Source organism: Pseudomonas sp. TTU2014-080ASC, from assembly GCF_001446935.1.
In the GTDB taxonomy this organism is placed as follows: Bacteria; Pseudomonadota; Gammaproteobacteria; order Pseudomonadales; family Pseudomonadaceae; genus Aquipseudomonas.
In genome coordinates, this window is sequence record NZ_LKKK01000002.1 from 862,083 (window position 1) to 917,931 (window position 55,849).

Genomic DNA, 55,849 nt, shown 5'->3' on the forward strand with positions numbered 1-55,849 from the left:
AACCTCACTGGCCTGGCGCTGACCAAGCTGGACGGCACCGCCAAAGGCGGCGTTATCTTCGCGCTGGCCAAGCAGTTCGCCTTGCCAATCCGTTATATCGGTGTTGGCGAGGGCATCGACGATCTGCGTACCTTTGAGGCAGATGCATTTGTACAGGCGCTGTTTGCGGAGAAATAGCGATGATCAGGTTCGAGCAGGTCGGTAAACGCTACCCAAATGGACACATCGGGCTGCACGAGCTGAGTTTTCGCGTGCGCCGCGGTGAGTTCCTGTTTGTGACAGGCCACTCAGGCGCAGGCAAAAGTACCTTGCTGCGCCTGCTACTGGCGATGGAGCGGCCAAGTAGCGGCAAGCTGCTGCTGGCTGGTCAGGATCTGTCGCACATCACCAACGCACAGATTCCTTTTCTTCGCCGGCAGATTGGCGTGGTGTTTCAGAACCACCAGCTGCTGTTCGACCGCAGTGTGTTCGACAACGTAGCCCTACCGTTGCAGATCCTCGGTCTGAACAAAGATGAAATCGGCAAGCGCGTCGGCAATGCCCTTGAGCGGGTTTCTCTGGCTGACAAAGCCGCACAGTTCCCTGGCGATTTATCCACAGGTCAGCAACAGCGCGTTGGTATCGCCCGTGCTGTGGTGCATCAGCCTGCATTGTTATTGGCGGACGAACCGACCGGTAACCTCGATCCGCGCTTGGCGGCAGAAATCATGGGCGTTTTTGAAGATATCAATCGTCTCGGCACAACTGTGCTGATCGCCAGTCACGACCTCGCCTTGATCGCCCGCATGCGCCACCGCATGCTGACCTTGCAACGTGGCCGTCTAATTGGAGACGGGGAGGCTGGAGAATGAGTGCAACCCGTATGCCGCCACCGCAGCCTTCGCAACGCGTAGGTGGGGCTCCGAAAAAGGCGGATGAGCCGGTCACCACTCTGGACGATGGCCTGCCATTCCGTGATCAGCTGGCCGCCTGGGTCGAAAGCCACCGCGCCAGCGTGGTCGACAGCCTGCGCCGTCTGGCCAAACAGCCGATCGGCAGTTTTTTCACTTGCTTGGTGATGGCCGTTGCCCTGAGCTTGCCGATGGGCTTGTCGCTGCTGCTGGATAACATCGAGCGCCTTGGCGTCTCGTGGGAGCGCGCGGCACAGATTTCCCTGTATACCAAGATCGATACCACTGACGCTCAAGGCGAGTCCCTGCGCGAAGAGATCGCCGCGCTGGATGACGTGGCTGAAGCCGAATGGATCAGCCGAGATCAGGCTCTGGCCGAGTTCCAGCAGCAGACCGGGCTGGGGGAGGCGCTTAAAGAGCTGCCGGATAACCCGCTTCCGGGTGTCATCGTGGTTACGCCGAAAGAGGTTGATCGTGAAGCGCTGGAGGCGCTGCGTGCGCGCCTGGCCGAAATGCCCCGTGTGCAACAGGCGCAGCTGGACCTTCTGTGGGTTGAGCGGTTAGGCGCAATGCTGAAGTTGGGTGACAGATTCGTCTTTGGTCTGGCGCTGCTGCTGATCTCGGCGTTGCTACTGGTGATTGGTAACACCATTCGTCTGCACATTGAGAACCGCCGCACCGAGATTGAAGTCATTAAGCTGGTCGGCGGCACCGATAGCTATGTGCGCCGTCCCTTCCTATATATGGGTGCTCTGTATGGAATGGGGGCTGGGGTTTTCTCGTGGATGCTGCTGGCTTACGGACTGAATTGGCTCAATGATGCGGTCGTGCGCTTAGCCGGGCTCTACGGCAGTAACTTCGCCCTGGACGGTGTGCCGCTGTCTGATGGTGCTTCACTTCTGATAGGAGCGATCCTGTTGGGCTATATCGGCGCATGGCTGGCCGTGGCAAGGCACTTGAGAGAGTTGGCCCCTCGGTAGTAAGTTATTGTTCTGAGTGATGTTGACTATGTGTAAGGGAACTTGTAATGCCACACAAAGTCTCATTGCACGGTGCTAGACTGCATCGAAATCTGTAGTACTGGAGGATTCAAATGTCCACTTCTTTGCAACCTGTTCATGCTCTGGTTCCGGGTGCCAACCTGGAGGCATACGTGCATGCGGTAAACGGCATCCCGCTGTTGACCCCTGAGCAGGAGCGTGAACTGGCTGATCGTCTCTTCTACAAACAGGATCTGGAAGCCGCGCGCCAAATGGTGCTGGCTCACCTGCGTTTTGTTGTGCATATCGCCCGCAGCTACTCCGGTTATGGTCTGGCCCAGTCTGACCTGATCCAGGAAGGCAACGTCGGCCTGATGAAGGCGGTCAAACGCTTTAACCCCGAAATGGGTGTGCGCCTGGTTTCGTTCGCGGTGCACTGGATTCGTGCCGAGATTCACGAGTTTATCCTGCGTAACTGGCGGATCGTTAAAGTGGCGACCACCAAGGCTCAGCGCAAACTGTTCTTCAACCTGCGCAGCCAGAAGAAGCGTCTGGCTTGGCTGAACAATGATGAAGTTAACGCGGTAGCGGAAAGCCTCGGTGTTGAACCTCACGAAGTCCGTGAGATGGAAAGCCGCCTGAGCGGTCATGACATGGCCTTCGACCCGGCTGCTGACGCCGACGACGAAAGCGCCGTTCAGTCCCCCGCTTATTATCTGGAAGACCAGCGTTACGATCCGGCACGCCAGCTGGAGGATTCGGACTGGAGCGATAGCTCTACTGCCAACCTTCATGAGGCGCTGGAAGGTCTTGATGAGCGCAGTCGCGATATTCTTTATCAGCGCTGGCTGGCGGAAGAAAAGGCAACGCTGCATGATCTGGCGGCCAAGTACAACGTGTCAGCCGAACGCATCCGGCAGTTGGAAAAGAACGCCATGAACAAGCTCAAGGGCGCAATTGCCGCCTGAGCAAAGGTTTCATAAAAAAACCGCACCCAGGTGCGGTTTTTTTATGCCTGTGATTTGCCGCTTTTACCGGCTGATATTGCTTGTAGCTATTGGTAGTCTGCTTTGCAGGCTGGAATGAAAACTACAACAAGAACTGCCGGAGACTCCTATGTCCACGACCGTAGTACGCCTTTACCTTGTGGCGGTGATGCTTGGCATCGCTTATATCCTGTTGATTCCCATGCAACCCTATCCGCTTAGCTGGCTGCTGAAGATGGCACCGATGCTGATCTTCGCCGGGATTATGTGGCAGACCTTCCCCGGAGCGGCCGGGCGTTGGCTGGCGCTGGGCTACGTTGCAGCTTCTGCCGGTGATTTTTTTCTGGACTACGGCAACCGCGACGGGCTGTTCCGCCAAGCGCTGATTTCATTCCTGGTCAATCAGGTGGCTTTTGTCGTTGCCTTCCTGCTGCTGTCACGTGGTCGCAGTTGGCGCTGGCTGTGGAGTGTGCCGGTGATCGCCTATAGCCTGCTGCTAGCGGTGTGGATGGTGCCGGCGGCAAAGGGACTGGAGATTCCGGTGGGCATCTATTTAGCCTGCCTGTTGGGAATGGCACTTTGCGCAGCCAGAGTCGAAACCAAACCCGGGGCACTGTGGCTGGGAGCTATGTTGTTTGTCGTGGCCGATTCGTTGATCGGCCTGAACAAGTTCGTCTATCACTTCGAACATGCAGTGTTGGTGATCGTGACCTGCTACTTCACCGGCCAGTCGCTGATTGCCTGGGGACTTCTGCGTCTCAGGGCCTCGGCAGCCACTGCGGCCACCACTGCGGGGGCTCAGTCGACATCTGGTTAAGGTAGTGACTCCCGCCTAGTTGCCGTACCTGCTGACGAATCCAGTTGGCGCGGCGCTGGATATAAGCGTCGGGTTTGCCAGCGCTCCAGCGGATTGGATTGGGCAGTACGGCGGCAAGTTGGCTGGCTTGCTGGTTGTTCAGATAAGCCGCGCCGATGCCGAAGTGGTGTTTGGCCGCAGCTTCAGCACCGAAGATGCCTTCACCCCATTCAACGCTGTTGAGATACACCTCGAGGATGCGCTCTTTGGGCCAGAGCAGCTCGATCAGGCCGGTAAACCAGACTTCAAGCCCTTTGCGCAGCCAACTGCGGCCTGACCAGAGGAACAGATTCTTAGCAACTTGCTGGCTGAGGGTACTGGCACCGCGGATGGAGCCGCCTTGCTGGTTATGTGCCAGGGCGGCTTTGATGGCCGCTACGTCAAAGCCCCAATGGCTGGCGAATTTCTGATCTTCACCGGCGATAACTGACATCTTCAAGTGATCGGGCAGGGTTTCCCAAGGCTTCCACGTGCGCTGCAGGTCAATGGGCTCACCGCTGCTCCATGATTCGATTTTGCGCTCGATCATCACGCCGGTGACAGGTGGCGGCACCCAGCGCAATAGCAGTACAAGAAGCGCTGAGCCCAGGGCGAGCCAGAGCAAGAGCTTGAGGAAACGTCGGGCAAATTTGAGAATCATTCGTATTACTTGGTTAATCCAGGATTGTTCGTCATTATAACCAGCCTCTGTCGGACCATCGTTGTTGCAGCATGGGAGCCGGCGCTATGTTTGCTTACTGGAGGTTGGAATGGCGCGTCTTTGGTTGTTGCTGGCGGCTGTCGCAGGTTGTTCCGGGGTAGGGCTAGGGGCGTACGGTGCGCATGGTCTTAAACGTGTGCTGACGCCGGAGTATTTGGCGATCTTTCAAACCGCTACGCAGTATCAGCTGATTCACGCGCTTGCCCTGTTTGGTGTCAGCCTGCTGGCCACTCAGCGCGGCGGGCGCTTGGTGAGTGCGGCTGGCGGGCTGTTCACGGTAGGGATTGTGCTGTTCTGCGGTAGCCTGTACGTGTTGACCCTGACGGGCACGCGTTCTATGGGCATGGTAGCCCCGATTGGCGGGCTGTCATTTATGTTGGGCTGGCTGATGTTAGGCCTGGCGGCGCTGAAGAAATCCTGAGCCTGCTCTGAATCAAGACCTATAAGGGGCGACACTGCTGGCCTTGGTCATCCTTGGCGATCAGGCTAGAATGCCGTCCCTTTCTTAAGTTACGACCGATCTGTCATGCAAATTCAGTTAAATGGCGAAGCCTATGAGCTGCCAGACGGCGAGACAGTTGCGTCTTTATTGGTGCGTCTGGAGCTGACCGGCCGCCGCGTTGCGGTAGAGCTCAATCTGGATATCGTGCCGCGTAGTGAGCACGCCACCACCGTTTTACGTGAAGGCGATCAAGTGGAGGTCGTACACGCGATCGGTGGAGGTTGAGGCCGCCCCCTTGCGTTGTCACTGTCCATTTTTAGCCTGGAGGAATTTCCGATGAGCCAGCTCCCTGCCGACAAGCCTTTTACCCTAGCGGGCCGCACCTACCAATCCCGCCTGCTGGTTGGTACCGGCAAGTACAAAGATCTTGAAGAAACCCGTTTGGCCATTGAGGCGTCTGGTGCCGAGATCGTCACTGTTGCGGTGCGCCGTACCAATATCGGCCAGAACCCTGGCGAGCCGAACCTGCTGGATGTGATTAGCCCGGATCGCTACACCATCCTGCCGAACACTGCTGGGTGCTACGACGCCGTTGAGGCTGTGCGCACCTGCCGTTTGGCCCGTGAGCTGCTGGACGGCCACAAGTTGGTGAAGTTGGAAGTGCTGGCGGATCAGAAGACCCTGTTCCCCAATGTGATCGAAACCCTCAAGGCCGCTGAAGTGCTGATCAAAGACGGCTTCGATGTGATGGTGTACACCAGCGATGACCCGATCATCGCTCGTGAACTGGCTGCCATGGGTTGTATCGCAGTCATGCCACTGGCTGGTCTTATCGGTACCGGCCTGGGCATCTGCAACCCGTATAACCTGCGCATCATCTTGGAAGAGGCGACCGTGCCGGTTCTGGTCGATGCCGGTGTAGGTACAGCTTCCGATGCCACCATTGCTATGGAGCTGGGCTGCGAGGCTGTGCTAATGAACAGCGCCATTGCTCATGCGCAAAACCCGGTGATGATGGGGGAAGCCATGAAGCATGCGATCATTGCTGGTCGTCTGGCCTATCTGGCTGGCCGTATGCCGAAGAAACTCTATGCCAGCGCCTCCTCGCCGCTGGATGGCCTGATCAAGTAACGAGCACTCAATGACTGATTCACAGCAGCAGCCAGAACAGGCTGAAGACACTTCCAAGCACCGCACGATCAAAAGCTTCGTGATGCGCGCCGGTCGTATGACAGAAGGTCAGCAGCGCGGCCTTGATCAGGGCTGGCCGAAGTTTGGCCTAAAGCTTGAAGACGGGCTGCAAGACTTCGATGCCGTTTTTGGCCGCAGTGCGCCGCGTACTTTCGAAATCGGCTTTGGCATGGGGCATTCGACGCTGGAAATGGCGGCTGCCGCGCCGGAGCAGGATTTTATCGGTGTTGAAGTTCACCGACCGGGCGTTGGTGCGCTGCTCAACGGTCTGATGACGCAGAACCTGACCAATACCCGCATCTACAGCTGTGATGCGCTGGAAGTTCTGCGCAACTGTGTGGCTGATGCCAGCCTGGATCGGGTATTGCTGTTCTTCCCGGATCCTTGGCACAAGTCCCGTCACCACAAACGCCGCATTGTTCAGCCGTCTTTTGCCGAGCTGGTGCGGCAGAAGCTTAAGGTGGGTGGTGTGCTGCATATGGCCACTGACTGGGAACCCTATGCCGAGTACATGCTGGAAGTGATGAATGTAGCTCCGGGTTACCAGAATTTGGCTGAAGACGGACAGTACGTACCGCGCCCTGCGGAGCGTCCGGTGACCAAGTTTGAGCGTCGTGGCGAGCGTCTTGGCCATGGCGTCTGGGACTTGAAGTTCAAGCGTATTGATTGATCGAGGCTGACCCCACGGATGGGGCGGCGTTTCAAAACAGGGATGCATTAGATCGGACTCATCCGACGCTGCGTTACCAACGCCTCACCCTAACAATAACTAAGCCCGGTCCTTGATGACGGGCACAGAGACTGCGATCTGGGCTATTCAGGTCGCAAGGAGTGCGTTGTGTTTAAGAAACTGTCTTTCCTGTTACTTGCGATGTTGTCGATGCCAGCAGGCGCGGCGGTGTCTGCGGATCAGGCTGCGCGGCTGGATCGGGACTTGACGCCGTTGGGCGGTGAGCGTGCCGGCAATGCTGCAGGCACGATTCCGGACTGGCAGGGTGGGCTGGGCGAGCCGCCAGCCAATTACCAGAGCGGGATGCATCATCCGGACCCTTATAGCGCGGATATGCAGCTGTACCGGGTTGATCGGGGCAATCTGGAGCTGTATCGCGAGCAATTACCGACGGGTGTGCAGCGCTTGCTGGAAGACAATCCCGACTTCTACCTGCGCGTTTTTCCGACCCGTCGCAGCGCGGCGGCTCCACAGCGAATCTATGACGCCACCCGCTTCAATGCGCTGAGCGGCGAGCTTATTTCCGGTGGTAATGGCGTAGCCGGTGTGGCCTCTGGCATCCCGTTTCCGCTGCCCGCCAATGGCCTTGAAGCCATCTGGAACCACATCCTGCGTTACAGGGGCGAGCAGATCAGCTTCGTCACCAACCAGGCTGCGGTTATGAGTAATGGCGGCTACAACCTGCTCAAGCTGGAGCGGCAGATTTACTTCGTGTACGGCCGCGAAGGTATGACGCCGAAGGACCTTAATAACACCCTGTTTCTCTACAAGTACCGAGTCGCGGCACCGGCTAAGGTGGCGGGTTCTGCGTTGGTAGTTGAAGAGACCCTGGATCAAATCCTGTCGATCCGCAAAGCCTGGCGTTACAACCGTGGCGAGCGCCGGGTGCGTCGTCTGCCGATGTTGGCTTACGAGTCTCTGCAACCAGACACCAACGGTATGGCGACGGCGGATGTCGTCGACTCCTACAACGGTGCGCCGGACCGCTATGAATGGACGCTGGTGGGCAAGCAGGAAATGCTGGTGCCGTACAACAGCTATGCCGTGCATCAAAAGGGCATTCCCTACGAGCAGATTTTGCAGGCCCGTAACGTCAATCCTGAGCTGCTGCGTTACGAGCTGCATCGTGTTTGGGTGGTCGAGGCAAAGCTGCGTAAAGGTTTCACACACCTCTACGGCAAGCGTCGATTCTATCTGGATGAAGACAGCTGGCAGATTCTCGCAGTCGATCTGTACGACAAGAACGGAGAGCTGACAGGTCTGCAAGAGAGCCACCCGATCAGCTACTACGATGTGCCGATGTTCGGCAGCACCCTTGAGACGCTCTATGACCTCAAGGGTAAGCGCTATTTTGTCGACGGTCTGGATAACAACGAGCCGATGTACAACTTCAACGTCAAGCTCGGTCCGCGTGACTTCACGCCTCAGGCACTGCGCCGCGAAGGTAATTGATTCAGCGGCGGGCCGTGATGCTATGCATGCGGTCTCCTGGCTGATGACCGGACTCGATGGTTGATGCAGGGCAAGGTGTTGGTAGCTTGAAGGAGCTAAAGTACCAATACCTTGCCTACACCATTGGAATGTCAGCCATGAGCATGATGAAAGCCGCTGTTTTTGTTGAGCCCGGACGTATTGAGCTGGTGGATAAGCCCATCCCACCGGTAGGGCCTAACGATGCACTGGTGCGAATCACCACAACCACCATTTGCGGCACCGATGTGCACATCCTCAAAGGCGAATATCCGGTGGCCAAAGGGCTGACCGTCGGACACGAGCCGGTGGGCATCATTGAAAAGCTCGGCAGCAACGTGAAGGGGTATCAGGAAGGGCAGCGGGTGATCGCCGGAGCGATCTGTCCAAGCTTCACCTCCTACGCCTGCCAAGACGGCGTCTCATCACAAGACGGCGGTTGCAGCTGCCATGGCTATAAGCCGATGGGCGGCTGGCGCTTCGGCAATAGCATCGACGGCACCCAGGCGGAATACGTGCTGGTGCCGGATGCCCAGGCTAACTTGGCACTGGTGCCAGACGGTCTGACTGATGAGCAGGTGCTGATGTGCCCTGACATCATGTCCACTGGCTTCTCCGGCGCGGAAGCCGCCAATATCAAGATTGGTGATGTGGTGGCGGTGTTCGCCCAAGGGCCGATTGGCTTGTGCGCCACGGCCGGAGCCAAGCTGCGCGGTGCGAGCACCATCATCGTGGTGGATGGTGTTGATCAGCGTTTGGAGATTGCCCGCACTATGGGCGCGGACATTACCCTCAACTTCAACAAAGTGGATGTGGTCGAAGAGATCCTGCGCCTCACTGGCGGTCGCGGTGTGGATGCGTCGATTGAGGCGCTGGGTCTGCAATCCACCTTCGAGAGTGCGCTGCGGGTGCTAAAACCAGGCGGCACGTTATCCAGCCTTGGTGTGTATTCGACGGATCTGGTGATCCCGCTGAGCGCCTTCCATGCCGGTTTGGGCGACCACAAAATCGTCACCTCACTGTGTCCGGGCGGTAAAGAGCGTATGCGTCGCCTGATGAGTGTGGTGGCGTCCGGGCGCATGGACTTCTCCGCGCTGGTCACCCACCAGTTTGCGCTGGACGATATCGTCGAAGCCTACGACATGTTTGCTAACCAGCGCGATGGCGTGTTGAAAGTGGCGATCAAACCGTTTCACTAACTAGGGCAATGCCCGCTGACGGGGTAATCGGCTGTGTTCTTTCGATAGGAGCACGAGTTGAGGGGCATTGGTGGATAAGCTGCTGCGCAGCCTTATTGCACCCTACGGAGCTGCAGCTTGCACAGTAAAGCAGTCTGCGCTTCTTACGCTTAACGTGTGGGCGCCACCATTGCCCCTTCAGGAGGGTGACCAGAATTACCGTGGAAGAGGTTGAGCGGCATGGATGCCGCGAGAGGTGCGATGGACCAAGGATGGCCCTTCGCAGCGTGCCTCTGGAACGGTGATTCTGGGCACGAACCCGCAGCGAAGCGCAGGGCCGGATGCAGGGGCGAGATTTTTTGGTTTCTTTTGTATCAACTGACAAAAGAAACTCGCCCGAGAAGGGCGAAACCGTTCTAAAGATCTGACGTGGAGGGGCAAGTAACCGCATCTTGGCTTGAAAGATGCTGGCTTAGTCGTAGCCAGGATTAGCCAGTCTGCCGGCGTAATCCCGGTTTGCACGGGCGGGGCTCAGCTCCGATCCGCCAGAATCCCCACAATAAAAAACACCAGAATCAGCACCGGTGCCAACGTGTAGTTATTGAAGTGTCCCAACGCCTGCGCCAGATACGGCGTAGCAAACACGATCAGCATGCCGTACCCCACGGCACACAGCAGTACAAAAATCAGCGTGCGGAACACAAAGTTCATGCTCGCAGTATTGCGCTGTACCCAGGCATTGATGCTTGGGGCGATCAGCACCAACAGGGTGGCGATAATGGCCAGGGAAATGTCATGCAGGTGGCTACGGCTCCAGCGCGACAGGGTGGCGATAAGGTCGAGTAGCAGATCCATCCGGGTTCCTTATTCTTCTGGTTAAGGGCTCAGGGTAGAAAGTATTGAAGCAGGTCGTTGAGAAACAGTTGCCCTTCGCGGGTAGCTTGCAAGCGGGCTGTGTCCTTGTGCAGCAAGCCGCGCTGTTCGGCGTCACGACGGCCCTGATCCAGCAGTTCCAGGGGCAGACCGGTGCGCTGGCTGAATAGTTCACTGGCCACGCCGTCACTCAGGCGCAGGGCGTTCATCAAAAACTCAAAAGGCAGCTCGTCTGTAGTCAGCTCACGTTCGCCGGCAGTGAATGACTTGCTCAGGTCGAGGTAGTCCTTCGGCAGCCGGGTTTTCCAGTTACGGATGATGCGCCCATCTGCACAGCTGAGTTTGCCGTGGGCGCCAGCGCCGATGCCGAGGAAATCACCAAAGGTCCAGTAATTCAGGTTGTGCCGTGCGGCCTTATCGGACTGGGCGTAGGCAGAGACTTCGTACTGACGGTAGCCTTCGGCCGCCAGCAGCGCCTGCCCAGCCTCCTGAATGTCCCAGAGAATGTCGTCTTCCGGCACTTCTGGTGGCTGGTTCCAAAATACTGTATTGGGTTCGACAGTCAGTTGATACCAAGACAGATGCGTCGGCGCTTGTGCGATGGCGGTGCGCAGGTCGCTGAGGGCATCTTCAATGGACTGATCCGGCAGGCCGTGCATCAGGTCCAGGTTGAAGTTATCGAAGCCTGCCGCGCGGGCCATATCGGCGGCACGCACGGCTTCATTGCCGTCATGAATACGGCCCAGCGCTTTGAGTTTTTCTGCCTGAAAACTTTGCACGCCAATGGACAGGCGATTGATGCCCAGCGTGCGGTAATCACGGAACTTGGCCTGTTCGAAAGTGCCTGGATTAGCTTCCAGGGTGATCTCGATGTCATCGGCAAAGCTCAGGCGCTTTTGTACGCCCTGTAACAGACGGTCCAGGGCGCTGGCAGAGAACAGGCTGGGTGTCCCGCCGCCAAAGAAAATTGACCGTAGCGGGCGTTGTTGGGCCAGATGCAGGTCGGTATCCAGATCGCTCAACAGCGCGTCGACGTATTCCTGTTCAGGCAGGTTTGGCCCGGCTGCGTGGGAGTTGAAGTCGCAGTACGGGCACTTCTTCACGCACCAGGGAATGTGGATATACAGCGCGAGCGGCGGCAGCTCGAACAGTGAGCTGCTGCGTGTACTCATGCCAGCCCCAGACGTTGCTTGAGCAGGGCCATGGCGCGGGCGCGGTGGCTGATCTGGTTCTTCTCGGCAGCGGGCAGTTCAGCACTGGAGCAGTTGCGCTCAGGCACCCAGAACAGCGGGTCGTAACCGAAGCCATGCTCGCCTTGCGCTGCATGCAGGATGCGGCCGTGCCAGAGGCCTTCACAGATGATCGGCAGCGGATCGTCGGCGTGGCGGACCAGCGCAAGGCAGCATACGAATTGCGCGCCACGCTCGGCATCCGGCACGTCTTTGAGCACGTCCAGCAGCTTGGCGTTGTTGGCGGCATCGCCTTTGCCATCGGCATAGCGGGCGGAGTAGATGCCGGGTGCGCCGCCGAGGAAGTCGACAGCAAGTCCTGAGTCATCGGCCAGCGCTGGCAGGCCGGACAGGCGTGAGGCATTACGCGCCTTGAGAATGGCGTTTTCGATAAAGGACAGGCCGGTTTCTTCCGGTTCTTCCAGGGAGAATTCCGCCACCGAGCGCACGCGCACGCTGTCACCGAGCATGGCTTGCAGCTCTTTGAGTTTGCCGGCGTTGTGGCTGGCCAGCACCAGTTCGTTAAAGGGCATCATGGCTCGGGGAACACTTCCTGATTGAATTCCAGGCGGTGCGTTTCGCTGCCGCCTGCGCTGAAGTTAACGGTAAAACGCAGCATTTCCTGTTGGGTGATGGTGAACTGGGCCAAGTAGTAGATGGCATCGCCTTCAGTCACCTGACGGAATGTCAGCACCTGCTCGCGGCCAACCAAGTCCTTGGCAATCCCAGAGACATTGGCTGTGCTGGGTTTGCCTGCTTTGAGCACGGCAATATTGAGCACACCTTGGTTCTTGCTGCGCACCAGATTCTTGGCAGCAGCCACGTCCGGCTGCAGAAAGCTGGAGTTGAACGCGCTGTAGTGCACATCGAGATCATCGAAGCTCTTTTTGCGTTCGGCCAGCACCGGCAGGCTCAGGCACAGGGCCATTAGCATTACGGCAAAGCGTTTCATGAGCATCCTCCTAGCGGGCTGAATGCGCCCGACTGATCAGTTGGCAATCTGTACATCACGGGCAGTTGTACCGCTGATACGGTAAATGCCGATTTCCCCGAGCAGGTTTGGCCACAAGCGACTGGCCCAGCCGTGTTTGTGGTCACGGTCTACGGCCAGGCGGTCGAGGATTTTCGCGTCCTGGTCGTGGCACAGGTTTTCGAAATCCTCGAACGTACAGAAGTGGATGTTCGGGGTGTTGAACCAGGTATACGGCAGGAAGTCCGAAACCGGCATGCGACCTTTTGTCGTCAGGTACCAGCGGCAGCGCCAGTGACCGAAGTTGGGGAAGGTGATGATGCAGGTTTTGCCCACCCGCAGCATTTCTGCCAGGACTTTGTCCGGGTAATGCAGGGCTTGTAGGGACTGGGTCATGACCACCACGTCAAAGGTGTCGCTGGCAAAGTTGCCAAGGCCTTTGTCGAGGTCTTGTTCGATGACGTTGACGCCCTTGGCTACACATTGGGCAATTTTGTCCGGGTCGATTTCCAGCCCGTAACCGCTGACTTGCTTGTGTTCACTGAGCCAGGCCAGCAGCTCGCCGTTACCGCAGCCTAGGTCAAGGACGCGGCTGCCGGCGGGTATCCATTCTTGAATGATTTCCAGATCCGCACGCATGGCTTACACCTTAATCCGTTGCATATAACTGTTGAACGCTTGCAGATAGCGGGGGATCGGCATCAGGAAGGCATCATGGCCCTGCGGTGCGTCGATCTCCAGATAGCAGACGTTCTTACGTGCAGCCGTCAGTGCGTCGACGATTTCCCGCGAGCGGGCTGGCGAAAAGCGCCAGTCGGTGGTGAAAGACATGACACAGAAATCCGCCTTCACACCAGCCAGGGTCTTGGCCAGATCACCGCCATAAGCCGCAGCCGGATCGAAGTAGTCCAGCGCCTTGGTCATCAGCACGTAGGTATTGGCGTCAAAGCGGGTGGAGAACTCTTCGCCCTGATAACGCAGATAACTTTCGACCTGGAACTCGACGCTATAGAAGTCGTAGTTGAGCTTGTCGGTCTTTAGCTCGCGCCCGAATTTCTCGCCCATGGCGTCATCAGACAGATAGGTGATGTGCCCGACCATGCGTGCCAGCATCAGGCCGCGCTTGGGGATCACGCCTTTTTCCTGGAAGCGGCCTTCGTTGAAGTCCGGGTCGGTGAGAATGGCCTGACGGGCGACTTCGTTAAAGGCGATGTTCTGTGCCGACAGCTTAGGTGCTGAGGCAATCGCCAGACAGTGGCGCACACGCTCCGGGTAGCTGATGGTCCATTGCAGCGCCTGCATGCCGCCAAGGCTGCCGCCAACAACCGCGGCCCATTGCTCAATACCGAGGTGATCGGCCAAGCGTGCCTGGCTGTGAACCCAGTCTTCTACTGTCATGACTGGGAACTCAGCCCCAAACGGCTTGCCGGTGGCCGGGTTAATGCTGGCCGGGCCGGTGGAGCCATTACAGCCGCCCAGGTTGTTCAGGCAGACGACAAAAAATTTGTTGGTATCAATGGCCTTGCCGGGGCCAATGCAGCTGTCCCACCAGCCCGGTTTGCGGTCATCAGCACTGTGGTAACCCGCCGCATGGTGGTGCCCCGAAAGGGCGTGGCAAATCAGTACGGCGTTGCTGCGTGCAGCATTCAGTTCGCCGTAGGTTTCAATCATCAGTTGGTATTCGGACAGGCTGCGTCCGCAAGCCAGCGCAAGCGGCTCAGCAAAATGCACAACCTGTGGAGTTACCAGGCCAACAGAATCGTGTGGAAAGGCAGTCGGCATCGACCTGCTCGCATCAGAAAGGTTGAAAAGGAGAAGGACGCAGTCTAAAGAGCACGGCAGCCCCCGGCAAGCGCAGGGGAGGCGGGCTTTGCGATCAGGCGGGGATGGCTATTCAGCAACCTTGCTACGGATGGCTCCGGGCAGGGTGACCACTTTGCCCTGACGCTGGATCGGTGCCGGGCGGCGCAGGGCACGCAGAATATCCCCGGCCAGCGCCAGTTGCTGCTCCAGTTCACTGCTGTATTGCACCAGGCGCTGGCAGCGTTCGCGGGTGCTGAGTGTCTCTTGTGCAACGCCTTTGAGGCGCGACATGTGGTTTTCCAGTAATTGCTTGTTTTCAAGGTTGTGCTGCAGCAGCGGCATCAGGGCGTCTTCGGTCCACTGGGCGATGTCCTGATTGAGGCGCTGATACAGGTTCACCACTTCTCTGACCAGGGTCGCAAAGAACAGCTTGCTCAGGCGATGTTGCTCGGTAAGTACGGTGCGCAGCTGTAGGCGGAAGCGATCTGCTTTGTCGCGCAGGTGTTCCAGTTCGCGTTGATAGCGCTGGGCATTGAAGTGCGGTGCATCGACGCTGTTGAGCGAGCTGACGTCGTTGTAGTGGCGATAGATGGCTGTGACCATTTTGTTAGCCATCTGCGCTTCGTGACTCAGGTTACTCAGGTCTGCCTCAAGGCTGGCGAAGAAGCCGCGAATGGCCTTGTTGATGCCCAGGGTGGTCCAACTGCTGGCCAGTGCCTTACGCAGTTCAACCATATGCAGATTCAGGCGCTCGCCACGGGTGGCGTGCTTGAGCATCTCGCCCTGACGTCTGAGCAGGCGCTGATTGGTTCTCAGGCCAAGCAGGCGCTTGTGGTGAAGCGTGTGGTCTTGTTTGGTGCGCGCGGTCAGGTCTGTCAGCAGTTGGCCGTTGTCCTGCTGGCTATTGCTCAGCAGCGCCAGTTGTTCGTTGACCTTTTGCAGGCGCAAGCCCAGTGCGTGCTGGCTGCCCTGCAATAAGGTGATCACTTGATTGACCACCCGCTGCTCCAGCAGCTGTTCTTTGCGCGCAATGATGCGTGTGGACAGCAGATTTTCCAGCTCGGGCAATTGGCTGCGGCTGAGCAGATTCAGGTCGTTACGGGCCTTGGCCAGCATGGCCTGCTTGGCTGAGAGCGGGACGACATCTTCAAAGCGGATACCCAGCTGTTTGGCGGTGTTGTGCTGCATTTTGTAGATGGCGTTCTGCACAAAGGCTTCGCCGGACAGGTCATCCCACAGCACGTCGATCTTGTTGAGCACGGCAAACAGGTTGGCCTGGGTGATGTCATCCAACTGCCGGATATGCTGCTGCCATACCGCCATATCACTGGCGGTGACGCCGGTGTCGGCTGCGAGGATAAAGATGATGGCCTGGGCGCTGGGCAACATCGACAGGGTCAGCTCGGGTTCGCTGCCCAGGGCGTTAAGACCGGGTGTATCCAGTATGCGTAGGCCATTGCGCAGCAGCGGGTGATCAATATTGATAAGGGCATGACGCCAGGCCGGGACCAGTACTTCACCAGATTTGTTGGCGCTCTCCAGCATGTCCTGCTGGAAACCGAGGGCGAGGGCTTGCTCCAGCGGCATAGTTTTGGTGCGAGCCAGCTGGCTCAGGGCCTGGACCATTCCCTCTGGGTCTTTCGGGTCCAGTGAGATGTTGACCCAGTGCCGCGGGACTTTTTTGAATTGGGTGATGTTGGCGTCACTGGAACGGGTTTCGATGGGCAGTAGGCGAATGTAGGCACGTTCGGCGTGGGCATCAAAGAACAGCTCGGTCGGGCACATGGTGGTACGCCCGATATTGGAGGGCAGTACGCGCTGACCGTAAGAGGAGAACAGCAGGCTGTTGATCAGCTCGGTTTTGCCACGGGAGTATTCGCCGACAAAGGCCAAGGTGATGTGATCGCTACGGATTAGCTTGAGTGCCCGATCCAGCTTTTCTTCCAGGGCGGGCGAACTCAGACGGTTGTTGACCAGCCAGCTGCGGTAACGGGTGATCTCGCGCATGAGGTCGCGCTTCCAGGTCACGTAACTGCTGACCTGCTGACTAAGACGCTCCAGACTCATGGTGTATCCCCCTTGGCAATCGGGTGTGCGACGTTCCGGCTTTGGTTGAGCCGGTTATGAACTTGGGTTCGTCGCCAGGCGGCGCATGCCGTCTGTAATGGTCCGAGAGAATTCCTAATTAGAATCCGTTTGTCCATAGAGTAGTGGCTATTTGATCTTATTTTTGCCGATAGCGCGCACAGTATGGACTAACAACCGAGATCCAGCTCGGCGGGACGAGATTTGGGTTGCTTGATGCGCACGCGTTTCTGTCGGCTTTGCTGGCCGCTCTCCAGTGTCACCTGGCTTTTGCTGACACCGAACACACCAGCCAGAAACCCCAGCAGGTGGGCATTGGCTTTGCCATCGACAGGAGGTGCGGTCAGGCGGATCTTCAGGCGTTCACCGTGCAGCCCGGCAAACTCGTCACGGCTTGCTTTGGGCTGCAGGTGGCAATCGAGGATGAGGTCGTCCCCATCCCAGCGGTAGTAGCTCATTAGATCGCCAGGCTCAGGCCTTTGAGCATGTTGGTCATGACGGCCAGATTGCGGATCACCAGCATGTCGATCAGGTTGAGGATCAGGAAGGCCACGATCGGCGAAAGATCCAATCCACCCATGTTGGGCAGGATACGGCGGATCGGCGCCAGCAGTGGCTCGCAGATTTGGTTGATCAGCATCGCGGTTGGGTTATGCGAGCCTTGAGCGACCCAAGACAGAATCACGCTGATGATCAGGGCAAAGAAGAACACCTTGAGGAACAGCGCAGTCACGCCGATGATCGACCAGATCAGCAGTTGTACCGGATTGACCAGACCGTAGCCGGACAGCATCAGGGTCAGTGCCATTAGCACCAGCTGCACGACGATGGCCAGGATCAGCGAGGCCAGGTCGAGGCCGCCCACGCTTGGGATGATTTTGCGCAATGGACGCAGCAGAGGGTGAGTGGCTTTGACGATGAACTGGCTGACCGGGTTGTAGAAATCAGCCCGCACCAGTTGCAGGATAAAGCGCAGCAGTACAATCAGCAGGTATAGGCTGCCGATGGTTTGCAGGATGTAAACAGCAGCGGTATCTAATCCGTTCATTAACCCAGTCCTTATTTACCCAGTTCTTCTGCCAGTTCGGCGGAGCGGTGAGCCGCAGCGTTTAGCGCTTTTTCCACCAGTGTTTCAAAGCCGTTGGCCTGGAATGTCTTGATAGCCGCTTCGGTGGTGCCCGCCGGGGAAGTCACACGGCGGCGCAGTTCACTGGCATCGACATCGCTGGAGACCGCCATGCGTGCCGCACCGAGGGCGGTTTGCAGGGTCAGTTGGGCCGCAGTTTCACGGGGCAGGCCGAGTTTTTCACCGGCTGCGGTCATGGCCTCGATCAGCAGGAAGAAGTAAGCCGGGCCTGAGCCAGATACGGCGGTAACTGCGTCGATCTGTTCTTCGTTTTCCAGCCATAGGGCAACACCGACCGCGCTGAGCAGCTCTTGCGCCTGATCGCGTTGTTCGGCAGAAACCTGGGCATTGGCGTACAGGCCGCTGACGCCTTCGCGCAGCAGCGCTGGAGTATTGGGCATGCAGCGCACGATAGCGCGCGGTCCCAGCCAGCTTTCCAGGCTGGCGCAGCTGATGCCTGCGGCAATCGATACCACCAGTTGTCCTGCGCTGAGGTGGGGGGCCAGATCCAGGCATACGTCTTTCATCACCTGGGGTTTGACCGACAGCACGATGACGTCTGCGCCTTGAATCGCTTCGGTATTCGATTCGAACGTGGCAATGCCATGCTCAGCGGTGATTTTGCTGCGTTGTTCTGCGCCGCGGTCGCTGGCGCGGATGGCGCTGGCTTCAGTGCCTTGGGCGCGTAACCCGCCAATCAGGCTGGCGGCCATGTTTCCTGCGCCGACAAAGGCAATGCGTGGAGTGGTCATAGCGGTTTCCTTTAAAACGCTGCTTGCTAATGCAATCAGCTACTGTAATCACGTGCACCAAACAAAGCGGTTCCAATCCGAACCCAGGTGGCCCCTTCAGCAATGGCCGCCTCCAGATCATGGCTCATGCCCATGGACAAGGTGTCCAGTGGCAGGTTCAGCGTCTCTTGCAGTCTACGCAGTTTGGCAAACGCTTCGCGTTGTAGCACAGGGTCATCGGTTGGCTCTGGGATCGCCATCAGTCCGCGCAGGCGCAGGTTAGGCAGTTGTGTAACAGCATGTGCCAGTGTGTAGATTTCATCAGGTGAGCAACCGGACTTGCTGTCTTCTGCGCTGACATTCACTTGCAGGCAGATGTTCAGTGCAGGTAGCCCGGCTGGACGCTGAGCCGACAGACGTTCGGCGATCTTCAGGCGATCGACTGAGTGCACCCAGTCGAAATGTTCGGCAATAGGCCGGGTTTTGTTGGACTGGATCGGGCCAATGAAGTGCCAAACCAAAGGCAGGTCATTGAGCTGTTGCTGCTTCTCGAGTGCTTCTTGCAGGTAGTTCTCACCAAAGTCGCGAAGGCCCGCTCTAAAGGCCTCGCGGATCGCCTCTGCAGGTTTGGTCTTGCTCACGGCAAGCAGGCCAACTGCTGATTTTTCACGGTTCGCGGCCTGTGCTGCGGCATCAATCCGCACGCCGACCTTTGCAATATTCTCTGCTATCGTGGACATTATTTGCGCCCGCCGCTTGGGTTTCGCGGCATTCTACCTGCTTGTTTGCCATTAGGGAGTCCCATGGATATCACTGAGTTGCTGGCCTTCAGTGCCAAGCAAGGTGCATCGGACCTGCATCTTTCCGCCGGCCTGCCACCGATGATCCGCGTTGACGGCGATGTCCGTCGCATCAATTTGCCTGCCATGGATCACAAGCAGGTGCACGCGCTGATTTACGACATCATGAACGATAAACAGCGTAAGGATTACGAAGAGTTCCTGGAGACTGACTTCTCTTTCGAAGTCCCTGGTGTTGCCCGTTTCCGGGTTAACGCCTTTAACCAGAATCGTGGTGCTGGCGCAGTATTCCGTACCATTCCGTCCAAAGTTCTGAGCATGGACGATCTGGGCATGGGCGAGATCTTCCGCAAGATCGCCGATGTACCGCGTGGGCTGGTGCTGGTCACCGGGCCGACCGGTTCGGGTAAATCGACCACCTTGGCGGCGATGCTCGATTACATCAATAACAACAAGTATCACCATATTCTGACCGTCGAAGACCCAATCGAATTCGTTCACGAGTCGAAGAAGTGCCTGGTCAACCAGCGTGAAGTGCACCGCGATACCCTCGGCTTTACCGAAGCCCTACGCTCGGCGCTGCGTGAAGACCCGGACATCATCCTCGTGGGTGAGATGCGTGACCTTGAAACCATCCGCCTGGCGCTAACCGCTGCGGAAACCGGTCACTTGGTATTCGGTACCTTGCACACCACCTCGGCGGCGAAGACTATCGACCGTGTGGTTGACGTGTTCCCGGCGGAAGAGAAGTCCATGGTTCGCTCCATGCTTTCTGAATCCTTACAGGCGGTGGTTTCGCAGACGCTGTTGAAGAAAATCGGCGGTGGTCGGGTGGCCGCTCACGAAATCATGATCGGCACACCAGCCATTCGTAACCTGATCCGTGAGGACAAGGTGGCGCAGATGTATTCCGCGATCCAGACGGGTGGCTCGCTGGGCATGCAGACCCTGGATGCCTGCCTTAAAGGCCTGGTTGCGAAGGGTGTGGTCAGTCGTGATGCGGCCCGCGAGAAGGCCAAAACGCCGGAAAACTTCTAAATACCCTCCCGCCATTGCTGTAAGGCGGGTTTGTTTTGGCTATGTACCGTGCGCGTAGCCCGAGTTTGCTTGAATGTGCGGTTTTGGTGGGGGAGCCAAGATGGAATTCGAAAAACTGTTGCGCCTGATGGTGGAAAAAAACGCATCCGACCTGTTCATCACAGCCGGTGTGCCGCCGTCCATGAAGGTCAACGGCAAGCTGGTCCCGATCACCAAAACGCCGATGTCGCCAGAGCAGACGCGGGAAACCGTGTTTTCGGTGATGAACGAACAGCAGCGTCGGGATTTTGCACAGCATCACGAATGCAACTTCGCTATCAGCGCGCGTGGCATTGGGCGTTTCCGGGTCAGCGCGTTCTACCAGCGCAACTTGGCCGGTATGGTACTGCGCCGCATCGAAACCAAGATCCCGACCCTAGAAGAGCTGAAACTGCCGGATGTGCTGAAGAACCTGGCCATGACCAAGCGCGGCTTGGTGCTGTTTGTAGGGGCCACAGGCACGGGTAAGTCGACCTCGCTGGCGGCTATGATCGGCTACCGCAACCGCAACAGCAGCGGTCATATCATCAGCATTGAGGACCCGATCGAGTTTATCCATCAGCACCAGAGCTGCATCGTCACTCAGCGTGAAGTGGGTATCGATACCGAGTCTTTCGATGTGGCCCTGAAGAACACCCTGCGTCAGGCCCCGGACGTCATTCTGATCGGCGAGGTGCGTACCCGCGAGACCATGGATCACGCCGTTGCGTTTGCCGAAACCGGCCACCTGTGTCTGGCCACCCTGCACGCCAACAACGCCAACCAAGCGTTGGATCGCATCATCAACTTCTTCCCGGCTGATCGTCAGGGGCAGGTGTGGATGGATTTATCTCTGAACCTCAAGGCCATTGTGGCCCAGCAACTGGTACCAACGCCTGATGGTAAGGGCCGTCGCGCCGTAATTGAGGTGCTGATCAATACGCCGCTGGTGGCTGACCTGATCCGAAAAGGCGAAGTGCACGAGCTGAAGTCGCTGATGAAGCGCTCCACCGAGCACGGTATGCAGACATTCGACCAGGCGCTGTACAACCTCTACACCCAAGGCGAGATCACCTACGAAGATGCATTGCTGCATGCTGACTCGTCCAACGATCTGCGCCTGATGATCAAGCTGGGCTCAGATACTGCGACGGAAAACCAGCAAGCAATGACCAACCTGACCCAAGGTCTGTCCTTGGAAGAGGACGATCCGACAGGCCGACGCTTCCGCTAGCAGGCAGTTGCGATGTTCTGTTGCGGGCTTAGACACTATGCTTAGGTAGGAATATTCTGAGCAATTGTGTTTAACGGAGGGTTACTCATGCAGCAGGACACGCACAGTAAGGTCATTGGTTACCTGTTATGGATTTTCGGTTTTCTCGGTTCTCACCGTTTTTACTACGGCAAACCAGTAACCGGGACCATTTGGTTCTTTACGCTTGGGTTGTTTTTTATCGGTTGGATCATTGACCTGTTTCTGATTCCAGCGATGGACCGTGAGGCGGATAAGCGCTTCACCAGTGGCGAGACTGACTACAACGTAGCCTGGATTCTCCTCACCTTTCTAGGGGTGTTCGGCGTTCATCGTATGTACATGGGCAAGTGGATAACTGGCTTGCTCTATCTGTGCACCGGCGGTTTGCTGTTTGTGGGTGTGCTGTATGACTTCTGGACACTAAACAGCCAGATTTCAGAGAAAAACAACGCCATGCGCTGATCGTGTAGATAACAACAAAAAGCCCGCCAATTGGCGGGCTTTTTGTTTGCTGGGCGATCAGGCCTGATAGCTGATGCGGCCGTTGACCAGGGTATAGCGCACAGCACCCGGCAGGCAGTGGCCGATAAAGGGGCAGTTGCCACCTTTGGAATACCAGGTTTCTCCGGCCAGCGTGGATGCTTGCGGATCAAATAGCAGCACGTCAGCAGGCTCTCCGACGGCCAGACGACCCAGTGGTAAACGCAAGGCGTCCGCCGGGCCACTGCTGAGGCGCGCGAGCAGGGTGGGCAGATCAAGCAGGCCGTCCTGTACCAGCGTCAGCGCCAAGGGCAGCAGCAGCTGCACGCTGCTCATCCCGGCTTCGGTCTGACCGAACGGAGCCAGCTTGGCATCCCGCTCATGGGGCTGGTGATGGCTGGCAATCGCGCTGATCACGCCGCTTTTAACCGCAGCGCGCAGACCTTCGCGATCTGCTTGGGTGCGCAGGGGCGGCTGGACGTGATATAGGCTGGAAAAGTTCAGCAGAGCCTCATCAGTGAGGATCAGCTGGTACATCGCTACGTCAGCTGTGACTGGCAGGCCGCGTGCCTGAGCCTCGGCAATCAACTGCGCGCCCCGGGCGCTGGTCAGTTGGCTGAAGTGTGCGCGCACGCCGGTCTGCTCCACCAGCAGCAGGTCACGGGCCAGTGCAATGGTTTCAGCCTCTTCCGGGATGCCGGGCAGGCCGAGGAAACTTGCGGTCGCGCCTTCATGAGCCAGACCACCCTCAGCCAGATCGTGATCCTGCGACTGGAACACAACAGTCAGGTCAAAAGTGGCTGCGTATTCCAGCGCGCGGCGCAGGTTGCGGTTGTTGCGGAAGTTGTTCAGACCGTTGGTAAAGGCCACGCAGCCTGCGTCCCGCAGCGCAACCAGCTCAGCCAGTTGCTCACCTTCAAGACCTTTGCTCAGTGCGCCAAGCGGCAGGACCTTGGTGTGGCCCGCTTCTCGGGCGCGATCAAGAATCAGCTCGGCTACAGCGGTAGTGTCCAGTACCGGGCGGGTAAGCGGTGGACAGCACAGGCTGGTCACGCCGCCCGCTGCAGCGGCCAGGGTTTCAGTGCTGATCGAGCCTTTGCGGCTGTAGCCCGGTTCGCGCAGAGAAACATTCAGGTCAACCAAGCCGGGGGCGGCAACCAAACCCTGGGCGTCAATGGTCTGTACCGCTTCAAAACCAGCCGGGGCTTGGCCGATGCTGAGAATTTTGCCGTCGGCAATGTAAAGATCGGCCTGCTGATCGAAACCGCTGTGCGGGTCGATGACGCGGGCACCGAGGATACGGGTAGGCATCAGTTCTGCTCCTCGGAATCTTGATTAAGTTGTCGCTGCGCGGTTTGGCCGCTCATGGCCATGGACAGCACAGCCATGCGGATGGCAATGCCGTAAGTGACCTGATTGAGAATGACCGACTGCGGGCCATCGGCCACGGCGGATTCAATTTCGACGCCGCGGTTGATCGGGCCCGGGTGCATCACCAGAGCATCCGGCTTGGCCAGTTTCAGGCGTTCTTCAGTCAGACCGAACAGGCGGTAGAACTCGCCCTCGCTAGGCAGCAGGCCGCCGGTCATGCGTTCGCGCTGCAAGCGCAGCATGATCACTACGTCGACATCTTTCAGGCCAGCGGCCATGTCGCTGTAGACGCTCACGCCATACTGCTCAATGCCGACAGGCAGCAGGGTTTTCGGTGCAATAACGCGGATATCCGGGCAGCCCAGAGTTTTCAGAGCCAGCATGTTGGAGCGGGCAACGCGGGAGTGCAGGATGTCACCGACAATGGCTACCGACAGGTTTTCGAAGCCACCTTTGTGGCGGCGAATGGTGAGCATGTCGAGCATGCCCTGAGTCGGGTGCGCGTGACGGCCGTCTCCGCCGTTGATGATGGCCAGGTTGGGGCACACGTGTTCGGCGATAAAGTGCGCTGCGCCTGAGTCGGCATGGCGCACAACAAAGATGTCGGCGGCCATGGCTTCAAGGTTGCGCAGAGTGTCGAACAGGGTTTCACCCTTGCTGGTAGAGCTGGTCGATACGTTTAGGCTGATTACGTCAGCGGACAGACGCTGAGCGGCCAGTTCAAAGGTGGTGCGGGTGCGGGTCGAGTTCTCGAAGAACACGTTGCACACCGTTTTGCCGCGTAGCAGCGGCACTTTTTTCACAGCTCTGGCGCCGACTTCCAGGAAGGAGTCAGCGGTGTCCAGGATTTCAGTCAGCAGCTCGCGGGGCAGTCCGTCGAGGGACAAAAAATGGCGGAGCTGACCTTGGTCATTCAGTTGCAGCGGGCGCTTGTCGGCGAGTGGCGTCATCGCGGGGAATCTCAGTTGGCGAGCGTTTGCAGCTCGAGGGTCAGCGGCGTTGGGCCGGACAATTTTACCCGCTGATTGGCCTCAAGGGACAGGGTTGCACCTACTACATCGGGTCGCACCGGCAATTCGCGGGCATCCAGGTCAAGCAGGGTGACGAGGGTGACGCTGGCCGGGCGGCCGTAGTCGAACAGCTCGTTCAAGGCGGCGCGGATGGTACGCCCGCTCATAAGCACGTCATCAATCAGGACCAGGTGTTGGCCTTCGATCTCAAAGGGCAGGTCGGACGGTTTTACCTGCGGATGCAGGCCGTTCTGCGTGAAATCGTCGCGGTAAAACGAGACATCCAACGTGCCCAGCGGTGCCTGGATATCCAGTTCGGTCAGTAGCGCCTGAGCCACCCATACGCCGCCGGTACGAATACCGATAAAGTTCGGCTCGCTGATGGCGCGCTTGTTCAGGTGGCGGGTCAAGGCCGCGGCCATTTGCGGAAGCAGTTCGGCCGGGTTGGGTAAGCTCATGCAGTTCTCCTGATTTGCTGTGCGCAGCACTGGCCGCGTGGGTTCAGCCGTAATGGTGTTCAAGCCAGCCTTGTAACAACAGGGCGGCGGCCAGCGCATCGACCGGCCGCTCGCGGTAGCCGCTGTTCTGACCCTGGCGCAGGCGTTGGCCCTTGGCTTCGAAAGTGGTCAGGCGTTCGTCATGGGTATGGACCGGCAGGTTGTAGCGACCGTTGAGGCGGCGGGCGAACTTCTCGGCGCGTTCGCTCATTTCACTACGGGTACCGTCCATGTTCAGTGGCAGACCAACGACAATTGCATCAGGTTGCCATTCTTTGATCAGCGCTTCGACTTTTTGCCAGTCGGGTACGCCGTTCTGTGCCTTTAGAATGCACAGTTCGCGGGCCTGGCCGGTAATCACCTGGCCGACCGCGACGCCGATCTGTTTGGTGCCGTAGTCAAAGCCCAGCAGCAGGCGCACGGGTTTTTCTTGTGCTGTGCTCATCAAGCGTGTCCAGCCTGGGATGTGAGTAAGCTGAGGTTGACGCCCAGTTGGGCGGCTGAGGCGTTGAGGCGCTGGTCGTAAGGCAGCTCAAATATGATCGAGTTGTCGACTGGGCACGTCAGCCATGTGTTTTCGACCAGTTCAGCTTCAAGTTGTCCGGCATCCCAACCGGCATATCCCAGAGCAATCAGGTATTTGTCCGGGCCTTCACCGCTGGCAATCGAGAACAGAACATCCTGCGAAGTGGTCAGGCTCAGTTCGCCCAGGTCAAGTGTGGACTGGAAGATCTGACCCCGAGGATGGAGCACAAAGCCTCGATCGGTCTGGACTGGTCCGCCGCTGTAGATCGGCAGGCTATGGCAGAGCGCGGGGACGTCTTCGTCGGGGCGTAGTTGTTCGAGCACATCCGCCAGGTTGAGCCCGTTGGGCTTATTGATCACCAGTCCCATGGCGCCATGTTCGTTGTGATCAACCAGGTATGTAACGGTTTGCGCGAAATTCGGATCGGCCATATGTGGCATGGCAATCAGAAGGTGGTTCTTGAGGTAGCTTGGATTGGCGTCTTTCATGGGCGCTAGTGTCGGGCTTCCGGCGGGTGTCTTCAAGCATTGGCTGCCCGGATGCTGCTTACTGCCGTGACATCAGTTGCTTTGCAGACGGTCGCCCCGTTCGAAGCGCCAGGTGCGGATGATCTCGAGGCGGTCAATGTCGGCCAGATCGCCGGTAAACGGCGCAAATGGGGCCGCCAGACGGACGATGCGCAGTGCTGCCTGGTCCAACAGCGGTTGCCCGGAAGACTCCAGTACCTGCACCTCATACAGGGTGCCGTCACGGTTGATCGAGACCAGCAGGCGCAGGCTGCCGTATATCTGTTTGCGACGGGCTTCGTCGGGGTAGTTCAGGTTGCCAATGCGTTCAACTTTTTTGCGCCATTCGTCCTTATACCAGGCACCTTTGTCGCGCATGGTTGAGGCGGCATTCAGACGGTGAATTTTTGGGCGTTTGGCGTATTGCTGTACTTCCATCGCCAGCTCGGCTTCAAGGCTGGCAATTTCTGAGGAAAGTTGGGCGCTATCAAACACCGGAGCGGGACGCGGTGTAGGCGTAGGTTTGGTTTCTTCCCGCTTGACCGGGGTCTTCTGCGGTTGAGGTGTGCGGGTGGCAATGGCGGCTTTGGGCGCTTGCGGTTTGACCGCAGGTGGAGGCTCCGGTGTGGCCGGTGGCGTGACCTTTTTCACCTGAGTGTCCTGGAACAGCGCTTGTTCGGTGGTCTTTGGTGCCGCCTTGTGCTCCAGGGTGCCGCTGCCTTGCTGGTTTTCTTGGGCGAGGAAGTCGGCGTCTTTCGGCTTTTCTTCGCTCTTGAAAGTGGAAAGGGTGATTTCAAGTGTTTTGCTGATCTGGCTCGGGTCGGCCAGTGTAAAGCCGAGCCCGAGGATCAGGACCACGTGCAGCAGCGCGGCGATGAATAGGGTAAAGCCCAGGCGATCTGCCGGCTGGATACCAGTCTTGGCAACTTCTGATTGTCGGGCTTTTGGTTTCATCGCTTGTGGCGTTTGTCGAAGTTGTCGCGCAGTCTGCCGACGGCGCGGGCAAATGTCTACGCAGCGCTGCGTTCGGCGAGCTTTTCCGCGATCTTGTCCATAAGGCGTTCACCGATCCGGGTATCGTAGGCAGCGTCAATCTCGCGGATGCAGGTCGGGCTGGTGACGTTGATCTCGGTGAGGTGGTCGCCGATCACATCCAGCCCCACAAAAATCAGTCCTTTCTCCCGTAGTGTCGGGCCGACTGCAGCGGCGATTTCCTTATCGCGTTCGGTCAGTGGGCGGGCTTCGCCACGACCACCGGCGGCCAGGTTGCCCCGGGTTTCACCGGCAGCTGGAATCCGTGCCAAGCAGTAAGGAACCGGCTCGCCATCAATCATCAGGATGCGTTTGTCACCGTCTTTGATCGCCGGAAGGTACGCCTGCGCCATGATCTGCTGCTGGCCGTGGTTGGTCAGGGTTTCCAGAATGACGGAGAGGTTTGGATCACCTTCGCGGTGGCGGAATATCAAAGAACCGCCCATTCCATCGAGCGGTTTGAGAATGATGTCACGTTGTTCGCGTGCAAAGTCTCTCAGAATGTCGGCCCGGCGGCTGACAACTGTGGTCGGTGTGTACTGGCTGAATTGAGTGGCGAAGTATTTTTCGTTGCAGTCACGCAGGCTTTGCGGACGGTTCACCACGAGAACGCCCGCTTGTTCAGCTTGCTCCAGGAGGTAGGTGGAGTAGATGAATTCGTTGTCAAAGGGCGGATCTTTGCGCATCAGGATCACATCCAGCTCGCTCAGCGCAATGTTCTGTTCATCTTCCAGCTCAAACCAATGATCTGGGTCATTGAACACGCGAAGCGGGGAGGCTTTAGCACGGGCTTCTCCCTTAAACTGGAAGAGGTCCTTCTGTTCCATGTAGAAAAGGGACCAACCGCGAGCCTGGGCTGCTAAAAGCATGGCCAGAGAGCTGTCCTTTTTAAAGGTGATCTGGCTGATGGGATCCATGACAATACCGAGGCGGACGCTCATGGCGAGATTCTCCGTGTAATAGTTGCAGCTTAGGCTGGGTATGACTAAAAGGTGCGTCAGGGTGGCGCTGGTGGGGCGGGTGGTCAAGGGGAAAGCTGCCTGCATCCACCATATAGATTGCATCTGGAGAGTGTGCTACAAAGGCCGGACGATTGGGGTACAGCCCATCGGTGACAGGGCCGCAGCAGCACTGATATAACTGAAAATAAAGATTCACCGAGGCGATGGTAGGGCAAACATGGAACAGCATTCCGAAGGGTTGAGAGTCATGGTGATCGACGATTCGAAAACGATTCGCCGAACTGCCGAAACTCTGCTGAAAAAGGTTGGCTGCGATGTGGTTACCGCAGTCGACGGCTTTGATGCTTTGGCAAAAATTGCAGATACCCATCCAAATATCATTTTTGTCGACATCATGATGCCGCGTCTCGATGGCTATCAGACGTGTGCGCTGATTAAGAACAACAGTTCTTTCAAAACCACTCCCGTGATCATGCTCTCCTCAAAGGATGGCCTGTTCGACAAGGCCAAAGGGCGGATTGTCGGCTCTGATCAGTACCTGACTAAACCATTCAGCAAAGAAGAGCTGCTCGGCGCAATCAAGGCCCACGTGCCTGACTTCACGCCTGTTGAGCAAGCATCCTGACGCTGGGCTGTTTAGCAGAGCGTTCCATACAAGCATTAGGACACACTATGGCTCGAATTCTCGTAGTTGATGACTCACCGACTGAAATGTACAAACTGACCGCCATGCTGGAAAAGCACGGTCATGAAGTGCTCAAGGCCGAAAATGGCGCGGACGGTGTAGCGCTGGCGCGTCAGGAAAAACCTGATGCAGTGCTGATGGATATCGTGATGCCGGGCCTCAATGGCTTTCAGGCGACCCGTCAGCTGACCAAGGACGCCGAGACCAGTCACATTCCGGTGATTATCGTCACCACCAAAGATCAGGAAACCGACAAGGTTTGGGGGAAACGTCAGGGGGCCAAGGACTATCTGACCAAACCGGTTGAAGAAGATACTCTGATTCAAACCCTGAACGCGGTTTTGGCCGGTTAACCGGTGACTGTCCGCAATTAGAAAAACATAAGGCCTAAGACGGCATGTCGGACGCGCAAACACCATTTCAGATATTGCAGGGAATCGACAGCCTTTGTCGCTCTCTGGCTGCCGGCTTGCCTTCGCAGCAGGCCATCGTGCAGACATGGAGCGGCATCGGATTTCGCATGGGGGAGCGTTATTTCGTAGCGCCCATGGGGGAAATCGGAGAGGTTCTGCACGAGCCTCGCTATACCCTATTGCCGGGGGTTAAAACCTGGGTCAAAGGGGTTGCCAACGTGCGTGGTCGCTTGCTGCCGGTTATGGATCTATGCGGTTTTTTTGGCAGCGAGCTGTCTCCCTTGCGTAAAAAGCGCCGTGTACTGGTTGTCGATCATCAGGAGGTTTTTGCCGGCCTGACAGTCGATGAAGTCTTCGGCATGCAGCACTTTCTGGTGGATACATTCTCAGAACAATTACCACCTCTGGAGGCGTCAATCGCCCCCTTTATCCACGGTGTATTTCAACGGGAACAACCTTGGTTGGTGTTCAGCCCTCATGCGCTGGCGCAAAACCCGGAGTTTCTCGACGTGGCGTTTTAAACATATTCGGCTGGGTCGGTTTACCGACCTTTTGGCGTTAGTGGGAACCGAAGAGAGGGTCCAGGCGGGGGCCATAAAATGAAAAAAATCAAAGTCGGTAATTTGTTTGCAGATACGCGTAACAGTACGTTGATTGCAGGACTGTTTATTGTCCTGATCGTTTCGATTGTATTGCTGTTCGCCAACTTTGCTTACCTCAATACACAGTCCAACTACGACACGGAGTACATCGGCCACGCCGGTGAGCTGCGTGTACTCTCGCAGCGTATCGCTAAGAACTCCACAGAGGCGGCAGCCGGTAAGTCTGAGGCGTTCAAGTTGCTGCGTGAGGCCCGCAACGACTTTATGAAGCGCTGGGGCGCGCTGACTGATGGCGACACTGAGAGCGGTGTGCCCGCCGCGCCAGCAGCTCTCAAGGCTGAGATGGATGCGGTGCAGCAGGACTGGGACGTGCTGCGGCAGAATACCGATGCCATTCTGGCCAACGAACAGACCGTACTCTCACTGCACCAAGTAGCTGCCACGCTGGCTGAGACCATTCCGCAGCTGCAGGTAGAGTACGAAGAAGTTGTCGACATCCTGCTGGAAAGCGGTGCGCCTTCCGGGCAGGTTGCGGTTGCTCAGCGTCAGTCTCTGCTGGCCGAACGTATTCTGGGTTCAGTGAACAAGGTGCTGGCGGGTGACGAAGACTCTGTGCAGGCGGCGGATACCTTTGGCCGTGATGCCAGCCTGTTTGGTCGCGTACTGAACGCGATGATCAACGGCAACGCAGCCATGGAAATCTCCAAGGTTAGCGATGGCGAGGCCCGTGAGCGTCTGGCTGAAATCTCTGAGTTGTTCGAGTTCGTATCCGGCTCGGTGGATGAGATCCTTGAGACTTCGCCGGAACTGTTCCAGGTGCGTGAGTCGGCCAACATCATCTTCACCGTCTCGCAAACCCTTCTGGACAAAGCGTCGGTGCTGGCTAAAGGTTTCGAAGATCTGGCTTCCGGACGTGCGTTCAACACCATTGCCGGTTATGTCCTGGGCCTGCTGGCGCTGGCTTCGATCATCCTGATTGGCTGGGTGATCATGCGTGAAACCAACCGCCGACTCGCCGAAACGGCCGAGAAAAACGAGCGTAACCAGACTGCGATTCTGCGTCTGCTCGACGAAATCGCCGACCTCGCGGACGGTGACCTGACGGTGACTGCAACCGTAACCGAGGACTTCACCGGCGCGATTGCAGACTCCATCAACTACTCCATCGACCAGCTGCGTGATCTGGTAGCGACCATTAACCTGACCGCCGTTCAGGTAGCTGGTGCTGCTCAGGAAACCCAGGCCACAGCGATGCACCTGGCTGAGGCTTCCGAGCACCAAGCGCAGGAAATTGCCGGTGCGTCGGCTGCGATCAACGAAATGGCCGTGTCGATTGACCAGGTATCGGCGAACGCCTCTGAATCCTCAGCGGTAGCGGAGCGTTCCGTAGCCATCGCCAACAAGGGTAACGAGGTTGTACACAACACCATTACCGGCATGGATAACATCCGTGAGCAGATTCAGGACACCTCCAAGCGGATCAAGCGCCTTGGTGAATCGTCTCAGGAGATCGGTGACATCGTTAGCCTGATTAACGACATTGCTGACCAAACCAACATTCTTGCACTTAACGCTGCGATCCAGGCATCCATGGCCGGTGACGCGGGCCGGGGCTTCGCCGTGGTAGCGGACGAAGTACAGCGCCTTGCGGAACGTTCCTCGGCTGCGACCAAGCAGATCGAGGCCCTGGTTAAAACGATTCAGACTGACACCAACGAAGCCGTTATCTCGATGGAGCAGACCACCACCGAAGTGGTACGTGGTGCACGTCTGGCTCAGGATGCGGGTGTGGCGCTGGAAGAAATTGAGAAGGTATCCAAAACCCTGGCTGCCTTGATTCAGAACATCTCCAACGCTGCACGCCAGCAGGCGTCTTCGGCAGGCCACATTTCCAACACCATGAACGTGATTCAGGAAATTACCTCGCAGACTTCGTCGGGTACCACAGCGACTGCGCGTAGCATTGGTAATCTCGCGAAGATGGCCTCGGAAATGCGTAAGTCGGTATCCGGCTTTACCTTGCCCGACGGCGAACAGGCATAAAGCACGCTGCGGCAGGTTGAAAGACCTGCCGTACGGAATTAACGGCCGTGAGCGAGGGGCAGGAGATGCAGTCAGGCGTTTGGGCCTTGCAGCCTCTGGCAGATATGAGTGTCGCGGAATTTCGCGACTGGCAGGAGTTACTTGAGACACGCACAGGCGTTGTCCTCAATGAACAGCGCCGCTCATTTTTGCAGACCAACCTGAGTGCGCGCATGCGCGAACTGGGGGTTGAGGGGTATGGGGCCTACTACCAGCAAGTCACCGACGGCCCGCGAGGTGCTGTCGAGTGGTCGACTTTGCTGGACCGTCTGACCGTTCAGGAAACCCGTTTCTTTCGTCATCGGCCTTCATTCGACGTGCTTGAAGCGTATCTGCGTGAGCGGCTTGCGCAGGGGCTGAAGCAGCCGTTGGCACTGTGGAGTGTCGGCTGCGCCAGTGGCGAAGAGCCTTACTCGCTGGCCATCAGTGCTGCGGAAGTTTTGCGCACAAGTGAATTCGAAGGGCAATTCGGCGTAACCGGGACTGATATCAGTCTCAATGCATTGAGCAAAGCGCGTGAGGGGCTGTTCAGTTCCCGGCGTTTTGAACACATGGATGCCGAGTTGAGTAAGCGTTACTTCCAGACTCAGGAAGATGGTCGCCTCAAGGTATTACCCAGCCTGGCCAGCCGTGTGTGCTGTGCTCGCCTGAATGTGCTGGAGCTTAACAAGGCCCCCATGTCCGGTATGGACGTAATTTTCTGTCAGAACTTGCTGATCTATTTTCGTCGTTGGCGTCGCCGCGAAATCCTCAACCACCTGGCCGAGCGTTTGGCTCCGGGTGGATTGCTGGTCGTGGGTGTAGGTGAGGTAGCCGGGTGGCAGCACCCGTTACTGACTCCGGTGGCCAATGAGCATGTTCTGGCGTTTACCCGTCAGGGATAAGGCAGAAGAGCCAAGATATGAGTGGAGTGTCTATGGGTGATCGGCACGATTATGTCGCTCTTGAGTGGGTCAAGGGTGAAATCGCGGAAACCCTGAAACAGGCGCGTCAAGCCCTGGAGGCGTTCGTTGAGAACCCTCAGGATGTTACTCGCATGCGTTTTTGCCAGACCTATGTTCATCAGGTTCTTGGCACCCTGCAAATGGTCGAGTTCCATGGTGCTGCGTTGCTCGCCGAAGAGATGGAGCAACTGACGGGCGCTCTGATCGAAGGCAAAGCCGCTAACCATGCCGAGGCACTTGAGGTGCTGATGCAGGCTATCCTGCAATTGCCGGTGTATTTGGACAGGATTCAGACCGCGCGTCGCGACCTGCCAATGGTGGTGCTGCCGCTGCTGAACGACCTGCGCGCTGCCCGTGGGGAAAAACTGCTTTCTGAAACCAGCCTGTTTGCACCGGATATGTCTTCCCGTGCGCCTGCGCTGACCAATGAAACCATCGCAACATTAAGCACAGCAGAACTGCCTGCGCTGTTGCGCAAGTTGCGGCAAATGCTGCAGATGGCCTTGGTTGGTATCCTGCGTAATCAGGATGTACCGACCAATCTGAGCTACATGGCGCGGGTGTTGGCGCGGCTGGAGGCACTGTGCAAAGGCTCTCCGTTGGGAGCGCTTTGGCCCATCGCAGCCGGCGTTGTTGAAGGCCTGGCCGATGGCAGTGTGAATAACAGCAGTTCGGTGCGCACTCTGCTGCGGCAGGTGGATAAAGAACTCAAGCGTCTGCTCGATCAAGGTGCCGCTGGCTTCAATCAGGCTGCGCCGGAAGACCTGACAAAGAATCTGCTGTTCTACATAGCTAAATCCACCAGCCAGTCCCCGCGTATTCGCAGTCTTAAGGAACAATATCGCCTCGATGATGCGCTGCCGGAAACGCAGGTGGTTGAAGAGGAGCGTGCCCGTCTGGCAGGCCCGGACCGTGATGCAATGCGCTCTGTGGTTACTGCATTGTGTGAAGAACTGGTGCGGGTCAAAGACAGTCTGGACTTGTTCGTGCGCAGTGATCGCAGCCGAGTCAGTGAGTTGCAGCAACTGGCCGCGCCGCTAAAACAGATCGCCGATACGCTCGCTGTGCTGGGCTTTGCACAGCCACGCAAGGTGATCGCTGAACAAATTGAGGTGGTAAACAACCTGGTCAAAGGCTTGGGCGAGCCGAACGATGCCGTGCTGATGGATGTGGCAGGGGCGCTGCTGTATGTAGAAGCGACGCTGGCAGGTATGGTGGGGCCGTCTCAGGACACCACTGAAGACAGCCACCTGCCGACCACCGACGTGGCGCAAATTCATCAGGTTGTGATCAAGGAAGCCCGTAACGGGCTGGAGCAGGCCAAGGACTCGATCATCGAGTTCATTGCCTCGCAATGGAACCATGAGCACCTGGCCCGTGTGCCCGAGCTGCTCACCCAGGCCCGTGGTGGTCTGGCGATGATTCCGCTGCCGCGCGCCGCCGAGTTGCTCTCCGCTTGCACTCGCTATATTCAGGAGCAGTTGTTGGCCCGTAAGGCTGTGCCGAACTGGCAGAGCCTGGACATGCTGGCGGATGCTATCACCAGCGTTGAGTACTACCTGGAGCGTCTCTCCGAAGATCATGGCTCGCAGGGTGATGTAATTCTTGATGTGGCTGAGGAAAGCCTCGCCAATCTGGGCTATCCACCGAACACTCCCCTGGCACTGGCTGACGCTAAAGAACTTGTAGGGCAGGCACTGCCAGTTGCAGCGCCCGACGATTATCTTGCCAGTGAGCCAACCCAAACGCTGCCAGCAGAGGAACAAGATGCTGCGACAGTAGTGGAGTCGACAGAGCCGGTTTTGTCGCTGGCTGATGACCTTGAGCTGCAACACGAAGCGGAAGTTTCGGGCGAGACCAGCTTGCCCGAGCTGGAGCTGGTGGACTTTGATTTTGCCGAGCTTGAAGTTGTGGATGAGCCTGTGTCTGGCGGCGATGAGCTGTCGGCCAGCGAGGTGATTCTGGGTGAAGAGCTGGTTGCGTTCGACACCCTGGAGCTGGAAGAGCCTGTGGTGTGGGATGACGCTGAAATAGCCGCACTGGAGCTGCCAGAAGTCGAGTTACCCAGCGCCCCTATCGTGGTTGAAGCACCAGCGGTTGATCTCGACAAGCCGCTGAGCATGGCTGATGTCATGGCTGCACCGGTGCAGGCGATTAATCCGCCTGCTGTTGATGCACCACCGAGTTTGCTCCCGCCACCGGCTGATGAAGAGCCGGTTGATGAAGAACTGCTAGAAGTCTTTATCGAAGAAGTGGGAGAAGTGCTCGAGACCATTGGCGAGTTTTTCCCCCAATGGTGTGCCGACAGCGATAACAAAGAAGCCCTGACTGAAGTCCGCCGCGCTTTCCATACCCTCAAAGGGAGTGGCCGCATGGTGCGGGCGTTGATCATCGGCGAACTGGCATGGTCGATTGAGAACCTGCTCAACCGTGTTCTGGATCGCACCATTGAGCCGTCTGCCGAGGTGCAGCAAGTGGCGGCAGATGTGCTAGCCCTGATGCCGGACCTACTCGAAGAGTTCGCCAACAAGGCTCAGCGCCAGCGCGATGATGTCGATCATCTGGCCGCGACAGCCCATGCACTGGCCAAAGGGCAGAAAGTCACGTCGATAGCCGTCGTTGCTGACGCCCCTGTTGAGGCGCCGCTGCCGGAACAGTCCGAAGAGCCGTCCATTTCGACTGACGAGGAGCCCCTTGATCCGCAGTTGCTGGAAATCTTCCGCAACGAAGCAGAGATGCATCTGGATACGCTGGTGGCCTACTTGGCCAATTGCGCCCAAGAGCTGCCACAGCCCGTCAGTGACGATTTGCAACGTGCGCTGCACACCCTCAAGGGCAGTGCCTCAATGGCCGGGATTAGCCCGGTTGCGGAAATTGCCGCACCGCTGGAGCGATTGGTCAAAGAGTTCAAAACCAACCTGATCCAAGTTGATCTGGCTGAGGCAGAGCTGCTCAGTGATGCTGAAAAACTGATCCGCCAAGGTGTCGAGCAGTTGGCAAGCCAACCTCTGCAAGCCCTGCCTGGCGCCGCTGCTTTCCTTGAACGGGTGCAAGCGTTGCACCACGATCGCCTCGAGCTGGCTGAGAACAACCGTCTTGAGGATAAAGGCGCTAAGCGCGATCCACAGATGATCAGCATCTTCCTGGCCGAAGGCATGGACATCCTGCTGGATGCGGAAGATTTGCTGCGCCGCTGGCGTGAACACCCAAGCCAGCGTCAGGAGCTCAATTCGCTACTGGATGAACTCACCACGCTGGGACGCGGTGCGGAGATGGCGGAACTGCCGCAGATTGAAGAACTCTGCGAAGCACTGCTGGATCTGTATGGCGCAGTCGACGAAGGCAGCCTGGCGGTCAGCGAGCCATTCTTTAATGAAGTTGAGCAGGCCCATGAGGCTCTGATCAGCATGATGGACCAAGTGGCTGCAGCGCTTGAGGTTACTGCTGCGCCGGAACGCGTGGCGGCCTTGCGTGATTTGCTGAATCAGGCGCTGCCACCTGAAGCCATCGGTCTTCTCAGTGATGACGGCCAGAGCATGCAGGTCCTTGATCTGGATGAACTCAGTGCTGCGTTGGATCAGTCTGAAGAGACACTACCAGCCGACACCGAGCTGAACCTTGAACTTCAGCCTAATGACGAGCTGCTCGCGGAGCCGGTGGCCGATGAGTTGCAGCTGCCTGGGCTGGACAGTGAGGCGGCAGATGCGATTCTCGACCCAGTCGCAGAAGTCGCAGAAGTCGCAGAGCCTGAGGCTTTTGTAGCCGCTGAAAGCACCAGCGAAGCATCCAGCGTTCAGGTCCTGGATACGCTGGATGAGGAGATGGTCGCCATCTTCCTCGAAGAGGCTGTTGATATCCTTGATAGCGCCGGTCAGTCGCTTGAACGCTGGTTGGCCGATCCAGAAAGTAAGCCGTCACTGTCGGCATTGCAGCGTGATCTGCACACCCTCAAGGGTGGGGCGCGGATGGCTGAGATTCGTCCGATTGGTGATTTGGCCCATGAGCTTGAGTCACTCTATGAAGGTTTGGTGGACGGCCGTTATAGCTACTCACCAGCGCTGAGCGGCCTGCTGCAGAGAAGCCACGATTGCCTGGCGCAGCAGCTTGAACAGCTGCAAGCGCGAGAGCCGATGCCACAACCTGAAGCGCTGATCGAAGCCATTCGTAATTTCCGTCAGCATGGTTTTGCCGCAGATGCCGTTGCGCCCGAAGAAATTCCAGCTGTAATCGAGGAGGTCATTGAGGCGCAGCCCGAAGTCGTACTCGACCTAGCAGACGAAATCGCGCCTGAGCCGTTGGTTGAAGTCGAAGCACTGGAATTGAATCCGGCAGAGGTTGAAGCCCCTGCTCCGGCTGAGGTCGAAGAGCCTTCACTGCCAGAGATTGAGCCTGTAACGCTGAGTGAGGCTGTTACACCTGTTGCGCAGGCTGCGGCAGTGGATGATCGCGATCCTGAGTTGGTTGAAATCTTCCTCGAAGAGGGTTTCGACATCATCGACAGCGCCTCGGCTGCGCTGCAGCGCTGGATGGGCAATGTCGACAACAGTGTCGAGCTGGAAGCCCTACAGCGTGATCTGCACACCCTCAAAGGTGGTGCGCGGATGGCCGAAGTTCGCGAAATCGGCGATCTCGCCCACGAACTTGAGTACCTCTATGAGGGCCTCGGACAGGGTAGCCTCAAAGCTGATGACAGCCTGTTCAGCCTCCTGCAAACCTGCCACGACAGCCTGTTTGGCATGCTTGAGGCGGTGCGTGATCATCAGGTGGTACCGAGTGGCGATGCCCTGATTGCCGCGATAAAGACCCTGCGTACGAATCCAGGCCAACAGCTGTCAGTGCCGACCTCGGTTGCCCTGACGCCGCATGTCGAAGCCGTCGATTCGGAAACAGAAGCCGACATTCTGGATATCTTCCTGGAAGAGGCGGATGACCTGCTCGAAGCGATGGATGCGAGCATGGTGCGCTGGGACGCAGACCGCGACCAGAGTGCGTCACTGGAAGAACTCCAACGTGTATTGCATACCCTCAAAGGGGGCGCGCGTCTGGCCGGACAGAAGCGTCTGGGCGATCTGACCCACGATCTTGAGCAGCATCTGAACGATGCCCAGAGCAGCGGCCTGAATTGGAATGAAAGTCTGTTTGCGGATACTCAATCGGCGATTGAGGGCATCCGTCAGACGCTCGATGAGTTGCGCCAGCGCCTGACAGAGGTTCCGCTTGCAACGGTCGATGCTGAAGAACCCGTCGCGGCCGTTCAGCCTATGCTACAGTTGGCAACGCCTATCGTGGCGGCCAGCCAAGTGCCGCAACAGCAGGCTGAAACCAAGGTTCTGCCGTTTGTGCGTAAGGCGCAGGAGGCGGCGCTTGAGATAGCCGCGCGCCGCGCGCCTCAAGAGCTGGTACGGGTGCCTGCAGAACTGCTGGAAGAGTTGGTCAACCTGGCCGGTGAAACCTCGATTTTCCGGGGGCGGGTCGAGCAGCAGGTGAGTGACTTTGCATTCACCCTGAGTGAGATGGAAGCCACCATCGACCGCGTGCGGGATCAGTTGCGTCGCCTCGATACCGAAACTCAGGCGCAGATTCTCAGCCGTATTCAAGCTGAGGCTGAGCGCGCGGGCTATGAAGAATTTGACCCGCTGGAGATGGACCGCCACTCGCAGTTGCAGCAGCTGTCGCGCTCGCTGTTTGAGTCGGCGTCCGACTTGTTGGACCTGAAGGAAACCTTGGCTGCCCGTAGCCGCGATGCGGAGACGCTGTTGCTGCAACAGGCACGGGTTAACTCCGAATTGCAGGAAGGCTTGATGCGTACACGCATGGTGCCTTTCGATCGTCTGGTCCCGCGTCTGCGCCGGATTGTGCGGCAGGTTTCCAGCGAACTGGGTAAACAGGTCGAATTCCACATCGGCAACGCCGAAGGCGAGATGGACCGTACCGTGCTTGAGCGCATTGTCGCGCCGCTGGAGCATATGCTGCGTAACGCGGTTGACCACGGTGTTGAGTCTGTCGAGGCGCGTCGTGCAGCGGGTAAACCGGAGCACGGCACCATCCGTTTGGACTTGGGCCGGGAGGGCGGGGACATCGTTCTGACGTTGTCAGATGACGGTGCCGGTATTCGTCTGGACGCGGTGCGCCAGAAAGCCATTCAGCGTGGACTGATGGATGCCGACTCAGACCTGACCGATCACGAAATACTGCAGTTCATCCTTGAGGCGGGCTTCTCCACCGCTGAGAAAATTACCCAGATATCCGGGCGTGGCGTCGGGATGGACGTAGCCAATTCTGAGGTGAAGCAGCTCGGCGGTTCCATGAGCATTGCCTCAACGCCTGGCAGCGGAACTACCTTTACCGTGCGCCTGCCGTTTACCGTGTCGGTAAACCGGGCGTTGATGGTGCTGTCCGGGGAAGACCTATACGCCATCCCGCTGAATACCATCGAAGGTATCGTGCGCGTGTCGCCGTACGAGTTGGAGGCTTACTACGCTCCGGATGCACCGCGCTTTGAGTACGCCGGTCAGGCCTATGAACTGCGTTATCTGGGGGATCTGCTGAACAACGGGCAGCATCCGAAACTGGTGGGGCAGAGCCTGCCGTTGCCGGTGATCCTGGTGCGCTCGAAGGAGCACGTGGTTGCCGTGCAAGTGGACTCCCTGGCGGGCTCACGGGAAATCGTGGTGAAGGGACTTGGCCCGCAGTTCGCCGGTGTACCGGGAATTTCCGGGGCGACTATTCTCGGGGATGGCCGTGTGGTGGTGATTCTTGACCTGCTGGCGACTATCCGTGCCCAGCATGCCCGTCAGTTGCCGCGCCAAGGGCGTCAGGCCGCACAGGTTGCAGAGGCCGAAACCGGACGTCCGACGTTGGTTATGGTGGTCGATGACTCGGTTACGGTGCGTAAGGTTACAACTCGCCTTCTGGAGCGCAACGGCATGAACGTGCTGACGGCTAAAGATGGTGTGGACGCCATTGCCCAGCTGCAGGAAACCAAGCCGGACATCATGCTGCTGGATATCGAGATGCCGCGCATGGATGGCTTCGAAGTGGCCACGCTGGTGCGCCACGACGAAAATCTGAAGGACCTGCCAATCATCATGATTACCTCGCGTACCGGTGATAAGCACCGTGAGCGGGCCATGAGCCTTGGCGTCAACGAGTACCTTGGCAAGCCGTATCAGGAAGCCCTGTTGCTTGAAACCATTCAAGGATTGGTTAAACAGCCATGACAGAAAAAACGGCAGCTCGAATAGCAGTTATTGCCGATACCTCGCTGCAACGTCATGTGTTGCAGCAGGCTCTGACCGGCAATGGCTACGAAGTAGTCATGAACAGCGATCCGGCCCGTCTGGATGAAGCGGCGCTGAATGCCTGTGAGACAGATTTGTGGCTGGTCGATCTGGCTCAGTCAGAGGATTCGCCTCTGGTTGACAGTCTGCTGGAAACCACCGATGCGCCGGTGTTGTTTGGCGAAGGCCACGCGCCGGAGCGGCATTCCGAGAACTACCCGCGTTGGGAACGCAGCCTGTTCGGTAAGGTGAAGAAACTGGTGGGGGATCCGGCGCAAGCGGTCGGCCCTGCACTGGAGGAGCTGCTGGCAGACGCCCAGCGCCCGAGCCGCGTAGACCTTCCTGATGCGTTGGCACAAACCCCACTGGTGGCTGGTGAGCCGGCCCGGCAGGTGTGGCTGTTGGCTGCATCCTTAGGCGGTCCGGCTGCGGTGAAGGCGTTCCTTGACTCGCTGCCGGGCGGACTGCCGATTGGTTTTATCTACGCACAGCATATCGATCCGAGTTTTGAAGCGGCGCTGCCGCAGGCCGTTGGACGGCACAGCCAGTGGCACGTCAATCCGGTGCGTGATGGCGACGCCGTGCGTTATGGCGAAGTGGTGGTGGTGCCAATCCGCAATGAGCTGAGCTTCACTGAAGACGGCTTAATGCGGGTGACCGATCGCAGCTGGCCGGAGCCTTACAGCCCGTCTATTGATCAGATGATGCTTAACCTGGCACAGCAGTTCGGGGCTAATGCCGGTGTGATTGCTTTCAGCGGTATGGGCAGTGATGGCAGTGCGGCGGCGGCTTACGTTGAGCGTCAGGGCGGGCTGATCTGGACCCAGCGCGCAGACAGCTGCGCTTGCCCGAGCATGCCAGACAGCTTGCGTGAGGGCGGTTATAGCAGCTTCAGCGGTGATCCACGTGAGTTGGCCGAAGCGCTGGTCAGTCATCTGGCCGCGCAGTGCAGTTAATCAGGGCCAGTAGCCCGACAGGATATTGTCATGAGTGAAGCGGTTGCGACTCAAAACACTTCCAACAGCCTGACTGGCTTGTTGATCCCGTTGACCGACCGTACGCTGGTGCTGCCCAACGTCGCGGTGGCAGAGCTGATTCCTTACCGGGCGGTACAGGCTACCGAAGGTCTGCCCGGCTGGTTTCTGGGGCAGGTTGCCTGGCGTGATCTGCGTCTGCCTCTGCTGTCATTTGAAAATGCCTCGGGTGGCCAGAGCCAAGTTGGTCCGACATCACGGGTAGCCGTGATCAATGCCCTGGGCGGCCGTGATACGGTGAAATTCATTGCCCTGTTGGTGCAGGGGATTCCGCGCTCGGTGAAGTTGACACCGGAATTACCACACTCCGATGCACCCCTGACGGCCCTAGAGCTAGCTGCCGTGCAAGTGGGAGATACAGTGGCTAAGATTCCTGACCTGCTCGGGCTGGAACAAAAGCTGGCGGATGCCGGGCTGATCTGAACTGTAGGCAATGGGCGATTAGAAATCGCCCCACAGCTGCTGAGCCACGCTTAGAGCCACCACCGGCGCTGTTTCGGTACGCAGCACACGGGGGCCGAGCCGGGCGGCGAGAAAGCCCTGTTCCTGTGCCTGTTTGACTTCCGCATCACTCAAGCCACCTTCGGGGCCGATCAGGAAGGCTAATGAATGTGGTTTGGCGTGGCTGGCCCAAGGCTCAGCGACTGGATGCAGAACCAGTTTCAGATCGGCCTCTACCTGTTTAAGCCAATCGGCCAAACTGATCGGTGGGTGGATCAGTGGAACGGTCGAGCGTCCACATTGTTCACAGGCACTGATTGCGACCTGACGCCAGTGGGCCAGACGCTTATCGGCGCGCTCATCTTTCAGGCGCACCTCGCAGCGCTCGCTGACAATCAGACTGATTTCATTGGCACCCAGTTCGGTCGCTTTCTGGATCGCCCAGTCCATTCGTTCCCCCCGTGACAGGCCCTGGCCGAGATGCACGCGCAGCGGCGAGTCGGGTTGACCGGCAAAGCACTCGCGCAGCTCGACACGCACCGTTTTTTTGCCGACTTCGATCAGTTCGCCCAGGTATTCCTGGCCGCTGCCATCGAACAGCTGCACAGCATCACCGACCGTATGGCGCAGGACGCGACTGATGTAGTGGGCCTGATCTTCAGGCAGTTCGTGCTGCCCCAGAGACAGGGGCGCATCGACAAAAAAGCGGGAAAGGCGCATGGGTGAAAATCGCAATCCGTAACAGTTGAGCGTGAAAGATTAACCCGGGTCGCGGAATCCGGGGTAATTAGGGTTGCCGGTTGCCACACTGACGCGGCTGCGGGTGGCAATTTCGATGCCTTCTGTGGCCACTTCGGCGAGGAAGTCGATCTGCTCCGGGGTGATCACGTACGGAGGTAGGAAATACACCACGCTGCCCAGCGGGCGCAGCAGGGCTCCCCGGCTCAGAGCGTGCTGATAGACCTGCATGCCGCGCCGCTCTTGCCATGGGTAGGCGGTCTTGGTTGCTTTGTCTTGCACCATCTCAATGGCGATGGCCATGCCGGTCTGGCGAACTTCTGCCACGTGAGCGTGATCGGCCAGATGGGCGCAGGCGCGCCCCATGTGGGTGGCCAGGGCTTTGTTGGCTTCGATCACATTGTCTTGTTCGAAGATATCCAAGGTTGCCAGCGCCGCCGCACAGGCCAGCGGATTTCCGGTGTAGCTGTGGGAATGGAGGAAGGCGCGCAGGGTGGGGTAATCATCGTAGAAGGCCTGATACACCTTGTGAGTAGTCAGGCAGGCGGCCAGGGGCAGGTAGCCGCCCGTGAGTGCTTTAGATAGGCACAGGAAGTCAGGACGGATGCCCGCCTGCTCACAGGCAAACAGGCTGCCGGTGCGGCCAAACCCTACGGCGATTTCATCGTGAATCAGGTGCACGTCGTAGCGGTCGCAAGCTTCACGCAGCAGTTTGAGATAAATCGGATGATACATGCGCATGCCGCCAGCCCCTTGAATCAGCGGCTCAACAATCACCGCGGCGATTTCATGGCTGTGCTCGGCAAGTGTTTGCTCCATGTGCTGGAACATCGTGCGCGAATGTTCTTCCCAGCTCACGCCTTCTGGGCGGTAGTAACAATCCGGGCTGGGTACTTTGATGGTGTCTAGTAGCAGCGCCTTGTAGGTGTCGGTAAACAGGCCGACATCACCTACCGACATCGCCGCGATGGTTTCACCGTGGTAGCTGTTGCTGAGGGTGACGAAGCGTTTCTTATCGGGTTTGCCGATGTTGAGCCAGTAATGGAAGCTCATCTTCAGGGCGACTTCGATGCACGAAGAGCCGTTATCGGCATAGAAAACGTGGTCCAAACCCTCTGGGGTGATTTGTACTAAGCGCTCGGACAGTTCAATCACTGGCTGATGGCTGAAACCGGCCAAAATGACATGCTCAAGCTGATCGACCTGATCCTTGATGCGTTGATTAATGCGTGGGTTGGCATGGCCGAACACATTGACCCACCAGGAACTGACCGCATCCAGATAACGCTTGCCGTCGAAGTCCTCCAGCCAGACACCCTCGCCGCGTTTAATAGGGATCAGCGGCAGGCTCTCGTGGTCCTTCATCTGGGTGCAGGGATGCCAGACAACCTTGAGGTCGCGCTGCATCCAGTGGTCGTTCAGGCTCATAACTCGGCTCTCCAGTGACGATTGCCAAGCGTACCAGAAGCGCTAGTGTGGATGGCATGCGGCCGTGCAGCGAGAAGCTGCTGCAACAGCAGGTCACAGATTCGCTGCTGTCGATGGGTTATAAAAACAGTTCTTATAGAGCGGTCTGTCTGGTCTTTGGTGAGAAGCTTTGTGGCTACTTCTCAAAAGCGCTAAAACCAGACGCTATAAAAAACGTTTACTTATCGTATCAGTTGATAATTAAAACCAATATTTTTGGCTTTAAATCGATAGGTTTATTGTTAGGCTTTTGGGCTTTCACCCGCTGAGAACAACAGGGATCTTAGTAATGCAATGGAGTAATTCCCCTTCACGATACGGCCTGACTAGCGTGTTGATGCACTGGTCGGTTGCCGTGGTGGTCTTCGGTTTGTTTGCGCTGGGTTACTGGATGGTTGGGCTGGATTACTACAGCAGTTGGTACCGTACAGGCCCGGATTTGCACAAAAGCATTGGCCTTGTGCTGTTTGCTTTGATGGTTCTGCGGGTTTTGTGGCGTGTGCTTAGTCCTGCTCCGGCGGCCTTAGCTGAACACGGTGCACTGACACGTTTTGCCAGCAAGCTGGGGCACGCATTTTTGTACCTTGGTCTGTTTGTCGTAATGATTTCGGGCTACCTGATTTCTACCGCTGATGGCCGCGGCATTGAAGTATTTGGCCTGTTTGAAATACCTGCGACCTTGACCAGTATTCCTGACCAGGAAGATGTTGCCGGGCTTGTACATAAATTCATGGCATGGACATTGGTGATTTTTGCCGGTGTCCACGCCCTGGCTGCGTTGAAACATCACTTTATCGACCGTGACCGAACTCTGTTGCGGATGTTCGGTCGCTAAATTAAGGGCTGGTATGAAGCGAGCCCCTTATCTGAAAAGGAAAATGCCCATGTTGAAGAAAACCCTCGTTGCACTTGCCCTGGGTACCGCGTTGGCTGGTGCTGGTCAGGCTATGGCTGCTGATTATGCAATCGACAAGCCGGGTCAACACGCGTTCGTTAATTTCAAAATCAGTCACCTGGGTTACAGCTGGCTGTACGGAACCTTCAAAGACTTCGATGGTTCGTTCAGCTTTGATGCAACTAAGCCAGAAGAAAGCAAAGTCAACGTAACTCTGAATACAAGCAGCCTGGACACCAACCATGCTGAACGTGACAAGCATTTGCGCAGCGCAGATTTCCTTAACGTCAGCAAGCACCCAACGGCGACCTTCTCTTCCACTGCGGTGAAGTCCACCGGTGAAGGTACTGCTGATATTACTGGCGACCTCACTTTGAACGGTGTGACTAAGCCAGTGGTGATTGAAGCTAAGTTCCTGGGTGAAGGTAAGGACCCATGGGGTGGCTACCGTGCAGGCTTTGAAGGCAGTACCAAACTGAAGCTGAAAGACTTCAACATCGAAAAAGATCTGGGACCGGCTTCCCAAGAAGTTGAGCTGATTATTTCGGTAGAAGGCATCCGCAAGTAATGGCGTGATTGGCAGTGAGCTCATTTCACTGCCACAGCCAAACAAGAACGCCGCCCATTGGGCGGCGTTCTTGTTTGCAGGCCTTACGACTCTTCGCGGTTGCGCGTGAGCAGAGCTGGCTTCTCGCCACGTGGCCGCGTGCTGGTCAGTTCGTCCAACTGCTCCGGTGTAGGGAAGCGATCCAGACGGGAGCTCTTATGAAGGATCAGCGGCTGCTTAGCGGCTGGTTTAGCAGCTACATCGCGCATTGGGCGTTCGTCGCGGCTCAGTGAAGTGACGCGATTGTCACGCGCAGGGCGTGAGCGGCCCGAACCGTTGCGGCCTGCATTCTGCCCGTTATTGCGCTGACCGCCATTGCTGGCGCCGTTGTTGCGGCGTCCCTGTTGGCCCGCAGCACCGTTATTGTTGCGTGGGCCTTTGTCCTGACGCGCCCCTTGGTTACGAGGTGCATTGTTTTGCCCAGCCCCTTGGCCTGGACGGCGGCCACGGTTTTGCTGCTTATTCTGAGTCGGGCTGACGTAGTCGGCGCGGTTGCCGAAGTTGTCGATTTCGTCATCCAGAAACTCTTCAGGATCGCGATCCGGTGGCAGGGCCGGGATTGCGGCCGGACGGGCATCCTGACGGGGCTGTTGGCGGCGGCCGGACTGCGGACGGTTGCGGTTGCTGCGTGCGCCTTCTTTGCTCGGCTCTTTACTGGTCTCGCTGCTGGTGTCTTTAGTGGTGTTACGGCCTTTGTCCTTACCTTTGTCACGACGGCCGTTGCCACGACGTTCGCCTTCTGGCTTGTCGCCGCGAGGCGGGCGCGGTTGGCGAGGCTCACGCACTTCTGGGCGTTCGGCCTCCAGAGTGCTGGCATCGAAACCTTGCAGATCACCATCCGGGATTTTCTGCTTAGTCATGCGCTCGATGTTTTTCAGCAGCTTTTCTTCGTCCGGTGCAACCAGAGAGATCGCTTCGCCGGTGCGGCCTGCACGGCCAGTGCGGCCGATACGGTGGACGTAATCTTCTTCCACGTTCGGTAGCTCGAAGTTGACCACGTGTGGCAACTGGTCGATGTCCAGGCCGCGGGCTGCGATGTCGGTGGCAACCAGAATACGCACCTTGTTTGCCTTGAAGTCGGCCAGCGCCTTTGTACGTGCATTCTGGCTCTTGTTGCCGTGGATCGCGGCAGCAGGCAGGCCATGTTTCTCGAGGTATTCGGCAAGTCGGTTAGCGCCATGCTTGGTACGGGTAAAGACCAGCACCTGTTCCCATGCTCCAGCGGTGATCAGGTGGGCCAAGAGGGCGCGCTTCTGATTGGCTGGTAGGCGGAAAATACGCTGCTCAATGCGCTCAACCGTGGTGTTCGGCGGCGTCACTTCGATACGCTCGGGATCGTGCAGCAGCTTGTTGGCCAGATCGGTGATGTCTTTGGAGAAGGTCGCCGAGAACAGCAGGTTCTGACGTTGCGCAGGCAGTCGGGCCAGCACTTTTTTCACGTCATGGATAAAGCCCATGTCGAGCATGCGGTCGGCTTCATCCAGCACCAGAATCTCTACATGGCTCAGGTCCACTGCATCTTGACCGGCCATATCGAGCAGGCGACCAGGGCAGGCGACCAGAACATCGACACCTTTAGCCAGCGCTTTAACCTGCGGGTTCATGCCGACACCGCCGAAGATGCAGGCGCTAACCAGATTGAGATCACGGGCATACAGCTTGAAGCTGTCATGTACTTGTGCAGCAAGCTCCCGGGTCGGCGTCAGGACCAGTACGCGGGGTTGTTTGGGGCCGTGGCGATGTTCGCGGTCAGGGTGACCACCGGGAAACAGACGCTCAAGAATCGGCAGGGCAAAACCGCCCGTTTTACCTGTACCCGTCTGGGCTGCCACCATCAGGTCGCGGCCTTGCAACACGGCGGGAACAGCCCGCTGTTGCACTGGAGTGGGCTGGGTGTAGCCAGCGGCTTCGACCGCACGGACTAAAGCCTCGGAGAGACCGAGGGAAGCAAAGGACATGTGTGATCCTGTCTAGTGAGGGCTTGGCCCTATGGGGTGTAATGCCTGGCTTGAATCACACATCAGCGGTGTGATCCCGTCCGGTACTACTGGCCTCTGGGGGCGAGTATCCGGGCGCAAGTCAGACAGGGTTGGTCGAGTATAACAGAGCTGCGCGCTTGTGAACGGGTTTACTGTCAGCGGATTACATTGCAGAACGACGGATGGTGTCAGCATCGTTCTGAGAGCCGCCGGAGCATAACCGTGCGCTGTCCTGGGCACTTGCAGAAGCAGTTGGACAGGCACGGCGTGCATTTATTTCACCAGCTTGTAGCAAGGTTCGTACGCAGTGCCGCCGGGTAGCTTCATTCGGTGCTGGTCAACGAAGGCCTGCAGGAGCAAATCCAGCTGATGCATGATTTGCGGGTCGCCACTGATTTCGTAAGGGCCGTGCTGTTCAATCAGGCGAATGCCTTGCTCCTTGACGTTACCGGAGACAATGCCCGAAAACGCACGGCGCAGGTTGGCTGCCAGTTCATGCGGCGGTTGTTCGCGGGTCAGGTTGAGGCTGGCCATATTCGCGTGGGTCGGCTCGAACGGGTGCTGGAAGCCTTCGTCGATTTTCAGCAGCCAGTTGAAGTGATAGGCGTCTGTGTGCTCGCGGCGGAAGTGGGTAACCGCTTTGATCCCACGCGCCATGTCGTAAGCCACCAGCGCCGGGTCTTCAATGATGATGCGGTACAGCTGCTGAGCCGCTTCGCCCAGCGTCTTGCCAATGAACTCATGCAACTGGTTCAGGTAATCAGCGGACGTAGCCGGTCCTGTCATGATCAACGGGAACGGCAGATCTTTGTTATCCGGATGCAGCAGAATGCCGAGTAGATACAGCAACTCTTCGGCAGTGCCTGCGCCACCTGGGAAAATGATGATGCCGTGACCTACACGGACAAAGGCCTCAAGGCGCTTTTCGATATCCGGCAGGATGACCAGCTCGTTGACGATCGGGTTAGGCGCCTCGGCTGCGATGATGCCTGGCTCGGTCAGTCCCAGATAGCGGGCATGCAGAATGCGTTGCTTGGCATGGGCAATGGTGGCGCCTTTCATCGGGCCTTTCATCACGCCGGGGCCACAGCCGGTGCAGATGTCCATGCCGCGCAGGCCAAGTTCATGGCCGACCTTTTTGGTGTACTTGTATTCTTCGCTGCTGATCGAGTGGCCGCCCCAGCACACCACCATGTTTGGCTCAACGCCTGGGCGAAGGGTGTGGGCATTACGCAGCAAGTGAAAAACGTAATCGGTGATGCCTTGGCTGCTGCCGAAGTCGAAGCGCTGATACCCCATCTCGCTTTGGGCGTAAACGATATCGCGCAGGGCGCTGAACAACATTTCACGAGTGCTGGCGATCATTTCGCCATCGACAAAGGCATCTGCGGGCGCATTCAGCAGCTCAAGACGGATCCCACGATCCTGCTGAAGAATACGCACTTCGAAATCCGGGTAGGCCTCAAGAATGGTCTTGGCGTTGTCGCTGTGCGAGCCGGTATTGAGGATTGCCAAAGCGCATTGGCGGAATAGCTGGTAAACGCCGCCTGAACCGGTTTCGCGTAGCTGCTGCACCTCGCGCTGGGAAAGAGTTTCCAGGCTACCTCGCGGGGATACTGAGGCATTGATGGTTTTGCGTGCGGCCATTCAGGCGCTCCCTGTTGGATTAACCACGCAGCCTTGCATGGCCATGCGTTTACTGAAGTATGGTCGTGGATACGAGCCTTGCTCAGAGTTTCATGCGCGGCAAAAGTTCGGGAAGACACTTATGCGCATAAGGCGTTAGCAACTGCCAGCCCAAAGCCGGGCTGGCAGTCTGACCGTCAACGGGGCAGTTGAAGGTTATTCCAGATCGCCAGGCTCGCCTCGGCCTGGTTCAGGGTGTAGAAGTGCAGACCCGGTGCGCCGCCTTCCAGTAACTGCTCGCACATACGGGTGATCACTTGCTCGCCGAAGGCCTGGATGCTGTCGATGTCGTCACCGTAGGCTTCCAGTTGCTTGCGAATCCAGCGCGGCAGTTCGGCACCGCAGGCGTCGGAGAAGCGCGCCAGTTTGCTGTAGTTGGTGATCGGCATGATGCCCGGCACGATTGGCAGATCCACGCCCAGTTTGCGTACACGGTCGACAAAGTAGAAGTAGCTGTCTGCGTTGAAGAAGTACTGAGTGATGGCGCTGTCGGCACCGGCTTTGGCCTTGCGCACGAAGTTGGCGATATCGTCTTCGAAATTGCGTGCCTGTGGGTGCATTTCCGGGTAGGCGGCAACTTCGATGTGGAAGTGATCACCGGTTTCGTTGCGGATGAACTCTACCAGTTCATTGGCGAAGCGCAGCTCGCCGCTGGCCATGCCCATGCCGGAAGGCAAGTCACCACGCAGGGCGACAATGCGCTTGATGCCGGCATCTTTGTACTGGTTGAGCAGCTCGCGCAGCTCGGCCTTACTGTCACCGACACAGGACAGGTGCGGCGCAGTCGGTACTTTTACCTCTCCATCCAGTTGCAGCACGGTATTCAGTGTTCGGTCGCGGGTCGAGCCACCGGCACCGTAAGTGCAGGAGAAAAAGTCTGGTTTGTAGCTCGCCAACTGGCGCGCCACTGTCATCAGTTTTTCGTGACCAGCTTCAGTTTTGGTAGGGAAGAACTCGAAGCTGTAACGGCGTTCTTGAGACATAACAATCTTCCATAAGGTGAGTCAGCCGCAGAGGCGGACTCACCAGAAAACTCAATGGGAGCCTTGCGGCTCCCCCGACATCAGTAACGGTAGGCGTCAGGCTTGAACGGGCCTTCAACCGTTACGCCGATGTAGTCAGCTTGCTGTTTGGTCAGCTTGGTGACTACGCCGCCGAAGCCTTTAACCATTTCCAGGGCTACTTCTTCGTCGAGTTTCTTCGGCAGTACTTCAACGGTCAGACGCTCGGCTTTCTTCTCGGCCGACAGATCAGCGAACTTTTGCTCGAACAGGAAGATCTGCGCCAGAACCTGGTTGGCGAAGGAGCCGTCCATGATGCGGCTTGGGTGACCGGTGGCGTTACCCAGGTTTACCAGGCGGCCTTCGGCCAGCAGGATCAGGTAGTCGTCGTTTTGTGGGTCGAAGCTGCCAGCGCCAGTGCGGTGGATTTTGTGAACCTGCGGCTTCACTTCTTCCCATGCCCAGTTTTTGCGCATGAAAGCTGTGTCGATTTCGTTATCGAAGTGGCCGATGTTGCACACCACTGCACGCTTCTTCAGCGCCTTGAGCATGTTGGCGTCGCAGACGTTGACGTTACCGGTGGTGGTTACGATCAGGTCGATCTTGCCCAGCAGAGCAGCGTCAACACTGGCTTCGGTGCCGTCGTTGAGGCCATCTTTGTAAGGGGAGACCAGCTCGAAGCCGTCCATGCAGGCCTGCATTGCGCAGATCGGGTCAACTTCGGAAACCTTAACGATCATGCCTTCCTGACGCAGGGACTGTGCAGAGCCTTTGCCCACGTCGCCGTAGCCGATTACCAGCGCTTGCTTGCCGGACAGCAGGTGGTCAGTGCCGCGCTTGATGGCGTCGTTCAGGCTGTGACGGCAGCCGTATTTGTTGTCGTTCTTGCTCTTGGTTACCGAGTCGTTGACGTTGATCGCCGGGACTTTAAGGGTGCCAGCCTTGAGCATGTCGAGCAGACGGTGCACGCCGGTGGTGGTTTCTTCAGTGATGCCGTGGATTTTTTCCAGCATCTGCGGGTATTTCTTGTGCAGGATTTCGGTCAGGTCGCCGCCGTCGTCCAGCACCATGTTGGCATCCCATGGCTGACCATCTTTGAGGATGGTTTGCTCGATGCACCACTCGTACTCTTCTTCGGTCTCACCTTTCCAGGCGAATACCGGGATGCCAGCAGCGGCGATAGCTGCGGCGGCCTGATCCTGAGTGGAGAAAATGTTGCAGCTGGACCAGCGCACTTCAGCGCCCAGGGCGATCAGGGTTTCGATCAGCACACCGGTCTGGATGGTCATGTGGATGCAACCGAGGATCTTGGCGCCTTTCAGCGGCTGGCTAGCGGCGTATTTACGACGCAGGCCCATCAGTGCCGGCATTTCCGACTCGGCGATGATCAGCTCTTTGCGGCCCCAGTCGGCCAGGGAAATGTCAGCTACTTTGTAATCAGTAAAAGCGGCGCTCATAAAGCTCTCCATTCGTTGTCTGCGAATGGGCGCCGTTGATGCGTTTGGGTAACGCCCCATCCGAGCCTGACAGGCTGTGATTGGCCTGCTGCAGCGCCCCTCGGACAGGTGGCGGGAGTGCCCGGGCGGTGCCGGACAGCTAAAACGGGCGAATTATAGCGGGTCAGCTGGGTTAGCCCAAGGCTTTCTGTCGAGCTTTACTCCATGAATCCGGTGTTTTTTCGGAAATGCTTCTGGCGTTTGTGCCGCGGCTGGTGCAGGCTGCACAGGTTTTTGAGAAAAGAGGTGCTGCTATGACCATCGCGTATTGGTGTGTGTTGATTGCCATGATTTTGCCGTATGTCTCTACCATCACAGCCAAGGCGATCGGTGGTGGATTCAGCCCCGAACATAACCGTGATCCGCGAGCGATGCTGGACCGTTTGACCGGTATGGCACGACGTGCCCACAACGCACAGCTCAACAGTTTTGAAGTGACGCCGGCGTTTTCCGCGGCGGTGATCATCGCCCATCTGGCCGGTAACGCCGAGCAAATGCTGATCGATCAGTTGGCCATTTGCTTTGTGATCAATCGTCTGGTCTATCTGATCTGTTACCTGATGGATTGGGCGCCTCTGCGCTCTTTGGTCTGGTTTGTCGGCATGGGCCTGATTATCAGCCTTTTTGTAGTGTCCGCGTAATTTGTCACTTGGCGGGCGTTGCTCGCCAAGTGCGTCATTCTGTAAGCGCAGGTGGGTGATGGGGCGTATAGTTTGCTTTCGCCCTTGGAATGCCTGAGCTAGAGCGTCCGGCTTTGGTTCGATAAGCCTTGTTTGTGGAATCTGTATGCCCCTCTCAACTTTCAGGAAGTCAGGCTGACCCTGTCATGGGCCTTGCGCGGTCTGTCGGCGATGGTGTTCGCCAGCAGTATGAAGAACTGGACCAGATCGCTACTGCGATGAACGAAATGAGTGCCACGGTTGCAGAGGTGGCCCGACATGCGGTCCAGGCTGCCGAGTCAGCACGCAGCGCCGATGTGCGCGCGCAACAGGGGGCAGCAATTTGTGCAACACAGTGCAGCACAAATTGATCAGTTGGCTCAGCAGTTGAACAGCAGCAGTGAGCAGGTTCAGCGTCTTCAGCTCGAAACAGGCAGTGTTGGTAAGGTGCTGGAAGTGATTACCGGAATCGCTGAACAGACCAACTTGCTGGCTCTGAATGCTGCAATTGAAGCGGCCCGTGCAGGCGAAGCTGGTCGTGGTTTTGCGGTGGTGGCTGATGAGGTGCGGACACTCGCCAGTCGCACACAGCAATCTACCGGTGAAATTCAAAGCATTATTAAGTGTTTGCAGAGCGGTGCTGACGATGCTGTTGAAGCCATGCAGCAGAGTGTAGCGCTGGTGCAGAACAATCTGTCCCATATCAATCAGGCCAGTCTGGCTCTGGACACAATTGTGGGGGCGGTAGATGGCATTAATGCGATGAACACTCAGATTGCTACTGCTGCCGAAGAGCAGAGTCAGGTGTCGAGTGAGATCGATCAACGTATCACGCAGATTTCCAGCATTGCTCAAAGCAGTTAGCAGAAGATGCAGGAGATGGTTGATGCCAGTTCGCTCATTCATGCGCAGGTGGTGCAGTTGAATCAGCATCTTGGTCGCTTCCAGCTCTGAGTACGCTCGGCTGGGTGTCGGTCAGCGGTTCGATTTACTTGGCCTTTGCCTGCTCAATAGCGATACTGCGCGACTTTGTAATTGCTGATGGTGTAACTGATGAATAAATTCCTGCTGTTGGCTGCTGTGTGCCTGTCTCTGGCCGCATGTGGTGGGGTTGATCCAAATTCGCCTCAGGGAAAACGTCAGGCCATCTTCAAGGACATGCTCAAAGTGAGTGAGGACCTTGGAGGTATGCTGCGCGGTCGTATTGCTTTTGATGAAAGCCGCTTTGCTGAGGGCGCGGTTAAGCTGGATGCGTTGACGCGTACGCCTTGGCAGCATTTCCCTAAGGTGCAGGAAGCAGGCGGTGAAACCCGGGCCAAAGATGATGTCTGGCAGCGTCAGGAACGCTTTCAGGAGCTGGCCCAGGAGATGGAAGCCAGCACGGCTGAGTTGGTCGCCGTCGCAGCTAATAAACCCTTGCGTGAGCAGGCGCTTGTTGCCCCTATGAAAAAGGTCGAGGACAGCTGCAAGGCTTGTCACGAAGAGTTTCGGGCGTACTGATCACGGTCAAGTTGTCTGGTGCGATGCACTGGCTTGTTTCAAAAACCTGCAACCTGCGCTGCACGTAACTGTTGGCGCAGGTTGTTTGTTTCCGGGTGAGTGAAAAAAGCCTGTAGTTGTCGTGCTCGGTTCGGGCTGATGCCGGGTATGCGTTGCCAGTCGGTAACGGTGCGCTCGGTCAACGTTTGCCAGTTGTCTCCGTCGATCTGTCCTGCTGGTGCGCCGAGTGCCTTTAGCCACTTTTTGAAGGGGCGCTGCTTTGCGAGTTGAAAGCTGTTGTACAGGTGTTGGGCATTATTTGCGCTAATACCTGGGATGGTTGATAACTCCTCCTCAGTCCATTGCAGCCAGTCCAAGAGCCCTTGCAGTTTGCCGCTGTTTTGCAATTTGTCCCAGCTGCCTGGGCCGACTCCAGGTAGGGCCAGTCCGTGCTTGCTGCTGAGCCAGTTCAGGCGGGCGCTGAATTGGCTGGAGCAGGTTAGTGTCGGGTGCCAGCAGCTAAGCGGGTGAAAGTCTTTGGCATTGGGGACCTCAAGTCTGGAGCGTTGTTGCGTGCGCCAGAGCACGCTGTCAAAGGTGGGAATGGTCATCCCGGACAAACGAATGACCACCTGATCGCCTGGGCGTACGTCGTGCTTTTCCCAGCGCTTGAGGGAGCCAAGGCTGACATACTCGACCCGGCGATCATCCAGTCTCACTGGCTCAACGCGAATTATGGGAGTGATGCGTCCACTACGGCCAATGCGGAACTCGATAGCTTGGACTACGCCCAGCGTCTGCTTGGCCGGATACTTCCAGGCGGCGGCCCATGAGGCCGGTTCAGCCCGCCAGCGGGACGGTTCAGGGCGCTGATCCTGGCGAATGACGATGCCGTCGCTGGCAAAAGGTAATGGGGTTTTGTACCAGTGTCTGCGCCATCGGCGAATATCGTGAAGTCCGTTTACACGCACACTCATTTGCTCAGTATCGGTAAAACCGAGTTTAGTCAGTTGCGCGGAGCGATCTGCCAGTGAGGCAGGGCCATTAGGCCACTCCCATACAAACAAGCCAATTTGCTCGGCGTCCTGCTGGTCCAACTGTTTTCGGTTGAGTAGTCCGGCGATCTTGCTGCGCAGCCCCTGACTGCCCTGCACTTGTTGTACATGCCCGGGTTGCCGCCAGTACAGCTCACCCTGAAGGATTAAGTCGGCGCTTTCCGGTAGCTGCTTGGGAATCGCCGGGATGAGCCTGGCATGTGTTGTCCAGTTTTGCCCGCGCAGTCCGTTGCCACGGCTGATCATTTGCTGCAGCTGGCCCTCTCGATAAACCAAAGTGACAGCGATGCCGTCTACTTTGGGTTGAACCCAGAGCGCTTCCCGTCCCTGTATCCAGTTTTGTACAGCTTCTGCGCCGGGTAATTTACGTAAGCCTGTGTGGGGCACCGGGTGGGCGGTCTTGCCTGTGCTGCTGCTTAGTGGGCTGCGTTCGGCCGGAGCGTCGTTCGCAAAGCATTCGCGCAGTCGCTGCAGGTTGTGGCTGGCCTGGTCGTAGAGTTCGTCAGGAATGGGAGAGTAACCGTGCTTGTGGTAATGCACGTCCCATTCTTCCAGCTGTCTGGTCATGGTCGTCAGCTCGGCAGCGGCGTGCTTTGCTGACCAGCTCGGGCAGGCGGCCCAGACTGTGCCGGGTATCAGCAGTAGTGATAGGAGAATTCTCATCAGCAGCATCCTTGCTTGCGGTATGGCGCAGCAGGCTAATCGCTCTGGGATGAGGCAGAAGTGTGGGGACAATAAAAAAGCCCCGCATTGCGCGGGGCTTCTCATATCGAGGGGGATTACAGACCAGCGGCAGCGCGTAGTTCGTCGGCTTTGTCGGTCTTTTCCCAAGTGAAGGTGGTGAAGGTGTCTTCGCCCACAGTCTTCTGCTCCGGTGTACGGCCGAAGTGACCGTATGCTGCGGTCTCCTGATACATCGGGTGTAGCAGGTCGAGCATGCGGGTGATCGCGTATGGGCGCAGGTCGAAGACTTCGCGAACCAGCTTGATGATTACGTCTTCTGAAACCTTGTTGGTACCGAAGGTGTTGATCGAGATGGAGGTAGGCTGGGCCACGCCGATAGCGTAAGAAACCTGAATTTCGCAACGCTCGGCCAGGCCAGCGGCCACGATGTTCTTGGCCACGTAACGGCCGGCGTACGCAGCAGAGCGGTCAACCTTGGATGGGTCTTTGCCGGAGAACGCGCCGCCGCCATGGCGAGCCATGCCACCGTAGGAGTCGACGATGATCTTACGGCCGGTCAGGCCGCAGTCGCCAACCGGGCCGCCGATGACGAACTTGCCAGTCGGGTTGATGTGGAACTGGGTGTCTTTATGCAGCAGTTCGGCAGGCAGTGTGTGCTTGACGATCAGCTCCATCACCGCTTCTTTCAGATCCGCCTGGCTGATTTCCGGGTTGTGCTGAGTGGACAGCACAACAGCGTCAATACCGACAACTTTGCCGCCGTCATAACGGCAGGTGACCTGGGATTTTGCATCCGGGCGCAGCCAGGGCAGCAGGCCGGATTTACGGGCCTCGGCCTGACGCTCAACCAAGCGGTGGCTGAACACGATCGGTGCAGGCATCAGTAC

55 protein-coding genes and 1 riboswitch (2 of these 56 only partly in view) are annotated in these 55,849 nt (G+C 57.7%); of the genes, 28 read left to right on the forward strand and 27 right to left on the reverse strand.

What is annotated here, in order from left to right; all coding sequences use genetic code 11:
• The 5 genes from ftsY to AO726_RS09460 all read left to right on the forward strand — a co-directional run.
• A protein-coding gene (gene ftsY, locus AO726_RS09440; protein ID WP_058067808.1) for a signal recognition particle-docking protein FtsY crosses the window boundary here: on the forward strand, positions 1–177 show its final stretch. Its footprint begins 1,242 nt before the window's first position; 177 of the gene's 1,419 nt are visible here — the last part of the coding sequence; the start codon falls outside the window, past its left edge; the stop codon is at positions 175–177.
• A 2-nt stretch (positions 178–179) separates the two neighbouring features.
• The gene (gene ftsE, locus AO726_RS09445; RefSeq protein WP_058067809.1) at positions 180–851 is read left to right on the forward strand and encodes a cell division ATP-binding protein FtsE; all 672 of its coding nucleotides are present in this window, start codon (positions 180–182) and stop codon (positions 849–851) included.
• The gene (gene ftsX / locus AO726_RS09450) at positions 848–1,870 is read left to right on the forward strand and encodes a permease-like cell division protein FtsX (RefSeq protein WP_058067810.1); all 1,023 of its coding nucleotides are present in this window, start codon (positions 848–850) and stop codon (positions 1,868–1,870) included. The genes ftsE and ftsX overlap by 4 nt, the downstream gene beginning before the upstream one ends.
• A gap of 113 nt (positions 1,871–1,983) precedes the next feature.
• Entirely contained in the window at positions 1,984–2,838 is an 855-nt protein-coding gene (gene rpoH, locus AO726_RS09455) for an RNA polymerase sigma factor RpoH (protein WP_058067811.1), read from the forward strand.
• A 148-nt stretch (positions 2,839–2,986) separates the two neighbouring features.
• Positions 2,987–3,673 (forward strand): lysoplasmalogenase, encoded by a 687-nt coding sequence (locus tag AO726_RS09460; protein WP_058067812.1) that lies wholly within the window; start codon positions 2,987–2,989, stop codon positions 3,671–3,673.
• On the opposite strand, the gene mtgA is transcribed toward AO726_RS09460, so the two are convergent.
• Complete coding sequence (gene mtgA, locus AO726_RS09465; RefSeq protein WP_058067813.1) at positions 3,615–4,352, reverse strand: monofunctional biosynthetic peptidoglycan transglycosylase; 738 nt, start codon at positions 4,350–4,352, stop codon at positions 3,615–3,617. The genes AO726_RS09460 and mtgA overlap by 59 nt on opposite strands.
• 109 nt (positions 4,353–4,461) lie before the next feature.
• On the opposite strand from mtgA, the gene AO726_RS09470 reads away from it, so the two are divergent.
• The 6 genes from AO726_RS09470 to AO726_RS09495 all read left to right on the forward strand — a co-directional run bounded on the left by AO726_RS09470 (position 4,462) and on the right by AO726_RS09495 (position 9,444).
• Entirely contained in the window at positions 4,462–4,833 is a 372-nt protein-coding gene (locus AO726_RS09470; protein ID WP_058067814.1) for a DUF423 domain-containing protein, read from the forward strand.
• 105 nt (positions 4,834–4,938) lie between these two features.
• On the forward strand, positions 4,939–5,139 hold the full coding sequence (gene thiS / locus AO726_RS09475) for a sulfur carrier protein ThiS (RefSeq protein WP_058067815.1): 201 nt from the start codon (positions 4,939–4,941) through the stop codon (positions 5,137–5,139).
• A gap of 51 nt (positions 5,140–5,190) precedes the next feature.
• Positions 5,191–5,985, forward strand: coding sequence for a thiazole synthase (locus AO726_RS09480; RefSeq protein ID WP_058067816.1), 795 nt, complete (start codon positions 5,191–5,193; stop codon positions 5,983–5,985).
• A 10-nt stretch (positions 5,986–5,995) separates the two neighbouring features.
• Positions 5,996–6,715 (forward strand): tRNA (guanosine(46)-N7)-methyltransferase TrmB, encoded by a 720-nt coding sequence (trmB, locus tag AO726_RS09485; RefSeq protein WP_058067817.1) that lies wholly within the window; start codon positions 5,996–5,998, stop codon positions 6,713–6,715.
• A gap of 168 nt (positions 6,716–6,883) precedes the next feature.
• The gene (locus tag AO726_RS09490; RefSeq protein WP_058067818.1) at positions 6,884–8,227 is read left to right on the forward strand and encodes a DUF1329 domain-containing protein; all 1,344 of its coding nucleotides are present in this window, start codon (positions 6,884–6,886) and stop codon (positions 8,225–8,227) included.
• A 137-nt stretch (positions 8,228–8,364) separates the two neighbouring features.
• Complete coding sequence (locus AO726_RS09495) at positions 8,365–9,444, forward strand: NAD(P)-dependent alcohol dehydrogenase (protein ID WP_058067998.1); 1,080 nt, start codon at positions 8,365–8,367, stop codon at positions 9,442–9,444.
• 510 nt (positions 9,445–9,954) lie between these two features.
• Here the strand turns inward: AO726_RS09495 and AO726_RS09500 are convergent.
• From AO726_RS09500 to AO726_RS09550, 11 genes are all read right to left on the reverse strand, one after another.
• Positions 9,955–10,278 (reverse strand): DUF3392 domain-containing protein, encoded by a 324-nt coding sequence (locus AO726_RS09500; RefSeq protein ID WP_058067819.1) that lies wholly within the window; start codon positions 10,276–10,278, stop codon positions 9,955–9,957.
• Between the two features lie 29 nt (positions 10,279–10,307).
• Entirely contained in the window at positions 10,308–11,468 is a 1,161-nt protein-coding gene (gene hemW / locus AO726_RS09505) for a radical SAM family heme chaperone HemW (RefSeq protein WP_058067820.1), read from the reverse strand.
• Positions 11,465–12,061 carry an RdgB/HAM1 family non-canonical purine NTP pyrophosphatase gene (gene rdgB / locus AO726_RS09510; RefSeq protein ID WP_058067821.1) on the reverse strand — a complete coding sequence of 199 codons (597 nt, stop codon included), beginning with the start codon at positions 12,059–12,061 and terminating at the stop codon, positions 11,465–11,467. The genes hemW and rdgB overlap by 4 nt, the downstream gene beginning before the upstream one ends.
• Positions 12,058–12,477, reverse strand: a complete 420-nt coding sequence (locus tag AO726_RS09515) for a DUF4426 domain-containing protein (protein WP_058067822.1) — start codon at positions 12,475–12,477, stop codon at positions 12,058–12,060. The genes rdgB and AO726_RS09515 overlap by 4 nt, the downstream gene beginning before the upstream one ends.
• Positions 12,478–12,513: 36 nt before the next feature.
• Positions 12,514–13,134, reverse strand: a complete 621-nt coding sequence (gene metW, locus AO726_RS09520; RefSeq protein ID WP_058067823.1) for a methionine biosynthesis protein MetW — start codon at positions 13,132–13,134, stop codon at positions 12,514–12,516.
• Between the two features lie 3 nt (positions 13,135–13,137).
• Entirely contained in the window at positions 13,138–14,277 is a 1,140-nt protein-coding gene (metX, locus tag AO726_RS09525; protein WP_058067824.1) for a homoserine O-succinyltransferase MetX, read from the reverse strand.
• Positions 14,278–14,385: 108 nt separating this feature from the next.
• A complete protein-coding gene (locus tag AO726_RS09530; RefSeq protein ID WP_058067825.1) occupies positions 14,386–16,365 on the reverse strand; it encodes a dynamin family protein in 1,980 nt (659 codons plus the stop codon).
• Positions 16,366–16,553: 188 nt separating this feature from the next.
• Entirely contained in the window at positions 16,554–16,841 is a 288-nt protein-coding gene (locus AO726_RS09535) for a DUF167 domain-containing protein (RefSeq protein WP_058067826.1), read from the reverse strand.
• Positions 16,841–17,431: a YggT family protein gene (locus AO726_RS09540; RefSeq protein ID WP_058067827.1), complete on the reverse strand. Its 591-nt coding sequence runs from the start codon at positions 17,429–17,431 to the stop codon at positions 16,841–16,843. Before AO726_RS09540 ends, AO726_RS09535 begins: the two co-directional genes overlap by 1 nt.
• Before the next feature lie 11 nt (positions 17,432–17,442).
• Positions 17,443–18,261 (reverse strand): pyrroline-5-carboxylate reductase, encoded by an 819-nt coding sequence (proC, locus tag AO726_RS09545; protein WP_058067828.1) that lies wholly within the window; start codon positions 18,259–18,261, stop codon positions 17,443–17,445.
• A gap of 35 nt (positions 18,262–18,296) precedes the next feature.
• Positions 18,297–18,980, reverse strand: a complete 684-nt coding sequence (locus AO726_RS09550) for a YggS family pyridoxal phosphate-dependent enzyme (RefSeq protein WP_058067829.1) — start codon at positions 18,978–18,980, stop codon at positions 18,297–18,299.
• A gap of 63 nt (positions 18,981–19,043) precedes the next feature.
• On the opposite strand from AO726_RS09550, the gene AO726_RS09555 reads away from it, so the two are divergent.
• The 3 genes from AO726_RS09555 (at position 19,044) to AO726_RS09565 (ending at position 21,813) form a co-directional block, all read left to right on the forward strand.
• Complete coding sequence (locus AO726_RS09555; protein WP_058067830.1) at positions 19,044–20,078, forward strand: type IV pilus twitching motility protein PilT; 1,035 nt, start codon at positions 19,044–19,046, stop codon at positions 20,076–20,078.
• 100 nt (positions 20,079–20,178) lie between these two features.
• Positions 20,179–21,330 (forward strand): PilT/PilU family type 4a pilus ATPase, encoded by a 1,152-nt coding sequence (locus AO726_RS09560; protein WP_058067831.1) that lies wholly within the window; start codon positions 20,179–20,181, stop codon positions 21,328–21,330.
• A gap of 87 nt (positions 21,331–21,417) precedes the next feature.
• Positions 21,418–21,813 carry an NINE protein gene (locus AO726_RS09565; protein WP_058067832.1) on the forward strand — a complete coding sequence of 132 codons (396 nt, stop codon included), beginning with the start codon at positions 21,418–21,420 and terminating at the stop codon, positions 21,811–21,813.
• A gap of 57 nt (positions 21,814–21,870) precedes the next feature.
• Here the strand turns inward: AO726_RS09565 and AO726_RS09570 are convergent, their stop codons facing one another.
• The 7 genes from AO726_RS09570 to gshB form a co-directional block, all read right to left on the reverse strand.
• On the reverse strand, positions 21,871–23,142 hold the full coding sequence (locus AO726_RS09570; RefSeq protein ID WP_058067833.1) for a dihydroorotase: 1,272 nt from the start codon (positions 23,140–23,142) through the stop codon (positions 21,871–21,873).
• Complete coding sequence (locus AO726_RS09575) at positions 23,142–24,152, reverse strand: aspartate carbamoyltransferase catalytic subunit (protein ID WP_058067834.1); 1,011 nt, start codon at positions 24,150–24,152, stop codon at positions 23,142–23,144. The genes AO726_RS09570 and AO726_RS09575 overlap by 1 nt, the downstream gene beginning before the upstream one ends.
• An 11-nt stretch (positions 24,153–24,163) precedes the next feature.
• A complete protein-coding gene (gene pyrR / locus AO726_RS09580; RefSeq protein ID WP_058067835.1) occupies positions 24,164–24,670 on the reverse strand; it encodes a bifunctional pyr operon transcriptional regulator/uracil phosphoribosyltransferase PyrR in 507 nt (168 codons plus the stop codon).
• A gap of 43 nt (positions 24,671–24,713) precedes the next feature.
• Positions 24,714–25,154 carry a Holliday junction resolvase RuvX gene (gene ruvX / locus AO726_RS09585; RefSeq protein ID WP_058067836.1) on the reverse strand — a complete coding sequence of 147 codons (441 nt, stop codon included), beginning with the start codon at positions 25,152–25,154 and terminating at the stop codon, positions 24,714–24,716.
• Positions 25,154–25,723, reverse strand: coding sequence for a YqgE/AlgH family protein (locus AO726_RS09590; RefSeq protein WP_058067837.1), 570 nt, complete (start codon positions 25,721–25,723; stop codon positions 25,154–25,156). The genes ruvX and AO726_RS09590 overlap by 1 nt, the downstream gene beginning before the upstream one ends.
• 72 nt (positions 25,724–25,795) lie before the next feature.
• The gene (locus AO726_RS09595) at positions 25,796–26,695 is read right to left on the reverse strand and encodes an energy transducer TonB (protein WP_058067838.1); all 900 of its coding nucleotides are present in this window, start codon (positions 26,693–26,695) and stop codon (positions 25,796–25,798) included.
• A gap of 56 nt (positions 26,696–26,751) precedes the next feature.
• The gene (gshB, locus tag AO726_RS09600) at positions 26,752–27,714 is read right to left on the reverse strand and encodes a glutathione synthase (RefSeq protein ID WP_058067839.1); all 963 of its coding nucleotides are present in this window, start codon (positions 27,712–27,714) and stop codon (positions 26,752–26,754) included.
• A 238-nt stretch (positions 27,715–27,952) separates the two neighbouring features.
• On the opposite strand from gshB, the gene pilG reads away from it, so the two are divergent.
• The 8 genes from pilG (at position 27,953) to AO726_RS09640 (ending at position 41,198) form a co-directional block, all read left to right on the forward strand.
• Positions 27,953–28,360 (forward strand): twitching motility response regulator PilG, encoded by a 408-nt coding sequence (pilG, locus tag AO726_RS09605; RefSeq protein WP_058067840.1) that lies wholly within the window; start codon positions 27,953–27,955, stop codon positions 28,358–28,360.
• A 47-nt stretch (positions 28,361–28,407) separates the two neighbouring features.
• Complete coding sequence (gene pilH / locus AO726_RS09610; protein ID WP_058067841.1) at positions 28,408–28,773, forward strand: twitching motility response regulator PilH; 366 nt, start codon at positions 28,408–28,410, stop codon at positions 28,771–28,773.
• 44 nt (positions 28,774–28,817) lie between these two features.
• Positions 28,818–29,354 carry a chemotaxis protein CheW gene (locus AO726_RS09615; RefSeq protein ID WP_058067842.1) on the forward strand — a complete coding sequence of 179 codons (537 nt, stop codon included), beginning with the start codon at positions 28,818–28,820 and terminating at the stop codon, positions 29,352–29,354.
• A 78-nt stretch (positions 29,355–29,432) separates the two neighbouring features.
• Positions 29,433–31,478: a methyl-accepting chemotaxis protein gene (locus AO726_RS09620; protein WP_058067843.1), complete on the forward strand. Its 2,046-nt coding sequence runs from the start codon at positions 29,433–29,435 to the stop codon at positions 31,476–31,478.
• A 65-nt stretch (positions 31,479–31,543) separates the two neighbouring features.
• The gene (locus AO726_RS09625) at positions 31,544–32,401 is read left to right on the forward strand and encodes a CheR family methyltransferase (protein WP_058067844.1); all 858 of its coding nucleotides are present in this window, start codon (positions 31,544–31,546) and stop codon (positions 32,399–32,401) included.
• Positions 32,402–32,433: 32 nt separating this feature from the next.
• On the forward strand, positions 32,434–39,681 hold the full coding sequence (locus AO726_RS09630; RefSeq protein WP_058067845.1) for an Hpt domain-containing protein: 7,248 nt from the start codon (positions 32,434–32,436) through the stop codon (positions 39,679–39,681).
• Entirely contained in the window at positions 39,678–40,697 is a 1,020-nt protein-coding gene (locus AO726_RS09635; RefSeq protein WP_058067846.1) for a chemotaxis protein CheB, read from the forward strand. The genes AO726_RS09630 and AO726_RS09635 overlap by 4 nt, the downstream gene beginning before the upstream one ends.
• Before the next feature lie 30 nt (positions 40,698–40,727).
• The gene (locus AO726_RS09640) at positions 40,728–41,198 is read left to right on the forward strand and encodes a chemotaxis protein CheW (protein WP_058067847.1); all 471 of its coding nucleotides are present in this window, start codon (positions 40,728–40,730) and stop codon (positions 41,196–41,198) included.
• Positions 41,199–41,216: 18 nt separating this feature from the next.
• Here AO726_RS09640 and AO726_RS09645 read toward each other — a convergent pair whose 3' ends face one another.
• Positions 41,217–41,936 (reverse strand): 16S rRNA (uracil(1498)-N(3))-methyltransferase, encoded by a 720-nt coding sequence (locus AO726_RS09645; RefSeq protein WP_058067848.1) that lies wholly within the window; start codon positions 41,934–41,936, stop codon positions 41,217–41,219.
• 39 nt (positions 41,937–41,975) lie between these two features.
• Positions 41,976–43,382 (reverse strand): adenosylmethionine--8-amino-7-oxononanoate transaminase, encoded by a 1,407-nt coding sequence (locus AO726_RS09650; protein ID WP_058067849.1) that lies wholly within the window; start codon positions 43,380–43,382, stop codon positions 41,976–41,978.
• Positions 43,383–43,396: 14 nt separating this feature from the next.
• Here AO726_RS09650 and AO726_RS09655 point away from each other — a divergent pair, with 14 nt between their 5' ends.
• The 3 genes from AO726_RS09655 to AO726_RS09665 are packed head-to-tail and all read left to right on the forward strand — an operon-like array spanning position 43,397 to position 44,884.
• The gene (locus AO726_RS09655; RefSeq protein ID WP_152987264.1) at positions 43,397–43,690 is read left to right on the forward strand and encodes a hypothetical protein; all 294 of its coding nucleotides are present in this window, start codon (positions 43,397–43,399) and stop codon (positions 43,688–43,690) included.
• Positions 43,691–43,710: 20 nt separating this feature from the next.
• The gene (locus AO726_RS09660) at positions 43,711–44,256 is read left to right on the forward strand and encodes a cytochrome b (protein ID WP_058067851.1); all 546 of its coding nucleotides are present in this window, start codon (positions 43,711–43,713) and stop codon (positions 44,254–44,256) included.
• Positions 44,257–44,305: 49 nt separating this feature from the next.
• Entirely contained in the window at positions 44,306–44,884 is a 579-nt protein-coding gene (locus tag AO726_RS09665; protein WP_058067852.1) for a YceI family protein, read from the forward strand.
• Positions 44,885–44,967: 83 nt separating this feature from the next.
• Here AO726_RS09665 and AO726_RS09670 read toward each other — a convergent pair whose 3' ends face one another.
• The 4 genes from AO726_RS09670 to ahcY form a co-directional block, all read right to left on the reverse strand.
• On the reverse strand, positions 44,968–46,881 hold the full coding sequence (locus AO726_RS09670) for a DEAD/DEAH box helicase (protein ID WP_058067853.1): 1,914 nt from the start codon (positions 46,879–46,881) through the stop codon (positions 44,968–44,970).
• Between the two features lie 294 nt (positions 46,882–47,175).
• Positions 47,176–48,549: a nucleotide 5'-monophosphate nucleosidase PpnN gene (gene ppnN / locus AO726_RS09675; RefSeq protein ID WP_058067854.1), complete on the reverse strand. Its 1,374-nt coding sequence runs from the start codon at positions 48,547–48,549 to the stop codon at positions 47,176–47,178.
• 176 nt (positions 48,550–48,725) lie between these two features.
• Complete coding sequence (gene metF / locus AO726_RS09680) at positions 48,726–49,571, reverse strand: methylenetetrahydrofolate reductase [NAD(P)H] (protein ID WP_058067855.1); 846 nt, start codon at positions 49,569–49,571, stop codon at positions 48,726–48,728.
• A gap of 80 nt (positions 49,572–49,651) precedes the next feature.
• Positions 49,652–51,058 carry an adenosylhomocysteinase gene (ahcY, locus tag AO726_RS09685; RefSeq protein ID WP_058067856.1) on the reverse strand — a complete coding sequence of 469 codons (1,407 nt, stop codon included), beginning with the start codon at positions 51,056–51,058 and terminating at the stop codon, positions 49,652–49,654.
• 8 nt (positions 51,059–51,066) lie between these two features.
• Positions 51,067–51,154: riboswitch (S-adenosyl-L-homocysteine riboswitch) on the reverse strand.
• Positions 51,155–51,339: 185 nt separating this feature from the next.
• Between ahcY and AO726_RS09690 the strand changes: the two genes are divergently transcribed.
• From AO726_RS09690 to AO726_RS09700, 3 genes are all read left to right on the forward strand, one after another.
• A complete protein-coding gene (locus AO726_RS09690; RefSeq protein WP_058067999.1) occupies positions 51,340–51,726 on the forward strand; it encodes an MAPEG family protein in 387 nt (128 codons plus the stop codon).
• Between the two features lie 333 nt (positions 51,727–52,059).
• Entirely contained in the window at positions 52,060–52,608 is a 549-nt protein-coding gene (locus AO726_RS21160; RefSeq protein ID WP_446737421.1) for a methyl-accepting chemotaxis protein, read from the forward strand.
• 189 nt (positions 52,609–52,797) lie between these two features.
• Positions 52,798–53,244: a c-type cytochrome gene (locus AO726_RS09700; protein WP_058067857.1), complete on the forward strand. Its 447-nt coding sequence runs from the start codon at positions 52,798–52,800 to the stop codon at positions 53,242–53,244.
• A gap of 38 nt (positions 53,245–53,282) precedes the next feature.
• On the opposite strand, the gene ligB is transcribed toward AO726_RS09700, so the two are convergent.
• Together ligB and metK are read right to left on the reverse strand one after the other, a co-directional pair.
• Positions 53,283–54,947, reverse strand: coding sequence for an NAD-dependent DNA ligase LigB (gene ligB, locus AO726_RS09705; RefSeq protein WP_446737422.1), 1,665 nt, complete (start codon positions 54,945–54,947; stop codon positions 53,283–53,285).
• A 110-nt stretch (positions 54,948–55,057) separates the two neighbouring features.
• Positions 55,058–55,849, reverse strand: partial view of a methionine adenosyltransferase gene (gene metK / locus AO726_RS09710; RefSeq protein ID WP_058067858.1) — the 3' portion only. 399 nt of this gene lie beyond the right edge of the window; the window shows 792 of its 1,191 coding nt (coding positions 400–1,191); its start codon lies beyond the right edge, outside the window; it ends in the stop codon at positions 55,058–55,060.

What these genes read in the sequence shown, in the direction of transcription:
- ftsE (WP_058067809.1), top strand. Translation starts at nt 180, where the DNA reads ATGATCAGGTTCGAGCAGGTCGGTAAACGCTACCCAAATGGACACATC.
- ftsX (WP_058067810.1), top strand. Translation starts at nt 848, where the DNA reads ATGAGTGCAACCCGTATGCCGCCACCGCAGCCTTCGCAACGCGTAGGT.
- rpoH (WP_058067811.1), top strand. Translation starts at nt 1,984, where the DNA reads ATGTCCACTTCTTTGCAACCTGTTCATGCTCTGGTTCCGGGTGCCAAC.
- AO726_RS09460 (WP_058067812.1), top strand. Translation starts at nt 2,987, where the DNA reads ATGTCCACGACCGTAGTACGCCTTTACCTTGTGGCGGTGATGCTTGGC.
- mtgA (WP_058067813.1), bottom strand. Translation starts at nt 4,352, where the DNA reads ATGATTCTCAAATTTGCCCGACGTTTCCTCAAGCTCTTGCTCTGGCTC.
- AO726_RS09470 (WP_058067814.1), top strand. Translation starts at nt 4,462, where the DNA reads ATGGCGCGTCTTTGGTTGTTGCTGGCGGCTGTCGCAGGTTGTTCCGGG.
- thiS (WP_058067815.1), top strand. Translation starts at nt 4,939, where the DNA reads ATGCAAATTCAGTTAAATGGCGAAGCCTATGAGCTGCCAGACGGCGAG.
- AO726_RS09480 (WP_058067816.1), top strand. Translation starts at nt 5,191, where the DNA reads ATGAGCCAGCTCCCTGCCGACAAGCCTTTTACCCTAGCGGGCCGCACC.
- trmB (WP_058067817.1), top strand. Translation starts at nt 5,996, where the DNA reads ATGACTGATTCACAGCAGCAGCCAGAACAGGCTGAAGACACTTCCAAG.
- AO726_RS09495 (WP_058067998.1), top strand. Translation starts at nt 8,365, where the DNA reads ATGAGCATGATGAAAGCCGCTGTTTTTGTTGAGCCCGGACGTATTGAG.
- AO726_RS09500 (WP_058067819.1), bottom strand. Translation starts at nt 10,278, where the DNA reads ATGGATCTGCTACTCGACCTTATCGCCACCCTGTCGCGCTGGAGCCGT.
- hemW (WP_058067820.1), bottom strand. Translation starts at nt 11,468, where the DNA reads ATGAGTACACGCAGCAGCTCACTGTTCGAGCTGCCGCCGCTCGCGCTG.
- rdgB (WP_058067821.1), bottom strand. Translation starts at nt 12,061, where the DNA reads ATGATGCCCTTTAACGAACTGGTGCTGGCCAGCCACAACGCCGGCAAA.
- AO726_RS09515 (WP_058067822.1), bottom strand. Translation starts at nt 12,477, where the DNA reads ATGAAACGCTTTGCCGTAATGCTAATGGCCCTGTGCCTGAGCCTGCCG.
- metW (WP_058067823.1), bottom strand. Translation starts at nt 13,134, where the DNA reads ATGCGTGCGGATCTGGAAATCATTCAAGAATGGATACCCGCCGGCAGC.
- metX (WP_058067824.1), bottom strand. Translation starts at nt 14,277, where the DNA reads ATGCCGACTGCCTTTCCACACGATTCTGTTGGCCTGGTAACTCCACAG.
- AO726_RS09530 (WP_058067825.1), bottom strand. Translation starts at nt 16,365, where the DNA reads ATGAGTCTGGAGCGTCTTAGTCAGCAGGTCAGCAGTTACGTGACCTGG.
- AO726_RS09535 (WP_058067826.1), bottom strand. Translation starts at nt 16,841, where the DNA reads ATGAGCTACTACCGCTGGGATGGGGACGACCTCATCCTCGATTGCCAC.
- AO726_RS09540 (WP_058067827.1), bottom strand. Translation starts at nt 17,431, where the DNA reads ATGAACGGATTAGATACCGCTGCTGTTTACATCCTGCAAACCATCGGC.
- proC (WP_058067828.1), bottom strand. Translation starts at nt 18,261, where the DNA reads ATGACCACTCCACGCATTGCCTTTGTCGGCGCAGGAAACATGGCCGCC.
- AO726_RS09550 (WP_058067829.1), bottom strand. Translation starts at nt 18,980, where the DNA reads ATGTCCACGATAGCAGAGAATATTGCAAAGGTCGGCGTGCGGATTGAT.
- AO726_RS09555 (WP_058067830.1), top strand. Translation starts at nt 19,044, where the DNA reads ATGGATATCACTGAGTTGCTGGCCTTCAGTGCCAAGCAAGGTGCATCG.
- AO726_RS09560 (WP_058067831.1), top strand. Translation starts at nt 20,179, where the DNA reads ATGGAATTCGAAAAACTGTTGCGCCTGATGGTGGAAAAAAACGCATCC.
- AO726_RS09565 (WP_058067832.1), top strand. Translation starts at nt 21,418, where the DNA reads ATGCAGCAGGACACGCACAGTAAGGTCATTGGTTACCTGTTATGGATT.
- AO726_RS09570 (WP_058067833.1), bottom strand. Translation starts at nt 23,142, where the DNA reads ATGCCTACCCGTATCCTCGGTGCCCGCGTCATCGACCCGCACAGCGGT.
- AO726_RS09575 (WP_058067834.1), bottom strand. Translation starts at nt 24,152, where the DNA reads ATGACGCCACTCGCCGACAAGCGCCCGCTGCAACTGAATGACCAAGGT.
- pyrR (WP_058067835.1), bottom strand. Translation starts at nt 24,670, where the DNA reads ATGAGCTTACCCAACCCGGCCGAACTGCTTCCGCAAATGGCCGCGGCC.
- ruvX (WP_058067836.1), bottom strand. Translation starts at nt 25,154, where the DNA reads ATGAGCACAGCACAAGAAAAACCCGTGCGCCTGCTGCTGGGCTTTGAC.
- AO726_RS09590 (WP_058067837.1), bottom strand. Translation starts at nt 25,723, where the DNA reads ATGAAAGACGCCAATCCAAGCTACCTCAAGAACCACCTTCTGATTGCC.
- AO726_RS09595 (WP_058067838.1), bottom strand. Translation starts at nt 26,695, where the DNA reads ATGAAACCAAAAGCCCGACAATCAGAAGTTGCCAAGACTGGTATCCAG.
- gshB (WP_058067839.1), bottom strand. Translation starts at nt 27,714, where the DNA reads ATGAGCGTCCGCCTCGGTATTGTCATGGATCCCATCAGCCAGATCACC.
- pilG (WP_058067840.1), top strand. Translation starts at nt 27,953, where the DNA reads ATGGAACAGCATTCCGAAGGGTTGAGAGTCATGGTGATCGACGATTCG.
- pilH (WP_058067841.1), top strand. Translation starts at nt 28,408, where the DNA reads ATGGCTCGAATTCTCGTAGTTGATGACTCACCGACTGAAATGTACAAA.
- AO726_RS09615 (WP_058067842.1), top strand. Translation starts at nt 28,818, where the DNA reads ATGTCGGACGCGCAAACACCATTTCAGATATTGCAGGGAATCGACAGC.
- AO726_RS09620 (WP_058067843.1), top strand. Translation starts at nt 29,433, where the DNA reads ATGAAAAAAATCAAAGTCGGTAATTTGTTTGCAGATACGCGTAACAGT.
- AO726_RS09625 (WP_058067844.1), top strand. Translation starts at nt 31,544, where the DNA reads ATGCAGTCAGGCGTTTGGGCCTTGCAGCCTCTGGCAGATATGAGTGTC.
- AO726_RS09630 (WP_058067845.1), top strand. Translation starts at nt 32,434, where the DNA reads ATGGGTGATCGGCACGATTATGTCGCTCTTGAGTGGGTCAAGGGTGAA.
- AO726_RS09635 (WP_058067846.1), top strand. Translation starts at nt 39,678, where the DNA reads ATGACAGAAAAAACGGCAGCTCGAATAGCAGTTATTGCCGATACCTCG.
- AO726_RS09640 (WP_058067847.1), top strand. Translation starts at nt 40,728, where the DNA reads ATGAGTGAAGCGGTTGCGACTCAAAACACTTCCAACAGCCTGACTGGC.
- AO726_RS09645 (WP_058067848.1), bottom strand. Translation starts at nt 41,936, where the DNA reads ATGCGCCTTTCCCGCTTTTTTGTCGATGCGCCCCTGTCTCTGGGGCAG.
- AO726_RS09650 (WP_058067849.1), bottom strand. Translation starts at nt 43,382, where the DNA reads ATGAGCCTGAACGACCACTGGATGCAGCGCGACCTCAAGGTTGTCTGG.
- AO726_RS09660 (WP_058067851.1), top strand. Translation starts at nt 43,711, where the DNA reads ATGCAATGGAGTAATTCCCCTTCACGATACGGCCTGACTAGCGTGTTG.
- AO726_RS09665 (WP_058067852.1), top strand. Translation starts at nt 44,306, where the DNA reads ATGTTGAAGAAAACCCTCGTTGCACTTGCCCTGGGTACCGCGTTGGCT.
- AO726_RS09670 (WP_058067853.1), bottom strand. Translation starts at nt 46,881, where the DNA reads ATGTCCTTTGCTTCCCTCGGTCTCTCCGAGGCTTTAGTCCGTGCGGTC.
- ppnN (WP_058067854.1), bottom strand. Translation starts at nt 48,549, where the DNA reads ATGGCCGCACGCAAAACCATCAATGCCTCAGTATCCCCGCGAGGTAGC.
- metF (WP_058067855.1), bottom strand. Translation starts at nt 49,571, where the DNA reads ATGTCTCAAGAACGCCGTTACAGCTTCGAGTTCTTCCCTACCAAAACT.
- ahcY (WP_058067856.1), bottom strand. Translation starts at nt 51,058, where the DNA reads ATGGAGAGCTTTATGAGCGCCGCTTTTACTGATTACAAAGTAGCTGAC.
- AO726_RS09690 (WP_058067999.1), top strand. Translation starts at nt 51,340, where the DNA reads ATGACCATCGCGTATTGGTGTGTGTTGATTGCCATGATTTTGCCGTAT.
- AO726_RS21160 (WP_446737421.1), top strand. Translation starts at nt 52,060, where the DNA reads ATGTGCGCGCGCAACAGGGGGCAGCAATTTGTGCAACACAGTGCAGCA.
- AO726_RS09700 (WP_058067857.1), top strand. Translation starts at nt 52,798, where the DNA reads ATGAATAAATTCCTGCTGTTGGCTGCTGTGTGCCTGTCTCTGGCCGCA.